Source organism: Uliginosibacterium silvisoli (assembly GCF_036017035.1).
In the GTDB taxonomy this organism is placed as follows: Bacteria; Pseudomonadota; Gammaproteobacteria; order Burkholderiales; family Rhodocyclaceae; genus Viridibacterium; species Viridibacterium silvisoli.
Genome location: NZ_JAYXHS010000002.1, coordinates 288,000 through 345,670, shown reverse-complemented (window position 1 = coordinate 345,670; position 57,671 = coordinate 288,000). Strand labels below are relative to the sequence as shown.

At 61.7% G+C, this 57,671-nt stretch carries 50 protein-coding genes, 1 tRNA gene and 1 other RNA gene (1 of these 52 only partly in view); 25 read left to right on the top strand and 27 right to left on the bottom strand.

Going from position 1 to position 57,671, the window contains the following annotated elements; translation table 11 throughout:
* Nucleotides 1–1,721, top strand: partial view of a pectate lyase family protein gene (locus VVD49_RS11175; protein ID WP_327599259.1) — the 3' portion only. It extends 1,150 nt beyond the left edge of the window; the window shows 1,721 of its 2,871 coding nt (coding positions 1,151–2,871); its start codon lies off the left edge, out of view; it ends in the stop codon at nt 1,719–1,721.
* 94 nt (nt 1,722–1,815) lie between these two features.
* On the opposite strand, the gene recR is transcribed toward VVD49_RS11175, so the two are convergent.
* From recR to dnaX, 3 genes are all read right to left on the bottom strand, one after another.
* A complete protein-coding gene (gene recR / locus VVD49_RS11170; protein ID WP_327599258.1) occupies nt 1,816–2,403 on the bottom strand; it encodes a recombination mediator RecR in 588 nt (195 codons plus the stop codon).
* 78 nt (nt 2,404–2,481) lie between these two features.
* Nucleotides 2,482–2,805: a YbaB/EbfC family nucleoid-associated protein gene (locus VVD49_RS11165; RefSeq protein WP_327599257.1), complete on the bottom strand. Its 324-nt coding sequence runs from the start codon at nt 2,803–2,805 to the stop codon at nt 2,482–2,484.
* A gap of 61 nt (nt 2,806–2,866) precedes the next feature.
* Nucleotides 2,867–4,612 carry a DNA polymerase III subunit gamma/tau gene (gene dnaX, locus VVD49_RS11160; RefSeq protein ID WP_327599256.1) on the bottom strand — a complete coding sequence of 582 codons (1,746 nt, stop codon included), beginning with the start codon at nt 4,610–4,612 and terminating at the stop codon, nt 2,867–2,869.
* A 363-nt stretch (nt 4,613–4,975) separates the two neighbouring features.
* On the opposite strand from dnaX, the gene katG reads away from it, so the two are divergent.
* The gene (gene katG, locus VVD49_RS11155) at nt 4,976–7,174 is read left to right on the top strand and encodes a catalase/peroxidase HPI (protein WP_327599255.1); all 2,199 of its coding nucleotides are present in this window, start codon (nt 4,976–4,978) and stop codon (nt 7,172–7,174) included.
* A gap of 58 nt (nt 7,175–7,232) precedes the next feature.
* On the opposite strand, the gene ffs is transcribed toward katG, so the two are convergent.
* From ffs to rnr, 4 genes are all read right to left on the bottom strand, one after another.
* Nucleotides 7,233–7,330: signal recognition particle sRNA small type (gene ffs, locus VVD49_RS11150), an RNA gene on the bottom strand.
* Between the two features lie 63 nt (nt 7,331–7,393).
* Nucleotides 7,394–7,807 (bottom strand): globin family protein, encoded by a 414-nt coding sequence (locus VVD49_RS11145; RefSeq protein ID WP_327599254.1) that lies wholly within the window; start codon nt 7,805–7,807, stop codon nt 7,394–7,396.
* A gap of 107 nt (nt 7,808–7,914) precedes the next feature.
* Entirely contained in the window at nt 7,915–8,667 is a 753-nt protein-coding gene (gene rlmB / locus VVD49_RS11140) for a 23S rRNA (guanosine(2251)-2'-O)-methyltransferase RlmB (protein ID WP_327599253.1), read from the bottom strand.
* Nucleotides 8,660–11,632 (bottom strand): ribonuclease R, encoded by a 2,973-nt coding sequence (gene rnr, locus VVD49_RS11135; protein WP_327599252.1) that lies wholly within the window; start codon nt 11,630–11,632, stop codon nt 8,660–8,662. Before rnr ends, rlmB begins: the two co-directional genes overlap by 8 nt.
* Before the next feature lie 30 nt (nt 11,633–11,662).
* Here rnr and VVD49_RS11130 point away from each other — a divergent pair.
* A tRNA-Leu gene (locus VVD49_RS11130) sits at nt 11,663–11,747 on the top strand.
* 175 nt (nt 11,748–11,922) lie between these two features.
* On the opposite strand, the gene VVD49_RS11125 is transcribed toward VVD49_RS11130, so the two are convergent.
* From VVD49_RS11125 to ndk, 16 genes are all read right to left on the bottom strand, one after another.
* Nucleotides 11,923–13,233 carry an adenylosuccinate synthase gene (locus VVD49_RS11125; RefSeq protein ID WP_327599251.1) on the bottom strand — a complete coding sequence of 437 codons (1,311 nt, stop codon included), beginning with the start codon at nt 13,231–13,233 and terminating at the stop codon, nt 11,923–11,925.
* A gap of 5 nt (nt 13,234–13,238) precedes the next feature.
* On the bottom strand, nt 13,239–14,402 hold the full coding sequence (locus VVD49_RS11120) for an ATP phosphoribosyltransferase regulatory subunit (RefSeq protein ID WP_327599250.1): 1,164 nt from the start codon (nt 14,400–14,402) through the stop codon (nt 13,239–13,241).
* 20 nt (nt 14,403–14,422) lie between these two features.
* Complete coding sequence (locus tag VVD49_RS11115; protein ID WP_327599249.1) at nt 14,423–14,608, bottom strand: DUF2065 domain-containing protein; 186 nt, start codon at nt 14,606–14,608, stop codon at nt 14,423–14,425.
* 130 nt (nt 14,609–14,738) lie between these two features.
* Complete coding sequence (hflC, locus tag VVD49_RS11110; RefSeq protein WP_327599248.1) at nt 14,739–15,617, bottom strand: protease modulator HflC; 879 nt, start codon at nt 15,615–15,617, stop codon at nt 14,739–14,741.
* Entirely contained in the window at nt 15,617–16,843 is a 1,227-nt protein-coding gene (hflK, locus tag VVD49_RS11105; RefSeq protein WP_327599247.1) for an FtsH protease activity modulator HflK, read from the bottom strand. Before hflK ends, hflC begins: the two co-directional genes overlap by 1 nt.
* A 14-nt stretch (nt 16,844–16,857) precedes the next feature.
* Nucleotides 16,858–18,069 carry a GTPase HflX gene (gene hflX, locus VVD49_RS11100; protein ID WP_327599246.1) on the bottom strand — a complete coding sequence of 404 codons (1,212 nt, stop codon included), beginning with the start codon at nt 18,067–18,069 and terminating at the stop codon, nt 16,858–16,860.
* Between the two features lie 154 nt (nt 18,070–18,223).
* Nucleotides 18,224–18,466: an RNA chaperone Hfq gene (gene hfq, locus VVD49_RS11095; RefSeq protein WP_327599245.1), complete on the bottom strand. Its 243-nt coding sequence runs from the start codon at nt 18,464–18,466 to the stop codon at nt 18,224–18,226.
* 189 nt (nt 18,467–18,655) lie between these two features.
* Nucleotides 18,656–19,981, bottom strand: a complete 1,326-nt coding sequence (der, locus tag VVD49_RS11090; RefSeq protein ID WP_327599244.1) for a ribosome biogenesis GTPase Der — start codon at nt 19,979–19,981, stop codon at nt 18,656–18,658.
* The gene (bamB, locus tag VVD49_RS11085; protein WP_327599243.1) at nt 19,978–21,153 is read right to left on the bottom strand and encodes an outer membrane protein assembly factor BamB; all 1,176 of its coding nucleotides are present in this window, start codon (nt 21,151–21,153) and stop codon (nt 19,978–19,980) included. The genes der and bamB overlap by 4 nt, the downstream gene beginning before the upstream one ends.
* A 1-nt stretch (nt 21,154) precedes the next feature.
* Nucleotides 21,155–21,799, bottom strand: coding sequence for a YfgM family protein (locus VVD49_RS11080; RefSeq protein ID WP_327599242.1), 645 nt, complete (start codon nt 21,797–21,799; stop codon nt 21,155–21,157).
* A 47-nt stretch (nt 21,800–21,846) separates the two neighbouring features.
* The gene (hisS, locus tag VVD49_RS11075) at nt 21,847–23,112 is read right to left on the bottom strand and encodes a histidine--tRNA ligase (RefSeq protein WP_327599241.1); all 1,266 of its coding nucleotides are present in this window, start codon (nt 23,110–23,112) and stop codon (nt 21,847–21,849) included.
* Nucleotides 23,113–23,168: 56 nt separating this feature from the next.
* Nucleotides 23,169–24,413, bottom strand: a complete 1,245-nt coding sequence (ispG, locus tag VVD49_RS11070) for a flavodoxin-dependent (E)-4-hydroxy-3-methylbut-2-enyl-diphosphate synthase (protein ID WP_327599240.1) — start codon at nt 24,411–24,413, stop codon at nt 23,169–23,171.
* Nucleotides 24,414–24,450: 37 nt separating this feature from the next.
* Nucleotides 24,451–25,509 (bottom strand): helix-turn-helix domain-containing protein, encoded by a 1,059-nt coding sequence (locus tag VVD49_RS11065; RefSeq protein WP_327599239.1) that lies wholly within the window; start codon nt 25,507–25,509, stop codon nt 24,451–24,453.
* Entirely contained in the window at nt 25,506–26,324 is an 819-nt protein-coding gene (pilW, locus tag VVD49_RS11060; RefSeq protein WP_327599238.1) for a type IV pilus biogenesis/stability protein PilW, read from the bottom strand. Before pilW ends, VVD49_RS11065 begins: the two co-directional genes overlap by 4 nt.
* The gene (gene rlmN, locus VVD49_RS11055; RefSeq protein ID WP_327599237.1) at nt 26,321–27,412 is read right to left on the bottom strand and encodes a dual-specificity RNA methyltransferase RlmN; all 1,092 of its coding nucleotides are present in this window, start codon (nt 27,410–27,412) and stop codon (nt 26,321–26,323) included. The genes pilW and rlmN overlap by 4 nt, the downstream gene beginning before the upstream one ends.
* Before the next feature lie 40 nt (nt 27,413–27,452).
* Nucleotides 27,453–27,878: a nucleoside-diphosphate kinase gene (gene ndk, locus VVD49_RS11050; RefSeq protein ID WP_327599236.1), complete on the bottom strand. Its 426-nt coding sequence runs from the start codon at nt 27,876–27,878 to the stop codon at nt 27,453–27,455.
* Between the two features lie 198 nt (nt 27,879–28,076).
* On the opposite strand from ndk, the gene VVD49_RS11045 reads away from it, so the two are divergent.
* The 3 genes from VVD49_RS11045 (at nt 28,077) to VVD49_RS11035 (ending at nt 30,676) form a co-directional block, all read left to right on the top strand.
* Nucleotides 28,077–28,451 carry a CidA/LrgA family protein gene (locus VVD49_RS11045; protein WP_327599235.1) on the top strand — a complete coding sequence of 125 codons (375 nt, stop codon included), beginning with the start codon at nt 28,077–28,079 and terminating at the stop codon, nt 28,449–28,451.
* The gene (locus VVD49_RS11040; RefSeq protein WP_327599234.1) at nt 28,448–29,146 is read left to right on the top strand and encodes an LrgB family protein; all 699 of its coding nucleotides are present in this window, start codon (nt 28,448–28,450) and stop codon (nt 29,144–29,146) included. Before VVD49_RS11045 ends, VVD49_RS11040 begins: the two co-directional genes overlap by 4 nt.
* Nucleotides 29,147–29,326: 180 nt before the next feature.
* On the top strand, nt 29,327–30,676 hold the full coding sequence (locus tag VVD49_RS11035) for a pectate lyase family protein (protein WP_327599233.1): 1,350 nt from the start codon (nt 29,327–29,329) through the stop codon (nt 30,674–30,676).
* Between the two features lie 69 nt (nt 30,677–30,745).
* Here the strand turns inward: VVD49_RS11035 and tilS are convergent, their stop codons facing one another.
* The 3 genes from tilS to VVD49_RS11020 all read right to left on the bottom strand — a co-directional run bounded on the left by tilS (nt 30,746) and on the right by VVD49_RS11020 (nt 34,800).
* Complete coding sequence (gene tilS / locus VVD49_RS11030; RefSeq protein ID WP_327599232.1) at nt 30,746–31,969, bottom strand: tRNA lysidine(34) synthetase TilS; 1,224 nt, start codon at nt 31,967–31,969, stop codon at nt 30,746–30,748.
* 242 nt (nt 31,970–32,211) lie between these two features.
* Nucleotides 32,212–33,177 (bottom strand): acetyl-CoA carboxylase carboxyltransferase subunit alpha, encoded by a 966-nt coding sequence (locus VVD49_RS11025; protein WP_327599231.1) that lies wholly within the window; start codon nt 33,175–33,177, stop codon nt 32,212–32,214.
* A gap of 132 nt (nt 33,178–33,309) precedes the next feature.
* The gene (locus tag VVD49_RS11020; protein WP_327599230.1) at nt 33,310–34,800 is read right to left on the bottom strand and encodes a hypothetical protein; all 1,491 of its coding nucleotides are present in this window, start codon (nt 34,798–34,800) and stop codon (nt 33,310–33,312) included.
* Nucleotides 34,801–34,984: 184 nt separating this feature from the next.
* Between VVD49_RS11020 and VVD49_RS11015 the strand changes: the two genes are divergently transcribed.
* From VVD49_RS11015 to VVD49_RS11000, 4 genes are all read left to right on the top strand, one after another.
* A complete protein-coding gene (locus tag VVD49_RS11015) occupies nt 34,985–35,779 on the top strand; it encodes a thymidylate synthase (protein ID WP_327599229.1) in 795 nt (264 codons plus the stop codon).
* Nucleotides 35,776–36,270 (top strand): dihydrofolate reductase, encoded by a 495-nt coding sequence (locus VVD49_RS11010; protein WP_327599228.1) that lies wholly within the window; start codon nt 35,776–35,778, stop codon nt 36,268–36,270. Before VVD49_RS11015 ends, VVD49_RS11010 begins: the two co-directional genes overlap by 4 nt.
* A 208-nt stretch (nt 36,271–36,478) precedes the next feature.
* On the top strand, nt 36,479–37,765 hold the full coding sequence (locus VVD49_RS11005; protein ID WP_327599227.1) for an alpha/beta hydrolase: 1,287 nt from the start codon (nt 36,479–36,481) through the stop codon (nt 37,763–37,765).
* 212 nt (nt 37,766–37,977) lie between these two features.
* Nucleotides 37,978–39,051 carry an NAD-dependent epimerase/dehydratase family protein gene (locus VVD49_RS11000; RefSeq protein WP_327599226.1) on the top strand — a complete coding sequence of 358 codons (1,074 nt, stop codon included), beginning with the start codon at nt 37,978–37,980 and terminating at the stop codon, nt 39,049–39,051.
* A gap of 76 nt (nt 39,052–39,127) precedes the next feature.
* On the opposite strand, the gene VVD49_RS10995 is transcribed toward VVD49_RS11000, so the two are convergent.
* Nucleotides 39,128–40,021 carry a DMT family transporter gene (locus VVD49_RS10995; RefSeq protein WP_327599225.1) on the bottom strand — a complete coding sequence of 298 codons (894 nt, stop codon included), beginning with the start codon at nt 40,019–40,021 and terminating at the stop codon, nt 39,128–39,130.
* Nucleotides 40,022–40,308: 287 nt separating this feature from the next.
* Between VVD49_RS10995 and VVD49_RS10990 the strand changes: the two genes are divergently transcribed.
* From VVD49_RS10990 to VVD49_RS10920, 15 genes are all read left to right on the top strand, one after another.
* Nucleotides 40,309–41,265 (top strand): Bug family tripartite tricarboxylate transporter substrate binding protein, encoded by a 957-nt coding sequence (locus VVD49_RS10990; protein WP_327599224.1) that lies wholly within the window; start codon nt 40,309–40,311, stop codon nt 41,263–41,265.
* Between the two features lie 109 nt (nt 41,266–41,374).
* Nucleotides 41,375–41,869 (top strand): tripartite tricarboxylate transporter TctB family protein, encoded by a 495-nt coding sequence (locus VVD49_RS10985; protein ID WP_327599223.1) that lies wholly within the window; start codon nt 41,375–41,377, stop codon nt 41,867–41,869.
* A 1-nt stretch (nt 41,870) separates the two neighbouring features.
* Complete coding sequence (locus VVD49_RS10980) at nt 41,871–43,370, top strand: tripartite tricarboxylate transporter permease (protein WP_327599222.1); 1,500 nt, start codon at nt 41,871–41,873, stop codon at nt 43,368–43,370.
* 179 nt (nt 43,371–43,549) lie between these two features.
* Complete coding sequence (locus VVD49_RS10975; RefSeq protein WP_327599221.1) at nt 43,550–46,282, top strand: S8 family serine peptidase; 2,733 nt, start codon at nt 43,550–43,552, stop codon at nt 46,280–46,282.
* Complete coding sequence (locus tag VVD49_RS10970; protein ID WP_327599220.1) at nt 46,279–46,815, top strand: protease complex subunit PrcB family protein; 537 nt, start codon at nt 46,279–46,281, stop codon at nt 46,813–46,815. The genes VVD49_RS10975 and VVD49_RS10970 overlap by 4 nt, the downstream gene beginning before the upstream one ends.
* A 49-nt stretch (nt 46,816–46,864) precedes the next feature.
* Entirely contained in the window at nt 46,865–50,413 is a 3,549-nt protein-coding gene (gene dnaE / locus VVD49_RS10965; RefSeq protein ID WP_327599219.1) for a DNA polymerase III subunit alpha, read from the top strand.
* A gap of 30 nt (nt 50,414–50,443) precedes the next feature.
* On the top strand, nt 50,444–51,040 hold the full coding sequence (locus VVD49_RS10960; RefSeq protein ID WP_327599218.1) for a hypothetical protein: 597 nt from the start codon (nt 50,444–50,446) through the stop codon (nt 51,038–51,040).
* A gap of 37 nt (nt 51,041–51,077) precedes the next feature.
* Complete coding sequence (locus VVD49_RS10955) at nt 51,078–51,617, top strand: hypothetical protein (protein WP_327599217.1); 540 nt, start codon at nt 51,078–51,080, stop codon at nt 51,615–51,617.
* Between the two features lie 141 nt (nt 51,618–51,758).
* Nucleotides 51,759–52,724 carry a dialkylrecorsinol condensing enzyme gene (locus tag VVD49_RS10950; RefSeq protein WP_327599216.1) on the top strand — a complete coding sequence of 322 codons (966 nt, stop codon included), beginning with the start codon at nt 51,759–51,761 and terminating at the stop codon, nt 52,722–52,724.
* On the top strand, nt 52,714–53,847 hold the full coding sequence (locus tag VVD49_RS10945; protein WP_327599215.1) for a beta-ketoacyl-ACP synthase III: 1,134 nt from the start codon (nt 52,714–52,716) through the stop codon (nt 53,845–53,847). Before VVD49_RS10950 ends, VVD49_RS10945 begins: the two co-directional genes overlap by 11 nt.
* An 11-nt stretch (nt 53,848–53,858) precedes the next feature.
* On the top strand, nt 53,859–54,254 hold the full coding sequence (locus VVD49_RS10940) for a DarG family dialkylresorcinol biosynthesis protein (RefSeq protein WP_327599214.1): 396 nt from the start codon (nt 53,859–53,861) through the stop codon (nt 54,252–54,254).
* Nucleotides 54,251–55,267 carry a BtrH-related acyltransferase DarH gene (darH, locus tag VVD49_RS10935; RefSeq protein WP_327599213.1) on the top strand — a complete coding sequence of 339 codons (1,017 nt, stop codon included), beginning with the start codon at nt 54,251–54,253 and terminating at the stop codon, nt 55,265–55,267. Before VVD49_RS10940 ends, darH begins: the two co-directional genes overlap by 4 nt.
* Nucleotides 55,267–56,190: an ABC transporter ATP-binding protein gene (locus VVD49_RS10930; RefSeq protein ID WP_327599212.1), complete on the top strand. Its 924-nt coding sequence runs from the start codon at nt 55,267–55,269 to the stop codon at nt 56,188–56,190. Before darH ends, VVD49_RS10930 begins: the two co-directional genes overlap by 1 nt.
* On the top strand, nt 56,190–57,371 hold the full coding sequence (locus tag VVD49_RS10925; protein ID WP_327599211.1) for an ABC transporter permease: 1,182 nt from the start codon (nt 56,190–56,192) through the stop codon (nt 57,369–57,371). The genes VVD49_RS10930 and VVD49_RS10925 overlap by 1 nt, the downstream gene beginning before the upstream one ends.
* A 6-nt stretch (nt 57,372–57,377) precedes the next feature.
* Nucleotides 57,378–57,665, top strand: coding sequence for an acyl carrier protein (locus VVD49_RS10920; RefSeq protein WP_327599210.1), 288 nt, complete (start codon nt 57,378–57,380; stop codon nt 57,663–57,665).
* Nucleotides 57,666–57,671 lie beyond the last annotated feature (6 nt).

The window sequence follows — 57,671 nt, the reverse complement described above, 5'->3', positions numbered from 1 at the left end:
CTGTTACGGGCACGGGCAATACATCCTCATCTTCTTCAAGCTCTTCATCGTCGAGCTCCTCGAGTGCCCCCGCGGGCTCCACCCCCATCACGATCCACATGATCGGCGACTCGACGATGACGACCTACACGGAAGATCGTCGTCCGCAATACGGCTGGGGTGAGAAGTTGCCCATGTTCGTGAATGCAAACGTCACGATAAAGAACTGGGCTGCAGGCGGGCGTAGCTCACGCAGCTTCTACTACGAAGCTGGCAAATGGAATGCAGCAAAGGCGGACATCAAGAACGGTGACTACGTCATCATCCAGTTCGGTCACAACGACGAGAAGGATGGCACCGACTACCCTGCTTACGGCACTTACGCGTATTGCAGCGATGGCACCACGAATGGCGAAGGCTGCTCGGGTGGCGCAGACTCGCTCGAGCCGGCGCTCGACAAGTCCGAGCACTCCTACTATCAATTCCTGAAGCGTTACGTCACCGAGATTCGTGCCAAGGGCGGCATCCCGATCCTGATGACACCGATCGTTCGCGCTTATTTCGCCAACGGCGTGATCACCGGCAACGGCGTGCACAACCTCACCAGCGTCATCGCCGGCGAGACGTATGCGCGTGGCAATTATCCGGAAGCGATGAAAGCGATCGCCACGCAATACAACGTGCCGCTCGTGGACGTCACCACGCTCACCAAGGCGCTGGTTGAAAGTTACGGACCTGCTGCATCGGCGTCGCCGAACCTTTACTACCCCGACAGCACCCACCTGAACGGCCTGTACGCCACCCTGGTTGCCAAGATGGCGGTTGACGGCATGAAGGGGCTGAACATCCTCAACGGCTACTTTGTAAGCGTCACATCCCTGCTGGCCAGCCCCGCTTCACTGGACTGGGGCGATGCTTACATTGGTGATGGTCCCGTAAAGTCGATTACCGTTTCCACGTTTGATCTTGCCCCAGCCAGTGGCACGGTGAATCTTGCTGCACCTCCGGGCTACCTGCTCTCGACGGATCAATCCACCTGGGGTCAGACGCTGGAGATCGGTTACAGCAATGGAGCGCTGACCAGCAAGGTGTATGTCAAGTTTGCGCCGACCGCAGTCCAGACCTACAACGGCACGATCAACTTCACCGTGGCGGGCGCGGCACTGGGCACCGTGGCGCTCTCCGGCAACGGCATTGCAGTTCCATCTGGCCTGGCAACTTATGCCTTGTGGAAGATGAATGGCAACGTGCTCAGCGGCACGAGTGGCGGCCTGGTCGGCACCACAGATGCTGGCGTAGTCGGGCTGCCAGTGGGCAGCACAGCCTCCCTGGCGGTGAATGGCGCGACGGTCCTCGTCAATCGCTACAATTCGACGACCAATCTGGCGCATGACGCAGGCAAGTATCTGCAGTTCGCAGTCAGTGCGCCTTCGACTGGCAGCTTCACCGTCAGCGCCATCTCGGCATGGATGGCCACCAGTGGCGGTTCGAATACGCGTGCAGACATCGAGTACTCCACGAACGCCGACTTCAGCAGCCCGGTTCGTCTCAATGGCGATACGCCGCTGAGCTTCGTCAACGGCACGATGGTACAGACGACCTACGGCTCGCTCGCCATTACCGTCCCGGCAGGTGCAACGCTGTATGTCCGCGTATTCCCTTGGTATACCTCGGTTGCAACGGGAAAATACCTCGCCATCAGCGACGTGAAGATCGAGGGCATTGCTTCAACGGGTCAGTAGACTCTTCAGCAAGTGCATCGCATCAAAGAAAAAGGCCGGGGTTCGTTCCCGGCCTTTTTTCCTTTGCTAGCACAACAACAAGAAGCGTCTGGCATTACATGGAGCGCCGCTCCACCATCGCTTGCGCAAGCGTGCCGATATCCGTGTGCTCCAGCTCCCCGCCGACCGGCACGCCGCGCGCGATGCGACTGACTTTCACACCGCGTGCACGCAGGACTTCGCCGACGTAGTGCGCAGTCGCCTCGCCTTCGTTGGTGAAATTGGTCGCAAGAATCACCTCGCGCACCACGCCGTCCGATGCGCGCGCCATGAGCTTCTCGAGATTGAGCTCGCGCGGCCCGACGCCATCGAGTGGCGAGATGCGCCCCATCAGCACGTAATACATGCCTTGGTAACTGTGCGTCTGTTCCATGATGGCCAGATCGGCCGGCATCTCGACGACGCAAAGCAGGCTCGCATCGCGCTGCGGACTACTGCAGCGCTCACATACCTCTACTTCGGTAAAGGTATTGCAGCGCGAGCAATGCTTCAGCCGCTCGAGTGCCTGGCTGACGGACTGCCCCAGACGCGCAGCCCCGACCCTGTCACGCTGCAACAGGTGGTAAGCCATACGCTGGGCTGACTTGGGGCCGACACCCGGCAGGGTGCGCAGCGCTTCGATGAGTTGGTCGAGGGGGTTCAATGCAGTGAGGCGGGAGGCGTGAAGAGCGGAGTACGTTCTGGACGTCTACACCTCACTCATGCCTCCTCACAGATCCAATCAGAAGGGCAGCTTCATGCCTGGCGGCAGGTTGAGACCAGCGGTAAAGCCGGACATCTTCTCGGCGGTCGTGGCTTCAACCTTGCGTGACGCATCGTTGAGCGCAGCGACGATCAGGTCCTCCAGCATCTCCTTGTCGTCCATCACGGACGGATCGATGGTCACGCGCTTGGCTTCGTACTTGCAGCTGATGACAACCTTGACGGCACCCGAACCCGCCTGACCTTCGACGTCTATCGTGGCCAGCGCGTCCTGCGCCTTCTTCATGTTTTCCTGCATCTGCTGGGCCTGCTTCATGAGGCCTCCCAGTCCACCTTTCATCATTTCAATGCTCCTTGGGCGAGTGGGTGAAAGTAAAAGAAATCAGAAAAGAATCAACAACGGTTTATAGCGGTCGTACCGAAGTCTCGATCAGCGTGGCATCGAAGCGCTCGATCACCTCCTGCACGAAGGGATCGGACTCCAGCGCCGCCACCGCATCGGAATGACGTTGTCTCTGCGTCTCGGCATTGCGCTGTGCGGGCGTCTGCGTCCCCGGCTCGCCGATCTCCACGTTCAGGCGCACGCCGCCACCAAAGTGCTTGGCAAGCGCTTCCTGCAATTTGGCTTGCGTACCTGGCATGGCCAACAAATGCTTGTGCGTAGGCGCCAGACGCAGCTTGATCGCCCCGCCGGCCACCTCGATCAGCGCGCAGTTCTGCGCCAGTTCGCGCACCAGGCCACCAAGCTGCATGGCGCCGATCAGCTCATGCCAGTCAGGTATCCCTTCAGGCAAGGCTGCCGGCATCGACACGGCTTCCGGCCGACTGTCGACATACGGTTTGGCAAGCGGAGGCTCGGCCGCAGACTGTGCGGGCATCGCCGGCGCGCTGACGGCGGGGCTCGGAGCACTCGCCTGCAGCTGTGGCTTGAGGCTGGGCATGGCGGGCTTCAGCGAGGGCATACCCTGCGCGCTTGCGCCCGGCGTTGCACCAGCTGGCATGGGCCGCGCATTTCCGCCCCCTGCTCCGCTGGATCCACTGGACATGGCCCCGCTGCCTGCTCCCGCCGCGTCGGGCCGGAAAGCATGCAGACGCAACAGCGTCATCGAGAAACCCGTGTGCTCGTCCGGCGCCAGCGGCAACTCGTCGCGGCCATGCACGACGATCTGGTAAGCCAATTGCAGGAATTCGGCTGAAAACTGTCTGGCATACCCACTCAGGCGCTCGCGCTCGATCACGTCGCCAAAAGCCTGTGGCGCGAACTGCAACAAGGCAATGCGATGCAGCAGGCTGGCGAAGGTCTGCAATGCGTCATCGAATGACAGGGCGCGCGCTTCCATCGTGTCGGCTGCAGCCAGCATGGCGTCGATGTCCTGCGCAGCCAGTGCATCGAGCAGGGCATAGAGATGGTCCTCACCCACGGTGCCAAGCATGTCGATGACCTGCTCTTCCTCGACCTTGCCTGCCCCGTGCGCAATGGCCTGATCGAGCAGCGACAGCGCATCGCGCATCGACCCGTTCGCCCCCTTGGCGATATGGCGCAGCGCGCCCGGCTCGAAGGGCACGCCTTCTTCGCCGAGCACGCGCGACAGGTGATCGACGATGTGCGTCACCGGCATCTGCTTGAGGTTGAACTGCAGGCAACGCGACAACACGGTGACCGGAATTTTCTGCGGATCGGTCGTCGCCAGGATGAATTTCATGTGCGCTGGCGGCTCTTCCAGCGTCTTGAGCATGGCGTTGAAGGCATGCCCGGTGAGCATGTGCACTTCGTCGATCATGTAGACCTTGTAGCGGCCACGCGCCGGTGCATAGGCGGCCTTCTCGAGCAGCGCCGCCATGTCGTCCACGCCGCGATTCGAGGCCGCATCCATCTCGATGTAATCGACAAAACGGCCGGCATCGATCTCGGTACAGGCCGTACAGACACCACACGGCGTCGCCGTCACCCCGGTTTCGCAGTTGAGGCTTTTGGCCAGGATGCGCGAGATGGTCGTCTTGCCAACACCCCGCGTGCCAGTAAACAGGTAGGCATGATGCAGACGGCCCGTCTGCAGCGCGTGCCCCAGGGCCCGTACCACATGTTCTTGACCAACCAGGGTTTCAAAGCTTTTGGGCCGCCACTTGCGGGCAAGGACTTGGTAACTCATGGCCGCGATTGTAGCCCGGATGGCGGTTCGCCACCTTGCCGGACTGCGACCTGAAGGACGCCGCAGGATGCATCGCATCCACAGTCATTCTCCTTTCTCGATTGCCACAGACTATCGGGCCAGTCGGATCATTCGATTGGCCAGATGCGGATGGGCCACCTAGAGTTGATCTGTCGCAAAGAATGGATGCGAGATCCAGACAGTGGCTCCAGAAACAAATCGAATAGTGCGTGACCTCCTCGCATCCAGAGAAACGCCAGGAATCAAATGATGGCGTCGCGCCTGTCATGTCGAACCACGTAACAAACACGCTCTGAAATTCAGCTTTTCCCCGTACTGACATCGAGAACCAAGGAGCAAATCATGTCCAGCGAAAGCAAGTGTCCTTTCCATGCCGGCAAGCCGGCCCCCAGTACCCGCGCGAACCGGGACTGGTGGCCCAACAAGCTAGACCTGAGCGTGCTGCACCAGCACGGCCCCGAAACCAGCCCTCTGCCCCAGAGCTTCAACTACGCGGAGGAGTTCAAGAAACTGGACCTTGCCGCAGTGAAGAAGGACCTCGCTGCGCTGATGACCAACTCGCAGGATTGGTGGCCGGCGGACTGGGGGCACTACGGCGGCCTGATGATCCGCATGGCCTGGCACAGCGCCGGTACGTACCGCACGGCAGACGGTCGCGGCGGCGCAGGCAAGGGCAACCAGCGCTTCGCCCCGCTCAATAGCTGGCCCGACAACGGCAACCTCGACAAAGCGCGTCGCCTGCTGTGGCCGATCAAGCAAAAATACGGCAACAAGCTTTCGTGGGCCGACCTCATGATCCTCGCCGGCAACGTCGCGCTGGAATCCATGGGCTTCAAGACCTTCGGCTTCGGCGGCGGCCGTGCGGACATTTGGGCGCCGGAAGAAGACGTCAATTGGGGCGCCGAAGCCGAATGGCTGGCAACCAGCGACAAGCCGAATAGCCGCTACTCCGGCGAGCGCGAACTCACCAACCCGCTGGCCGCCGTGCAGATGGGCCTGATCTACGTGAACCCGGAAGGCCCGGACGGCAATCCCGACCCGGTCGCCTCCGGCCGCGACGTGCGCGAAACCTTCGCACGCATGGCCATGAACGATGAAGAAACCGTGGCACTGGTCGCCGGTGGGCACACTTTCGGCAAGGCCCACGGCGCAGGCGATCCCAAGCACGTTGGTCGCGAACCGGAGGCTGCGGCGATCGAAGAGATGGGCCTCGGCTGGACCAACGCTTTCGAGACCGGCAAGGGCGTGCACACCACCACCAGTGGCATAGAAGGCGCCTGGAAGCCCAACCCCACCACGTGGGATAACGGCTACTTCGACACCCTGTTCGGCTACGAATGGGAACTCACGAAGAGCCCCGCTGGCGCACACCAGTGGGTCGCCAAGAACGTGAAGCCCGAACATATGATTCCCGACGCGCACGATCCGTCGAAGAAGCACGCGCCGATGATGACCACGGCCGACCTTTCGCTGCGCATGGACCCGGCCTACGAGAAAATCTCGCGCCGCTTCCACGAGAATCCGGCCGCCTTTGCCGACGCTTTCGCGCGCGCCTGGTTCAAGCTGACCCATCGCGACATGGGCCCCAAGGTACGCTACCTCGGCCCCGAAGTGCCGGCTGAAGACCTGATCTGGCAAGACCCCGTACCGGCGCTCAATCATCCGCTGGTAGACGCCCAGGACATCGCCGCGCTGAAAGCCAAGGTGCTGGCGGCTGGCGTACCGCTCGCCGACCTCGTATCGACGGCCTGGGCCTCTGCCTCGACCTTCCGTGGCTCGGACAAGCGCGGTGGCGCCAATGGCGCACGCATCCGTCTGGCGCCACAGAAGGAATGGGAAGGTAATCAGCCAGGCAAACTCGCGAAGGTGTTGCGTACGCTTGAAGGCATCCAGAGCGAATTCAACGGTGCGCAAGCCAGCGGCAAGAAGGTATCGCTTGCCGACCTCATCGTTCTCGCAGGCACGGCAGCCATCGAACAAGCCGCCAAGGCCGCTGGCTATGCCATCGACGTCGCATTCGCGCCCGGCCGCACGGACGCGTCACAGGAGCAAACCGACGTTGCTTCCTTCGACGTACTCGAGCCGCTCGCCGATGGCTTCCGCAACTACCTCAAAGCGGATTACGGTGTGCCGACCGAGAAACTGCTGCTCGACAAGGCCCAGCTGCTGACGCTGACGGCACCCGAGATGACCGTCCTCATCGGCGGCCTGCGGGCCCTTGGCGCAACGGTGGACGGCAAGCACGGCGTCTTCACCAGGAACCCGGGCACGCTGTCGACCGATTACTTCGTGAACCTGCTCGATATCGGCACGGTGTGGAAGCCGACATCGGACGCAGCACAGACTTTCGAAGGCCTGGATCGCAGCACCGGACAAGCGAAATGGACGGCAACGCGCGTCGACCTCGTGTTCGGCTCCAACTCGCAGCTGCGTGCATTGGCCGAGGTGTATGCGCAGGAAGACGCGAAAGAACGCTTCGTGAAGGACTTCGCTGCAGCCTGGGGCAAGGTCATGAACCTCGACCGCTTCGATCTGAAGTAAATCGCGCAGAGCCAAAGAAAAAGGCGCATCCAATGGATGCGCCTTTTCACTTGTTCGGGGTGGCGAGCCTGACCCCCGGCACTTGCAGGACGCGGTTATGGCTGCTTCCTTCCGGACCTGACCAGATTCCCACACTGCAATGCGGGGAGACCCGCCACGGCGAATTCTATCACGGCGAGCGCGCCTTCCGGCAGCGCAGCATGCTTGCGCATGGTTTTCTCAGATCGCTTCGGCCGCAGCTTCTTTCATGGCGCCCGCGAGCGTCGTGTAGGCAACGGTCCAGGCCTCCTTCACTTCCGGCGTGAAAGCATCGCCAAGGCCCTTCTCCAGCGTCCACAGCAAGGCCGCGCCCACCGTGTCGTAGTGCTGGGCTTCCACGCCGTAGGCAACGTGACGACGCCCCAAGTCCTGCACGGCCGGCACGATGTCACCGAGTGAATCAAGCTTGGCCACGACGGTGCTGATCATCGCCATGAGCTTGCGCCCCTGTTCGGAGATATCGCTCTTGAAGAGATGCTTCAGCTCGGGGTCGAGCTCGAACAGGCGACCGTAAAACAAACCGGCCGCCGTATCAGCGATGGGAACGACTTTTTGCCAGGACGCCTGGACGAGTGAAACCTGTTGCGGACTCATGTGAACCTCCCCTGTCATGCTCAAGTGATTGGCTGCAAAGCGCGCAAGGCTACGCGCCAATCACCACACCGACAGGAGGCCTGCCCCGAAGAACAGGCTCACATCGATCAGGCTCCGCTACGTTGTCGCCGCGCTTCGAACAGGCAGATGCCGGAGGCTACCGACACGTTGAGACTCTCCACCGAACCGAGCATCGGGATCTGCGCCAGCTCGTCGCAGGTCTCGCGCGTCAGGCGACGCAAACCGTCGCCCTCCGCGCCCAGCACCCAAGCCAAGGGTACTTTCTGATCGATCTGGTAGAGCGATTTCTCGGACTCACCGGCCGCCCCCACACACCACACACCAGCCTCCTGCATCTCACGCAAGCTCCGCGCCAGATTTGTGACGGAGACATAGGGCACGGTATCAGCCGCACCGCTGGCGACCTTGATGGCCGTGGCATTGAGGCCGACGGCACGATCCTTCGGGGCGATCACGGCATGCGCACCCGCTGCATCGGCAACGCGCAGGCAGGCGCCAAGATTGTGCGGATCCTGCACGCCATCGAGCACCAACAACAGGGCGTTTTCGGTCAGCGTATCGAGCACGTCGTCCAGGCGCACTTCCTTGCGCTGGGCACTGACACGCGCCACAACTCCCTGATGGCGATGCGTGCCGGCCATGCCGTCGAGGCGCTGCGCATCCGTCGGGATGATTCGCACATTGGCCGTCTCGGCACGTTCGACCAGATCGCGCGCGCGCGCATCGTGACGGCCTGCCGCGATGAAGATTTCCAGCACACTGTCTGCGTCATGGCGTAGCTTGGCCGCCACCGCGTGGAAGCCGTGCACGAAGCGTCCGCTCTTGATGTCATCAGCCACGGCGGCCTCCCTTCGAAGCAACGGGCTTGCGTGCGGTCGTTTTCACCGTCGAAGCCGTCCGTGGTGCCGCAGGCGTCACCTTGGGCTGCGCTGCAGTAGCCTTGGCGAGCACCTTGGCTGGAGCCTTGGGTTTTGCCTTTGGCTTGGCCTTGGGTTTCGGCGCGCTCTTGCTTGTCGGCGTCTTGCCGCTCGAACGCGAATCTGAGTGTGATTCGCTCCTGCCTGGCGGTGGCGCAGACCTGCTCTTTGCCCCCGCCGAGCTTCCGCGCGGCTCGCGTTTACCAACGACTTCCGCGGCAATTGCATGCGGGCCCTTGCGATCCGGCAGACCCGCCAGCTTGCGCCAGCTCACGACGCCATCATCATCGTCATCAAGAATGGCCGGGCGTGCTGGCAAAGTCGACGCACTACGGCTCGGGCGCACAAGCTCCGCCTCGGGCGGCGGAAGCAAGCGCTTCGGTTTGGCGTGCTCGCGCACCGGCTTCTGTTTCTGCTTGCCAGCTGGAGCGGGCTCAGCTGCCGGCACGGCCACCTCTGGCTTCGCCTTGGCGCGGTCACGCTCTGTCTTGCCGGTGCGTGTCGTTTCACGCTCAACACCTTCAAGCAACTTGAAATCGATCTTGCGCGTCTCAAGATCCACGCGCACGACTTGCACACGCACCCGGTCGGACAGCCGATAGCGCTCACCCGTGCGCTCGCCCAGCAGCTCATGACGTGCTTCGTCATGATGGAAGTAATCCTTGCCGAGTTCGGAGATGTGTACAAGACCTTCGACGAAGAGGTCATCCAGCGTCACGAAGATACCGAAGGACGTCACGGACGTAATGCTGCCTTCATACTCCTCGCCTATGCGATCCTGCATGTAGAAACACTTCAGCCAGGTTTCGACATCGCGGCTGGCCTCATCCGCGCGACGCTCGGTCTGCGAGCAATGCACGCCGATCTCTTCCCAGATGCCGGTCTTCTTCGCCTTCTCCGGCACCGGTGGCGTTTCCACGACCTCGCGCTGCTGCTTGTCGCGTGCATTACCACGCGCCGGCTTGCCATCGCGGCCCGGCTTGCCGCGCTTGCGGCGCGTATCCATCAGCAACTCGACAGGGCCCGCATTCGGCACATAGGGCTTCTTGCTCAGCACGGCCTTGATCGCGCGATGCACGAGCAGGTCGGGGTAGCGGCGAATCGGTGACGTGAAGTGCGTGTAGGCATCGTAGGCCAGGCCGAAGTGGCCAACGTTGTCCGGGCTATACACGGCCTGCTGCAACGAACGCAACATCACCGTCTGGATCAGCTGCGCATCAGGGCGCTCCTTGATCTGCGCCACGACCTTGGCGAAATCGCCAGCCTTTGGTTTCTCACCGCCCGCCAGCGTGATGCCGAATTCGCCGAGGAACTCGCGCAAGCGGCCAAGCTTTTCTTCGGTCGGGCCTTCGTGAATGCGGTACAGCGATGCCTGTCCGCTTTCCTGCAGGTAGTTTGACGCGCAGACGTTCGCGGCCAGCATGCACTCCTCGATGAGACGGTGTGCGTCGTTACGATGCTCGGGCACGATGCGTTCTATCTTGCCGTTGTCGTCGAAGACCATCTTCGTTTCGACCGTTTCGAAGTCTATCGCGCCGCGCTTGGCACGTGCCTTCAGCAGCACGCGGAACAACTCATCGAGATGGCCCAGATGTGGTAGCAGATCAACCAGCTCGTTGCGCAGCGCCGTGTCCTTCTCGTACAGCGCAGCAGCAACCTTGTTGTAGGTCAGGCGCGCATGCGAGTACATGACAGCAGGGTAGAAGCGATACTTCTTGATGACACCGAGCGGCCCGATGTCCATGTCGCAGACCATGCACAGGCGCTCTACCTGCGGGTTGAGCGAGCACAGACCGTTGGAGAGCTTCTCCGGCAGCATCGGGATCACGCGACGCGGGAAGTAGACCGAGGTGCCACGGCGCAAGGCATCTGCGTCCAGCGCAGAGCCCGGCGTCACGTAATGGCTCACGTCGGCAATCGCCACGATCAGGCGATAACCCTTGCCCTGCTTCTCGCAATACACGGCGTCGTCGAAGTCGCGCGCCGTTTCGCCGTCGATGGTCACCAGCGGCAGATGGCGGATGTCTTCGCGACCGGGCGTCCAGTCCTTCTTGCGCACCGCGTCCGGCAGCTTCTTTGCCTCGGCCTGACCTTCCGCCGAGAACTCGAAAGGTAGATCGTGCTTGCGCAATGCAATCTCGATTTCCATGCCGGGGTCGGCATAGTTGCCCAGCGTCTGCACGATGCGGCCGATGGCCTGCGAATGGGCAGACGGCTGCTGCGTGATCATCACGGTGACGATCTGGCCGGCAGCCGGCGGCGTGCGCGTCGTATCCGAGGCCAGCAGGATCTGATTGCTGATGCGGCGATTCTCGGGCTGGATGAAGACCACGCCCTGCTCCACCATCACGCGACCGATCACCTGCGTGTTGGCACGCTCGAGTACTTCGATGACTTTGGCTTCGCGACGACCGCGCTGATCGACGCCCATGGCGCGCACGAGGATCTTGTCGCCGTGCATGACCTCGCGCATCGCGCGCGGGCCAAGGAACATGTCGTCGGAGCCATCGTCCGGCACGAGGAAGCCGAAACCATCGGCGTGGCCCTCGACCCGGCCTTTAACGAGATCGGCCTTGTTGGGAATGATGTAGTCGCCAGCGCGGTTGCGCATCAGCTGACCTTCACGCTCCATGGCGAAGATGCGGCGCGCGAAGTGATCAATCTCTTCCGGCTTGATGTCGAGCTGCGCGATCAGCTCCTCACCAGTCATCGGGCGAGCCGTGTCGGCGAGTATCTGCAACACGTATTCACGTGAGGGCAAGGGATTTTCGTACTTTTCCTTCTCACGTTCGAAGAAGGGATCGGCTTGTCGCACACGCGAGACACGGGGTGCGCGAACTTTTTTACTGATTGTTTTGGGTTTAATGTTCTTTTTCTCTTGACTCATTTAATTCTTGCTTTAAAATGCACGCCTCTTGCCCAGGTGGCGAAATTGGTAGACGCGCTAGTTTCAGGTACTAGTGCCGCAAGGTGTGGAGGTTCGAGTCCTCTCCTGGGCACCAAATTCGGTAATCAAGCCGGTTCTTCGGAACCGGCTTTTTTATTGCCCGCTGCATTCATGCAGCCCGGCTTACCGATACATTTTCAATCCTTGTACTACACACTGCAGGCAAATGCGCCGCCTGCAGTTTGAAAACAAAAGGCCGACATGCTGCGTCGGCCCTTTGTCTCGACTACTTACACCGCGAAGGGGTGCCTTTTCAGGATCGTCTCGTCACGCTCCGGTCCGGTCGATACGATATCGATCGGCACTTCGCACAACACTTCCAGACGGTTCAGATAGGCCTGCGCTGCAGCGGGCAGATCTTCCCAGCGCTTCACGCCATAAGTCGTCTCCGACCAACCCGGCATGCTCTCGTAAATCGGCACGCAAGCGGCCACGTCATCCGCACCGACCGGCAAGAGATCGACGACCTTGTCGCCCAACTTGTAGCCCGTGCAGATCTTCAGCTCTTCCAGACCATCGAGCACGTCGAGCTTGGTGATGCACAAACCCGTCAAACCGTTGATGCGTGCCGAGCGACGCAGCGCTGCTGCGTCGAACCAGCCGCAACGACGCTTGCGCCCTGTCACCGTACCGAATTCGCGACCCACGGTCGACATCTGATAGCCAGGGCAGGCTGGCGTTTCGATATCCAGCTCGCTCGGGAATGGGCCTCCACCGACGCGCGTGCAATATGCCTTCGTAATGCCCAGCACGTAGTGCAGCATGCCCGGACCAACGCCCGAACCGGCTGCCGCCTGGCCCGACACGCAATTACTCGACGTCACGAATGGATAGGTACCGTGGTCTATATCCAGCAGCGTACCTTGCGCGCCTTCGAACAGCAGGTTCTGTCCAGCCTTGTGCGCATCGTAGATCTCGGCCGACACGTCCACCACCAGCGGACGGATCTGCTCGGCATCCTTCATGGCCTGATCATAAACAGGCTGAAACGCCACCGGCTCGGCTCCGAGGTACTGGGTCAGCACGAAGTTGTGGTAATCCAGCACTTCGCGCAGTTTCTCGGCGAAACGCTCCGGGTAGAACAAGTCATACACGCGCAGCGCACGACGTGCGACCTTGTCGGCATAGGCTGGGCCAATGCCCTTGCCTGTCGTGCCGATCTTGTCTTCCGCGCTCTTCTTCGCCTCGCGTGCCTTGTCCAGCGCCGAGTGGTACGGCAGGATCAGCGGACAGCCCGGGCTCACCTTCAGGCGCGAACGCACGTCGATGCCGTCTTTTTCCAGCACCGCGATTTCGGACAGCAGGTGATGGATATCCAGCACCACGCCATTGCCGATATAGCACTGCACGCCTTCGCGCACGATGCCGGATGGCACGAGGTTGAGCTTGTACTCCTTCTCGCCAATGACCAGCGTGTGGCCCGCATTGTGGCCGCCCTGAAAGCGCACCACACCCTGAGCGTGATTGGTCAGCCAATCGACGATCTTGCCTTTGCCTTCGTCACCCCATTGGGTGCCGACGACGACTACATTCTTGGCCATACCTTCTATTCCTCCAAAGGAACGACGCGCCATGCACCGTCCCGCAAAACCAGTTGCCGGTCGCAACCGGCCTCACGCCAGGCACCTTGGTGACCCGGCAATTCAAGCATTACGATTTCACCCGCTGCGCGCTGCACTTCGATCGCCGCAGCCAGCGACTCATCGCCTTCCGCAGGGGCGAGTACCGCACCACTGGACTGCTCGACTTCACCATCGAGGGCGACGAGATCACGCAGATCCATGCTGAACCCCGTGGCGGGCCGCGCGCGTCCGAAAGCCTTGCCCACTTCGTTATAGCGTCCGCCCAGCGCAACCGCTGCCGGAGAAGTACCGCTATACGCCGCGAACACGACACCCGTGTGATAGTGATAGCCGCGCAGATCTGCCAGATCAAATGACAAAGGCAAATTCCCGAGATGCTTGACCAGATGCAGCAACTCACTGATCGCTGAGCGCACACCCGGCACATCAGGCAACTCTGACATCGCCCGCACGAGCACGTCCGGCCCGCCGTACAAACCAGGCAAAGGCAGCAGCGAGTCGGCAACGATCTGCGGACGCCCGGCGACGAACTCGCGCAGCGCCGGCACATCCTTGTTCTGCAAAATGCCGTATAGAGCTTCCTCCGCCTCGGCATCCAGCCCTGCATGTGCCGTCAGCGCGCGGAACAGGCCCATATGGCCAAGATCAATCCGCAAAGTCTTCGCACCCGCCAGCGTCAGGCTGCGCGCCAGCAGGCGCACGATTTCGACATCCGCCTCGATCCCTTCATGACCATAGATTTCGGCGCCAATCTGGATCGGCTCACGACTCGATGTCGTCGTACGCGGCATGGTGCGCACCACAGCACCGCAATAGCTCAGACGTGTCACACCCTGACGATTCAGCAAGTGCGCATCGATACGCGTCACCTGGGGCGTCATGTCTGCGCGCAGCCCCAGCGTGCGACCCGAAATACGGTCGACCAGCTTGTAGGTGCTCTCATCCATGTCTTGCCCGGTGCCGGAGACCAGCGCATCCAGAAACTCGACGCTGGGCGGTATGACAAGCTGGTAACCATGCAGGCGGAAATCGTCGAGCAAGCGGCGACGCAGGCGCTCCATGCGCTGCGCCGCTACGGGCAGGACGTCTTCAAAGTATTCGGGCAGGGCCCAGCGTGGCAAAGCCATGATGTGAAATCGTTGGAAAATCAGTAAAACAGGACAAACAGCACAAGGCCGACGACGATGGAGGTCAACCCGATAAAGCGCACCTGCCCGTCAGCCAGACGCGTCAGGCGCTGGAATGTCTCGCGCCAGACTGCCGGCGCAATGAACGGAAAGAGGCCTTCAAGCACCAGCATCAGGGCCAGGGCGGAGAGGAAATACCGAAGCATGCCGATCCTGATTATAAATTGTCTGCGGTGCCAAGACGAGCCCAAATACGCCGCATCCGCATAAGACGAGCGCACAGGCAACAACCGGTGACGGCCATCCAGGCCCGATCACCGGTTGCGTTAGCTGGAATTACTTGCTGTCGCGCCCGCTGCCCTTCAGATATCTGAAGAAGTCGGAGCTCGGATCAACCACCAGCACATCGCTCTTGTTACGGAAGCTCTGGCGGTAAGCGTCGAGACTGCGATAGAAACGATAGAACTCAGGATTCTTGCCGAAAGCCTCAGCGTAGATCGCAGAAGCCTTGGCATCACCCTCGCCCTTGATGCGCTGTGCGTCGCGATACGCTTCGGCAACAATCACCTCACGTTGTCGCTCAGCATCAGCCTTGATCTTTTCGGCTTCAGCGCCACCGGTCGAACGCAATTCATTGGCCACGCGCTTGCGCTCGGCCTCCATGCGGCGATACACCGAGTCACTGACCTCAGCCGGCAGATCAACGCGCTTGACGCGCACGTCGATGATTTCCATGCCGTATTTCTTGGCATCATCCTCAGCCTTGCGACGCATGTCTTCCATGATCTGCGCGCGCTCTCCGGACACGACCTCGTGAACCGTACGTTTGCCAAACTCTTCACGCAGACCGGATGTGACCGTTTGCTCCAGACGATTGGCCGCCTTGGCCTCGTCAGCATTGAAGGACTTGTAGTAGAGCTCCGCATCGGCAATGCGCCATTTGACAAAGAGATCGACCAGCACATTCTTCTTTTCCGAAGTCTGAAAAAGCTCGGGCTCCGGCGTATCCAGGGTCAGCGTACGGCGATCGAAATAGCGCACGTTCTGGATCATCGGCCATTTCAGCTTGATACCAGGCTCGGTCACGACACGCTTGATTTCACCCAGCTGGAAGACCAGCGCAAACTGGCGTTGATCCACCGTAAAGAGCGACATCGAAGCGACGACCACGACAAAGAGCAGGAGACCTGCAATCAGGGGCAAACGCGTGTTCATTATCGATCTCCCCTGTCACGAGCACGCGGATCGCGCGCACGACTGTCGTTTGCATCTGAATGCGCCGGCGCATCCGGACTTGGGACATTCGTCTTTGGTGCAATCTGCGGAGCATCGGGCGCAGCTCCTGCCGCCTGCATCAGCTTGTCGAGTGGGAGATAGAGCAGATTACCGTTGCCCTTCGCGTCGACAAGCACCTTGGAAGTATTGCTGTAAATCTGCTGCATGGTGTCCAGATACATACGCGTACGGGTCACTTCAGGCGCCTTTGAATACTCCGCGTAAACCTGCTTGAAGCGGCTTGCATCGCCTTCTGCCTGGGCAGCAACACGGCCAGAATAACCTGTCGCCTCTTCCAGCAAGCGAGCGGCCGTACCACGTGCTTTCGGAATCACATCGTTGGCGTATGCCTGACCTTCATTCTTGAGCTGCTCGCGGTTCTGGCCAGCTTTGACTGCATCGTTAAACGCATCCTGCACCTGCTCAGGCGGCTGCGCATTCTGCAAGGTCACCTTGCTGATCTGGATGCCGGTGTCGTAACGATCCAGAATCTTCTGCATCAACAGCTGCGCTTTCTTGGCAACGTCTTCACGACCTTCATACAAGACGTAATCCATCTTGCTCTTGCCGACGATCTCGCGCATCGCGGTTTCCGCAGCCTGTTTGACTGAAGCCTCGGGATCACGATTATTGAAAAGATAAGCCCGCGCATCATTGAGCGTGTACTGCGCGGCAAACTGGATATTGATGATGTTTTCATCATCAGTGAGCATCAACGCCTCGCGCAGATCCTTGGCGCGCTCGTTGCCGCGATAACCCACTTCGACCGTACGCACTTGCGTGACATTCACGATCTCGTGCGACTCAAACGGATAAGGCAGACGCCACTGCAGACCTTCGCTCGTGATTTCCTTGAACTTGCCGAAGCGCAACACGACGCCCTTCTCGCTGGCATCGACTGTGTAAAAACCGGTGAGCATCCAGAGCACGAAGACAATGCCAACCAGCAGTGCAACGCCGCCACCAATAGCACCTGCGCTTGGCGCACCGCCACCGTCGGAGCCACCGCCATTGCCGCTGCCACCTGTCTTGCGACCAAACGCACCAGACAGTTTGCGATTGAGATCGCGCCAGATTTCTTCAAGATCGGGAGGGCCGGACTCGCCGCCGCCGCGCTTGTCATCGCCCTGCTTGTCACCGCCCCAACGGGGGTCGTTCAAAGACATGAAGATTGCTGTAATCACTTGGACTCGCTCAGGGTTTCACTGAAATGATCGGATGGTTCTTGCACATCGCCGTGGCTGGAATCCACGGCAGATTGAGCCACAGCCCCAGATTGGCTATCAGATACGAGTACCGGAACATGGAAAATCATTTCGGCCAAGGCCGCACGCAAGGCAAGCAGTCCATCACCCGTGCGGGCACTCAATAATACGCGTTGAATATTACCACACGCGTCCCGCTCGACTCCCGGCACACCAGCCGTTGCATCGATCTTGTTCCACACGAGGATTCGCGGCACCGCACCCGCGCCAATTTCTTCAAGCACGCGATCTACGACCTGAATTTGCGCTTCGCGTTCCGGAGAAGATGCGTCCACCACATGAAGTAACAAATCCGCGTTCGCGGTTTCTTCCAGCGTGGCGTGAAAAGCAGCGACAACGGAGTGCGGCAGATCTCGAATGAAGCCTACGGTGTCGGACACGATCAGGCTGCGTTCGGCATCCTTGAGATAGACGCGGCGCAGGGTGGTGTCGAGGGTCGCAAACAACTGATCGGCCGCATACGCGCCCGCCTTGGTGATGGCGTTGAACAGCGTTGATTTGCCCGCATTGGTGTAACCCACCAAGGCAACGACCGGCATTTCCTGACGCTCGCGCGCCCGGCCGCGCACACGCCGCTGCTTTTCGAGATCCCGGAGGCGTTGCTTGAGCAGGGCAACGCGATTGCCGAGCAAGCGCCGGTCGGTTTCCAACTGTGTTTCACCGGGACCACGCAGACCAATGCCGCCCTTCTGGCGCTCAAGGTGAGTCCAGCCGCGCACCAGGCGCGTAGCCAGGTGCTGCAACTGCGCCAACTCGACCTGCAACTTGCCCTCGTGACTTTTCGCGCGCAGCGCGAAAATATCGAGGATCAGGGAATTGCGATCAACCACGCGGCGCTGCAAAACGCGCTCGAGATTGCGTTGCTGGCCAGGGGCCAGTTCGTGATTGAAGATGACGACGTCGGCGCTTGATTCGCGCGCCGCCTCGGCAATCTCTTCCGCCTTACCTTTGCCGACGAACAAGGCTGCGTCAGGCGACTGTCGCTTGCACTGGATCAACGCAACCGTTTCCGCTCCAGCCGATCCTGCCAGCAGACTCAGCTCGGCAATGCGGTCCGCCATACTGGCCTTACCGAAATCGACCTGCACCAACACGGCACGATTCCCAGTCGCCGGGCGATCAAACATGGCGCCCGCCTTTCAGTTCAGACATGCTGCTCCAGTTCAACGCGGCAACGGGTGCTCGACTGGCAAGGTCAACACGCCGGCAAGTGCGCCACCCGACTTTCGTCCGTGCAACGCACCGGCGTGAAATGGCAACACCGCGCGACGCAACCGTCATTTACTCCTTGGCATCCGGCGCATCATGCGGAATGGATACCGGGCGGGCGGGCACGACGGTGGAGATCGCGTGCTTGTAAACCATCTGGGTAACGGTGTTCTTCAGCAGGACGACATACTGGTCAAAGGACTCGATGTGTCCCTGCAGCTTGATGCCGTTAACCAGGTAAATGGAAACCGGCACGTGTTCCTTGCGCAAAATATTAAGGAACGGATCTTGGAGCAATTGGCCTTTGTTACTCATATTGGCCCTCGTCTTTTTATTTGTGAAAGGAGATTGTGGCAACGCCACACTTTATGGTGCACCGCCAGCATAACGCACTTTGCATCGTGATGGAGTTCCTTGCAAATCCTTACAGGACTGTAAGCAAATCCATCACTCTTGCAGCGGAAAACTACCCCGAAGTGCCGACCTCACCCACGATCGGCCAGCTTATTCGCCTTTTGCGAATGGATTGTTCGTCGAGCGGAACTCGACGCGCATTGGCGTGCCCTGCAATTGGAACGCCTCCATGAAGGAATGTTCCAGGAAGCGCTTGTAAGAGTCCGGCACGTGCTCGAGGGCATTGCCGTGAACAATGACGATGGGCGGATTCTGACCGCCCTGGTGGGCGTAACGCATCTTCGGCCGGAACACACCATGGCGCGGCGGCTGTTGTTTGGCCAATGCCGCCAGCAGGACACGGGTAAGTTTCGGCGTCGGCAGCTTGGACATGGCGGCAGCATACGCACCATCAACCGACTTGAGCAGCCCGCCAATTCCCTGCACATGCAGCGCAGAGATGTAGTGGAAGCGCGCAAAGCTCAGGAATTGCAGCTTGCGCTGGATGTCCACCTTGACGCGCTCGCGACGGTACTCATCCACATCATCCCACTTGTTGATGGCCACCACGAGTGCGCGGCCCGTTTCCAGAGCGAAGCCGCCGATGTGCGCATCCTGATCGGAAATGTCCTGGCTTGCATCAAGCACGAGGACGACTACATTGGCCTGCTCCACGGCCTGCAAGGTCTTGATCACCGAGAACTTCTCGATGGCCTCGAAGACTTTGCCGCGACGGCGCAAACCCGCAGTATCAATCAGTGTGTATTCGCGGCCGTTCCGCTCGAAAGGCACGGCAATCGCGTCACGCGTAGTGCCCGGCATGTCGAACGCAATAACGCGATCTTCCCCCAACAAGGCATTTATCAGGGTGGACTTGCCGACATTGGGGCGCCCGACGATGGCGACCTTGGGGCCGCGCGTGTCGTCTTCGTCTTCCTTGGCGTCCGGGAAAGTATCGAGCACCAGGTTCAGGAGCGCGGTGACACCATCGCCGTGAGCCGAAGAGATCACGTAGGGCTCGCCACACGCCAACTCATGGAACTCAGCGGCAAGCATGGCGCGATTGGCACCCTCGCCCTTATTGACCGCCAGGAAGATCGGACGACCAGAACGACGCAACCGGTCAGCAATCTGTTTGTCGTGCGGCGTCAGGCCGACGCGGCCATCGACGATGAACAACAGCGCATCCGCCTCTGCAATCGCGGACTCCGCTTGACGCGCCATTTCGGCGACGATGCCTTCGCGAGCAGTCGGTTCGAAACCGCCGGTATCAACGACCAGATAAGGTTTGTTGCCCCCCCGACCGATGCCATAGTGGCGATCGCGTGTGAGGCCCGGCATGTCGGCAACCAGCGCATCACGCGTTCGCGTGAGGCGGTTGAAGAGAGTGGATTTGCCGACGTTGGGACGCCCAACAAGAACGAGGGTAGGTTTCACTTGCTTGCTTCGGTAATGCTTAACTGATGAACGGTGCCGTCACGCGCCTGCAGGACAATGCCTTTGCCGAGCAAGGACATCGGCGCCTCGATACCGGAACTATCGACGTCGAGACGACCCTTGAAGCCGCCTTCCTTGCGGTCAAGCAGATGCACCCAACCGAGGCTATCAGCCACGGCAAGGTAGTCACCCACCACCAGCGGACGACCAACACCTCGCCAGGCCAGCTTGTCCTGCTTCCAGACGGTAGCCCCGCTCTTGAGATCGAGCGCGTGGATTGCACCGGTCGTGTCGGTCACATAAAGATTGTTGGAGTCCGCATCGGCCCCCACGCCGGAAGCGATATCACGCGACCAGCGCACCGCGCCCCTGGCCGCATCGACGCATGCCACGCGCGCCTGATAGGCCGATACGCAGATTGCGTCGCTGCGCACGAGCGGCTCGCCAACCAGGTCGGTCATGCGCTCGAGCTCATTCGAACCGCGCGACACCGCCACGGTCGCTTCCCAGCGCGGGAAGCCCCCGCCTTGCGATAGCAAGACCAGCTTGCCACCGGAAAAGCCGGCCAGCACGGAATCCCCGATGCGACCGAAGCCAGCATGCGCGCGCAAGGTCAGCGCAGATTGCGTACGTTGGTAAATCCAGCGCTGCGTGCCATCCGCCGCATTGAAGGCCAACACCTGGTTGTCGCCTACGCGGGCCACAACGATGTCGTCGGCGATCAAAGGCAGCCCTGCGACTTCGCCATTCAACTGAACACGCCACAACTGCTTGCCCTGCTCCGGATCGAAGGCCAGCAACTCACCCGCTGCACTCGACACAACGACCAGCTTGCCATTTGCCGCTACGCCACCCGACAAGGCTTTCGCTGCACGTACGCTCCACAACTCACGACCAGCTTCGTAACGCGCCAGCTCGCCATTGGCGGAAGCAGCGAAAACAGAAATGCCGACAACGGCCGGACGCAACACGGCAGGCGAAAGCTTACCGGTCCGCTTGTGCCAGTCCGAATGCAGCTTCGCCGTACCCGACAAAGGCGGCAGAGGCGATGGCTTGGGGCCGGGCGAGTCGGACCACAGGAAGCAGCCACTGAGCGACACACTCAGCGCCGTCATCAGCGCAATGGATCGCAAGCGACGCACGCTGGCCAAACTTACGGAAATGCGGGGCATATCAATTGGCTCCCAGCGCATCCAGCTTGGTCTGCACGATAGTCTTCAAGGTGTTGTTGTCCGCAGCGCCGGAGAATTTTTCCAGAGCCTGTTTGTAAGCCTGCTTTGCAGCATCAAGCTTGTTCTGCTCGACCAGCACGTCGCCGCGCATCTCGGCGAAGCGCGCGGCCAGCTCTTGCGTCACGCCGCTCTCCAGTTGCTTGAGGGCTTCGTCGTAAGCCTTTTCATCGAGCAACAATGTCGCCAGACGCAAGCGCGCCAGATCTTTCACGGTAGCTTCCTTGGTGTGTTCAATCACCCAGGTGAGCTTGACGCGCGCGCTCTTTTCGTCCTTCTTGTCTATGTCTGCCTTGGCCGCCAACAGCGCTCCCAGCGAGGCCTGAAGATGGCTCGGGTATTCCGTCGTGAGCTGGTTCGCCGTCTGCTGCAGCTTGGCGGTATCGCCCGCCTGTGCGGCCAGGAAGACCTCCGAATACAGGGCGGTAGCCTTGTCATTCTGCGAGCGCTGATAGCCGGACCAGGCGACCCAGGCCAACAGTGCGCCAGCCGCCACAATGGCAACCCAAGTGATGGCATTGCCGTACTTGTCCCACCACGCCTTCATTGCGGAGAGTTGTTCTTGTTCTTCGAGGTCGTAAACGGCCATGTCTTTTCTTTCCAAATGGTTGTCAGTGCGCCTGTCAGGCAGGCTTGTTAGTTGTCTTCGATACCGTAAAGCTGATTCGCCAGGGTCGGCGCCAGATCAGCCAGGGGCACCTTGCGCTGCTCCACGCGCTGCCCGTCCTGCTCGCGCAACGGCTTGAGCATCACGGCCTCGGCGGCCACCTCGTCATCGCCGATAACGATCGCGAAAGCCGCACCGCTCGCATCGGCTTTCTTCATCTGCGATTTGAAATTGCCGCCGCCGCAGTGGTAGATCGCCGCAACACCTGCAGAGCGAACCTCCTCCGCTACGCGGAAAGCCAGGCGGCTGGCAGCTTCGCCCTGATGCACGATGTACACGTCCGGCCGCGACAGCGGCCCCTCTTCCATACCTTCGGCCCACAGCAGCATGACGCGTTCGATACCCATGCCGAAGCCACAGGCCGGCGCAGGTTTGCCGCCCAGGCTTTCGATCAGGGTGTCGTAACGGCCGCCCGCACAGATAGTGGCCTGGGAGCCGAGTCGCGTGGTCGTCCATTCGAACACGGTACGGTTGTAATAGTCCAGCCCTCGCACCAGGCGTGTGTTGAGCTTGTGCGGCACGCAAGCTTCACGCAGCAACGCAGTCACGCCCTCGTAGTGCTTGAGCGATTCCTCGCCGAGGAAATCCATCAGTTTCGGCGCGCCATCGACCATGCCTTGCAGCGCCGGATTCTTGGTATCAAGCACACGTAGCGGATTAGTCAGCAAACGGCGCTTGCCATCTTCGTCGAGCGAAGCCTCGTGCTTCTGCAAATAGGCAATCAACTCGGCCCGATGTGTCGCACGCTCGGCAGCATCGCCCAGCGAGTTGATTTCCAGCGACACGTCCTCGAGACCGAGGTCGTCCCACAGCCGCGCACACATGACAATGTGCTCCGCATCTACATCCGGCCCGGCAAAACCCAGCGCCTCGACACCGAATTGATGGAACTGACGGTAACGGCCTTTCTGCGGGCGCTCATGACGGAACATCGGTCCGCTGTAGTACAGGCGCTGCGCCTGACCGAACAACATATTGTGTTCAGTCACCGCGCGCACGCATGGCGCGGTCCCCTCGGGACGCAAAGTCAGTTGCTCGCCGTTGAGGCGATCCTCGAAGGAGTACATCTCCTTCTCGACGATATCCGTGTGCTCACCGACACCACGCACGAACAAAGCCGTCGGCTCGACAATGGGGGTGCGGATCGGACGATAGCCATAGCTCTTCAGCCAGTCACGCACGATCTCTTCGAATGCTTCCCAACGCTCCGCTTCATCCGGGAGCAGGTCGTTCATGCCACGAACGCCTTGAATCTTCTGTGTTGCCATTTTCTTCTTGTAATGCCCGCGCCTTAAGCCGCGAGACCTTTCTTCGGATATTTTGTAGCGACGTAGTTGTCGAGAATGTCGCGGAATTCTGCAGCGATATTGTCGCCACGCAGGGTCATGGCTTTCTGACCATCGATGAACACTGGTGCCGCTGGCGTCTCGCCGGTTCCCGGCAAGGAAATGCCGATATTGGCGTGCTTGCTTTCCCCCGGCCCGTTGACGATGCAGCCCATGACGGCAAGCGTGAGATTCTCGACGCCGTCGTACTGGTCACGCCACACCGGCATCTGGTCGCGCACGTATTCCTGCACGGATTGCGCGAGCTCCTGGAAGAACACGCTGGTGGTGCGACCACAACCCGGGCAAGCCGTCACCATCGGCGTGAAGGCGCGCAGACCCATGGTCTGCAGGATTTCCTGCGCCACAATCACTTCGTCGGTGCGCTTGCCGTTTGGTTCCGGCGTCAGCGAAATACGGATCGTGTCACCAATACCTTCCTGCAACAGGACGGACAGTGCAGCCGTCGAAGCTACGATGCCCTTGCTGCCCATGCCGGCCTCGGTGAGTCCAAGATGCAGGGGATACTCGCATCGGCGTGCCAGTTCGCGATACGTCGCAATCAGGTCCTGTACGCTCGACACCTTGCACGACAGGATGATGCGGTCACCTGCAAGGCCGACGTCTTCTGCAGCTTTCGCCGACTCCAGCGCCGACACAACCAGCGCTTCGCGCATGACGGCACCCGCGTCCCAAGGCTCGGCGCGCCCGGCGTTCTCATCCATCATGCGCGCCAGAACAGCCTGATCAAGGCTGCCCCAATTCACACCAATGCGAACCGGTTTGTCATAGCGGCAGGCCATCTCGACGATCGCAGCAAATTGCGTATCGCGCTTGGCTCCTTTGCCGACATTGCCAGGATTGATGCGGTACTTCGCGAGCACTTCTGCGCAGGCCGGGTTGTCCTGCAGCAAGGTATGGCCGTTGTAATGAAAGTCACCAATCAGAGGTACGTCGACGTTCATCTTGAGCAACTGCTCATGAATCTTCGGCACGGCCTTGGCAGATTCGTCGTTATTGACGGTGATACGCACCAGCTCCGAACCCGCCCGCGCGAGCTGGGCAATCTGGATGGCCGTCGCGATGTGGTCAGCCGTATCGGTATTGGTCATGGACTGCACCACGATGGGCGCTGCCGAGCCAACTGCTACCTTGCCAATACGCACCAGACGCGTCGCGTGACGTGACTGGGCGGAAGCACTAGTACTCATCACTTGCTACTCACAATCCACATTCGGGGCTCATCGATCAAGGCAGGCTCAGGCGTGCCACATTGGAGCTGGTGCGCGAGCCCAGATCCAGCGCCTTGCCATCGACACTCAGGCGCACTTGCGGCGCATTGCCGATCACGACCTGCAGCGGCGCTTCGCCTTGCACGTCCTGCTCCGAACCTGCCGGATTAAGACGCGAAAAAATCACTTTGCCGTTGGCGTCGCGCACTTCAACCCAGGCGTCTGCGGCAAAAGCAAAATGCAGACGGTGTGATCCCTTGGGCACTGCACCAGACAGTGCAGCTGATTGCGCCAATGGCGCAGACGCAGCCTTGGGCACAACGGGCACGGCGGGGATGGCAACCACCGATGCTGCCGCCGCGCTACTTGCTGCGCTTGCCGCCGAACTGGATGCAACGGCACGCGGGGCCGAAGCAGCCGCAGGCGGCAGAGCCGGCGATGCCACCGGCGCCGAAGCGGGCACAACAGCTACTGGCACCGACGCCGCGACGGGCGCGCTCGGTGCAGCCACGGCGGCGGAAGCCTCCACCGCCGGTGCGCTGGGCTCGGACTGGGCAGGTGCGGCAACCGGTGCCGACGCCAGTGGTACCGACTGTTCAGCCAAAGCACCTGACTGGCTCATGATGTCGGCCAGATATTGCTCGTCGCGCGGCTCGAACCAACGGTAATACCAGCCGGCCACGGCAAGCATCAACAAAGCCGCCGCAATACCCAGTGCGGGTAAAGCGGAAAAACGCCAGCGCACAGGCCCGGGCATTTGACCCAGCGGCAAGGTATTGATCGGCGGAGGCACTTCCCTGACAACATCGAGAACCTGACTGAAATGCGCTGGATCAAGATGCAGGAAACGCGCGTAATTACGCACGAATCCCCGCGCAAACGCGGGGCCGGGCAGATGCGCGAGATCACCCGCTTCCATCGCTTCAACCTGACGCGGCGTCAGCTTCAAGTGCTGCGCCACTTCGGCAACCGTCAAACCACGCGCTTCGCGCGTCTCGCGCAGCAGTTGCCACGCATTCACATGCGCGGAAGGAGTCTCTTCAATCGGGGGTTCAAATTGCTGACCGTCGCTCACTCGAACTTTCCTTGCTGATAGGCCTGATTTTCATTGGAAGCTGGGTAGTTCCGCGCCAGCTGATTGCCGTAACGCTGCACCGCATCCCTGTTGCCGAGCTTGTTTTCAATACGCAGCGCAAGCCAGATGGTTTCAGCCGTCTGTGTCCCCGGCTGGCGATTCAGGACATTGATGTACTCGCGCGCCCGATAGAAATTGCCATTACGGTATGAGATGGCAGCGATGTGATACTTGGCTTGAAGGTTGTCCGGGTCAGCCTGATCAGCGCGCAGGAAGGCCACCTCGGCCGCAACATCATCCCTGAGCTGCAAATTGCACAGTCCGAGGTTGGTCCATGCTCTCCCGGGCGTGCGATAGTACGGATTGCGCGCAGCCTGCTCCAGACGCGCCGCGCCCTCTTTCTGACGGCCCCGATTGCACAGGAACCAGCCATAGGCGGTGTTCACTTCGGGATCGCCGGGCGCCAGGCGCAGCGACTCTTCAAACGCGTCCTGGGCCTGTGCGTATTGCTCGAGCAAGGCATACACCTGCCCCATCAGCAAATAGCCCGGCGCATAGGTCTTGTCATAGGCCACGGCCACACGCGCCTCATCGAGCGCAGCGCCCAGATTGCCTTCCATGTAGGCCGCGCCCAATTCGATATGCACACGGGCCTTGTTGCGCGCCTCTGTCGTCGCCGGCATGTCGGACGACGAGCGATCGGTCGCGCCAGACCCGGAATAGCCTGGCGTCGGGCTGGGCAGCGAGGCGCATCCGGCCAGCAAACACGTCACAACAATTGCTGCATGCACACACAGGGGTTGCATGAAATTCATCGACTCACCTCGTTGATGGGCACAACGCGTCGTTGCGTCCGTTTGGTCTTGTCCTTCACCTGCCCGGCCAGTTGACCACAAGCAGCATCCACGTCATCACCGCGCGTCTTGCGCGTTGTGGTGACAATGCCTGCGTCCTGGAGAATCTGGCTGAAGCGCTTGATCCGGGCAGCCGATGAACGTCCGAAGCCCGAATTCGGGAAAGGATTGAACGGAATGAGGTTGTACTTGCAGGACACCTGACGTGCGATGTCGATAAGCTGCCGGGCGTGCTCATCGTGATCGTTCACACCATCAAGCATCACGTATTCGAAGGTGATGAAATCGCGCGGTGCCTTGACGAGATAACGCTCGCAAGCGGCCAGCAGCTCTTTCAAGGGGTACTTCTTGTTGATCGGCACCAGCTCATCGCGCAGCGCATCGTTGGGCGCATGCAGCGACACGGCCAGCGCCACCGGACACGCATCGCGCAAGCGATCCATGGCGGGCACGATGCCCGAGGTGGATACCGTCACCCGGCGACGCGACAAGCCGTAAGCGTTGTCGTCGAGCATCAGGTTGAGGGCGGACACAACATTGTCGAAATTGGCGAGCGGCTCGCCCATGCCCATCATCACGACGTTGCTGATGATGCGATCGCCATTCGGCTCTGCGCCGAGCAGACGATTTGCCAACCACAACTGGCCGATGATTTCGGCCGCACTCAGGTTGCGGTTGAAGCCCTGCTTGCCGGTCGAACAAAAAGCGCAATCCAGTGCGCAGCCGGCCTGCGAAGAAACGCAGAGCGTGCCGCGCGTGGTTTCGGGGATGAACACCGTCTCCACAGCGTTGGCGTTGCCTACATCCAGCAGCCACTTGCGCGTGCCATCGGTCGACAGCGTGTCGCGCGCGACCGTGGGAGGGACTACACATGCCGACGCCTGGAGCTTGGTACGCAAGCTCTTCGCTACGTCGGTCATGGCATCGAAATCTGACTCCCCGAAACGATGCATCCAGCGCAGCACCTGGCGGGCGCGAAAAGGCTTCTCGCCTCGTTCAGCGAACCATTCAGTCAGTGCAGCAGCGTCAAAATCGAGGAGGTTTTGCATGATTCGCAGTGCGGCCATGGAGGCCGCACAGATGACTCTATTAACGCGAGTAAACGTTCATACCGGGGAAGAAGAACGCGATTTCCACAGCAGCGGCTTCAACAGCGTCAGAACCGTGGACAGCGTTTGCGTCGATGGATTCAGCGAAGTCAGCGCGGATCGTGCCTGGCGCAGCCTTCTTCGGGTCGGTCGCGCCCATCAGGTCGCGGTTCTTGAGCACGGCGCCTTCGCCTTCCAGAGCCTGGACCATCACCGGACCGGAAGTCATGAATGCCACCAGATCCTTGAAGAAGCCGCGTTCCTTGTGAGCCGAGTAGAACTCGCCGGCTTCGGTTGCGGACAGGTGCACCATCTTGGCGGCGACAACCTTCAGGCCTGCCTCTTCGAAGCGCTGGTAGATCTTGCCGATTACGTTCTTGGCAACAGCGTCCGGCTTGATGATGGACAGGGTGCGTTCAATAGCCATGAAAAACTCCAGTTTAAGGATGGGGGTCGAAGATAACTTTTAATTTTATCAGGACTTTGCTGCATTCCACAGCCCTTACGCGTGCGGCGAGGCTTTTGATGTCGCAGCGCACCAGCCAGCGACCAGCCGGGGTAAGCTTCGAAATCACGCAAACACCCGCCAGAGCACCCGCTCGGTCACGCCAATCTTCGCCCCATCGTGAAAACAAGCCCCCAGACAGACTTCCTGACCGGCTTCGTCGGCCTCATGGCCTATTGGCTCGCCGGTGAGCTCATCGTCAGCCTTTTGCACGTCAGCCTGCCCGGTGCAGTCGCTGGCATGCTCCTGTTACTGGTCGTCAGCATCATCCAGAAGCGCGTCGCCCCCGCCGTCGCGCAAGCCAGTCAGGGACTGCTCTCCAACCTGGCCTTGCTGTACGTCCCCGCTGGCGTTGGCATCATGACCCACGCGCATGTGCTGACCGAACACGGTCTGGGCATGCTCGCTACCGTTGTGCTGTCGACTGCCGTGACACTAGGCGTAACGGCACTGACGCTCAAATATCTGCTGTCGCGTCAGAAGGGCGAAGCATGAACGCGCTACTAGGCAATCCTGCCCTCTGGCTCACGCTCACGATCGCCACTTACCTCTTTGCGGCCTGGATTCACCAGCGCAGCGGCCACAACACGCTGACCAATCCGCTCCTGCTATCGGTGGCGATCATCGTGCCGCTGCTGCTGCTCACCGACACCAGTTACGACAGGTATATGGAGAGTGCGCGCTTCATCCACCTGCTGCTCGCCCCTGCAACCATTGCACTGGCCGTACCGCTGTTCGCCAATATTTCCCATATGCGGGCCATGCTCAAACCCTTGCTGATCGCCTTGCTGGTTGGCGGCACGGCCGGAATCGTCTCGGTGTTGTTGTTCGGCAAGCTGTTCGGCCTGCCGCACGATGTACTGGTGAGCTTTTCGCCCAAATCCGTCACGACGCCAATCGCCATGGCCCTTGCCGAAAAGCTGGGCGGCAACGCCTCGCTCGCCGCCGCAGCCGTACTGGCCACCGGAATCCTTGGGGCAGTAGGCGCGGAACACCTGTTCCGCTGGCTGAACGTACGCGACGATGCCGTCCAGGGCTTTGCAATGGGAATCGCCAGTCACGGCATCGGCACCACGCGCGCGCTCCACATTTCGCACAAGGCAGGCGCCTTTTCGGGACTCGGTATGAGTCTGAATGGCATTTTCACCTCCCTCTGTCTGCCAGCCCTGCTCGCGGCCTGGCCACTGTGATGTCGATTTTGGCAAATATGGAGATGTGACCGGAAACCATTGTGTTTTCGTATTTATTCAATACAAAACAGTCACTTGGATGGTGCCCCGCAGCTTGACATGTGGTCGCCCGGAGGCCACTTTGCGGACGGGCTTTCCGCTCGACCGGGAGGCTCCTACACCAAAACCAAGGAGACACACATGATGCACAAGCTCACGGCGGGCCTTATCGCCTGCATGCTGATGGGCGGCGCTTACGCCGCAACGGACTATCCCTCCGGTTATACGAAGTGCGCGCAGAACACCGGCGCCACCTGCAGCATGACCGGCACCCGGAACGTTGCACTCGGCAAGTCCGGCTCTTTCGTCTACGCGGTCAAGACGGGTAGCTTCGCATGCACGAGCTCAGCCTTCCCGAGCAACAGCTTCACGACATCGGCCTGGTGCTCGTACGGCACGACGACCACAGCCAGCTCCTCGTCATCCAGCACGGCAGCGAGCTCCGTCTCATCGTCGAAGTCTTCGTCCAGCTCCTCCAAGGCGTCTTCTTCCGTCGCTTCCTCCGTCGCCTCGTCGGTCAGCTCCTCCGTCTCGAGCACCACGCAAGGCAATGCAGCAGGTGTCATTGGTTTTGCCAGCCTGAACAAGGCCGGCCGTAACGGCACCAACGGGGGCGCAGGCGGCTCGACGGTTACCGTCACGACCTTTGCGCAACTTGTCGCTGCCGTGGGCGATAACACGCCGCGCATCGTGCTCGTATCCGGCACGATTTCCGGCTCCAGCCCGAAAATGGTCCGCGTGGGTTCCAACAAGACCATCCAGGGCGTCGGCTCGACCGCCACCATCAGTGGCTTCGGTCTGAACGTCAGCAACTTCCTGCCGCCGAATGAAGGCGACTCCTGCGATCTGGCCGACAAGGGCACCTTCACGCCCGCCGAGAACGTCATCATCCGCAACCTGAGCTTCAAGAACTCGTCGGACGACAGCATCAACGTCCAGTGCTACTCGCACCACGTGTGGGTCGACCACAACACGTTCTACACGTCGTATGACGGTTCGGTCGACGTCAAGCGCGGCGCCGACTGGGTAACGGTTTCCTGGAATCGCTACATCGGCACCGACAAGAGCATGCTGCTGGGTCACAGCGATGACAATGGCGCGCAAGATCGTGGTTATCTGCACGCCACTTACCATCACAACTGGTTCGACCACAGCAACACGCGTCACCCACGCGTGCGCTTCGGTCAGGCTCACGTGTTCAACAACTACGGCAATGGCATCACCGACTACTTCGTCGGTGCTGGCGTCGAGTGCGACATCACAGCCGAAGGCAACTACACGGACGCCATCAAGCGCCTGATCACCTACTGGGACGGTGTGAAGGTCACCTGGAACAGCACCAACGTCCAGGAAACGCCTCCGCATGCAGACGACGGCCTGGTGCAGAATGGTCAGGGCTTCAACCCGAAGAGCTACTACAGCTACACGCTGGATCCTGCAGCCAGCATCCCCACCATCGTCAAGAACGGTGCGGGCGTAGGCAAGATCTGAGTTTCATCGCATCAAGGAAAAGCCCGGCATTTGCCGGGCTTTTTTACTTAGGGGCGCAAGATCTTTTCGTCACGCGCTGACCCGCCACTCGATGCGCCAACCCTCTTCATCGGGCCGACAGCGCGCGCTCGTGTCAGCCCCCAAACCCCCAATCCATATCAATCTGTCATCGCACCACAGACACGGGAGCACATCGCGCTGCCAGGGCGGCACGTCTGCCTCTTGCGCCAGTTGCTTGATGCTGCGCGAGGGCCGCGAGGCATCGGGCCGGATCTGCTCGCCACCAACGCGCGGTTTGATCCACACCAGAGCATTTGCACTGATGCGCAGCGCGCCCTCCCCTACGCCGGGCGTAAAGCACAGCTCACCGCCCGCCCACGGCAAGTGCAGCTCGCCGCGCCACGCAATGGCCTGCGGAAGCGCCACCTCATGCTCCAGCCAGAAGCCCTCGCGCCAGGCACACAGGGCAGTTGAGCCCAGGACCGGCCGCGCACCGTCCTTCGCCGTCAGCAGTTGACGCAAGGCCTCCTGTAACCAGCTCGCATCCGGCGCACGCTCGCCCGCAAGCGCAAGCAGATGACGCAGGAGATTGCGCGCACGCGCCTCATCGAGATCGGCCAGGCGTTGGCGAGCGCCTGCCGTCCCCGGCGCAATGCGTAAAGCATCCTCATGTGCCAATGCCTCCAGCAAATCAGCCGCCTCGGCAAACAGCACTGCCGCGCGCGCCAGATTTGCCTCCAGCCCCTGCTGCTTCTCCGACCACAACGGCAACACTTCGCGGCGCAGGAAATTGCGCGTGAAGTGCGTGTCGCGATTGCTCTCGTCCTCGATCCACTCGAGTCGATGCGCGCTTGCATGGGTTTCCAGCCCGCTACGCGGCACATCCAGCAATGGGCGTACGATCCGGCGCGCCGGATCGCATTCACGCATTCCCGCCATGCCTTGCACGCCCGTGCCACGCATCAGGCGATGCAACAAGGTCTCAGCCTGATCGCCACGATGATGAGCCAGCACGATCCAGTCGCAATCCGTCGCCGCGAACACGGCATGCCGCGCCCGCCGCGCAGCCGCTTCCAAGCCGTCCGCACTTTGGCGCTCGACGCTGACACGGTGAATGCTGATCGGGATATTCAGTGATTGCGCAAAGCGCTCGCAATGCATCGCCCAGGCATCCGCGTTCGGACTGAGGCCGTGGTGCACATGTACCGCTGAGAGTTGAAAACGGAGACTTGGCGCGAGCTGCGCCAGCAGGTGAAGCAGGACAGAGGAATCCAGCCCACCACTCAGCGCCACGCATAGGCGCAGGCCGGACAGATCAGGGCCTAAAACTGACTCAAGACGTTTCGAGAGAGCGACATCCAACGACACAAAACCCTTTCGCCAGCGCTTTTCTGCCCTGCCCTTCACCCATGTGAATGAAGGCGTCAGCAAGCGTAGCGAGCGGGATCGAGGTTGAGACGAGGAGCGGAGCTGTACTGGAGTACAGCAAGCACCGGAATCTCACGATCGACCCGCGCAGTAGCTTGATGCCGCCTTCAGGTGGTGAGTTCTTTGAACTTGCCGTAACTCATCATGCGCTCGAAGCGCTTTTCCAGCAGCACGTCCGTGGAATGTTCGGTCAGCTGCTTGAGCGTTTCCTGCAATGCACGCTTGAGGGACTGCGCCGTTGCACGTGGATCGCGATGTGCTCCGCCAATCGGCTCGTTGATGATCTTGTCGATCAAGCCCTGAGCCTTCAGACGCGCTGCGGTGATACCCATGGTCTCGGCGGCTTCAGAGGCCTTGTCGGCGCTCTTCCACAGGATCGAAGCACAACCTTCCGGCGAGATCACCGAATAGGTCGAGAACTGCATCATCAATTGTTGATCAGCCACGGCAATAGCCAATGCACCGCCCGAACCGCCCTCGCCGATGATGGTGGAGATGATGGGCACGCGCAGCTCGGCCATGACATACAGATTGTGGCCGATGGCTTCGGACTGGCCACGCTCTTCCGCGTCAATGCCGGGATAAGCACCTGGCGTATCGACGAAGGTGAAGATCGGCATGTTGAATTTTTCGGCCAGCTTCATCATGCGCAGAGCCTTGCGGTAGCCCTCGGGGCGCGGCATGCCGAAATTGCGCAGGATCTTTTCCTTGGTGTCACGGCCCTTCTGGTGGCCGATGACCATGCAGCTCTGGCCGTTGAAGCGCGCAATGCCGCCCACGATGGCCTTGTCGTCTGCAAACGAGCGATCGCCGTGCAGCTCCTGGAAATCGGTAAACATGTGTTCGACGTAATCGAACGTGTAGGGGCGCTGCGGATGGCGCGCCACCTGGGCGATCTGCCAGGGCGTCAGCTTGGTGTAGATATCCTTGGTCAGCGCCTGACGCTTGACCTCGAGACGCGAGATTTCTTCGGAGATATCAACCGCAGACTCGTCCTGGACAAAGCGCAGCTCTTCGATCTTGGTTTCCAGATCGGCAATCGGTTGTTCGAAATCGAGGAAGGTTGTTTTCACTGGCCTGATGGGCCCCAAGTACCCGGGGCTTCGCAACAAAACGCGGATTGTAACCGATTGACCTTGCAGGCCAAAACCGGCGTCTTGTGGCAGCACGCCGGCTTCAGCCAGCGCTTGGGCCAGTGCAGGCTGTCAGCCCGCGTAGAGATACATGCGGATTTCGTGATCCGCGCCGTACTCCAGTGTAGTCAGGGGACTGAGTTTGACTGGCACAGTGCCGCACAACAGGTAGATTGCCTGGCCGGCGCGCGGCCCCGGTACGGGGACCAGAATGCGTACGGGTTGGCCGCGCTTGAGCGTATCGAGCACGATGACATCCACCTTGGCCGAACCGTCATCGACAGAAGCCGCCGCCGGCGTACCGCCCAACAGTTCGACACCGATACGACCGATCGGGCCGATGGCGCTCGAACTGCGCCACAGACGCCGCACGGCACCGACGCGCCAGCCGGAGCCTTCCGGCAAATGCATGCCCACCAGCGTGCCGACCGCCAACTCATTGCCTTCATCCAGCATCGTTTCCGCGCCAACGCCATGCAGGCTGGCGTCCTGCATCTGCCAAGTACGCGGCTCGGCGGCGTTCGGATCACCGGCCAGGCGACGCGCGAACTGCAGCAGGCCTTCAACCACCAGCATGCGGCCCGGCAAGGCGTGGCGACGATGGCGACGGACCGGAGGCTCGTTGGACCAACTGCGGATCATGTGCGACAACACACTGGCTACCTTGCCATGCGTATCGCTGGCCACCGATTCTCCGGCCGCCACCAGCGGTGCCGGCACCTCGCCGGCAACAACCAGCTCAAGCATGTCCTGCAAGGGCTGCGCGGCTACAACGCCACTGAAAAAACGCAAGGCGCCTGAATTGCCGGGCGTGCGCACCAAGCGTGCGGGCGGCTGCGCGCCGCTGACGTCGATCCAGTGCAGGCTGGCGGCATCGGGCGCTTCGGTCAGCTCCAGATAGGGCAGTACATATTGAATAAGGCGTGAAGCCAGTTCCAACCGATAGGCATCGAGCTGATCGACACCCAGGCTATGCAGCGCAAAAGCGCGCAGATACTCACGTTCGACGTTGGTCTCGGTCGCCCGGTCGGCCCGCAGGCGCATGTTGCGACGTGTAACGCCCTGCCCGGCGGCAAGCCGGTAGGCCAGATTAAGGCGCGCCCATACGGCCTCGGTGATCGGCCCATGACGGAAGGCATCCCATTTGGCGCACTGTGATCCGGCGCGGATGGCGCGCGTGCTCAACTCCGCCAGCATGGCGGCGTCCTTGTCGCCCTTGCCCGCGGCGGCCATGGTCACGAGACTCTCGCCATAGGCATCGAACACCAGCGACCAGTGCCCATGTGCGCACTTCCACAGGCTGTTGCGCGCGGGGGATCCAACGGCCACAGCCGACAGGTACAGCTCGATGCAGGCACGCGCCTGGCGATGCACGGCCTGGTCCAGCGCGAACAAGGCGCGCAGGCGCACGGTATCAGCAAGATCGGTATTGCCGAGCAGGGACTCTATCCACTGCGCAGCTTCGGACAGCGCTTGTGCCGGCTCGAGGCGGCCGAGTTCGTCAATGGCCCGCTTGAGCGCGCGCTCGTCGGGCAGCGTGTAGGGCCGGGTCATCGACAGCAAGCTAATCCCCTGAATTCTTTGAATTCGACAGAAAACATTCTAACCGGCGGCCCCGCCTTGCGAAGCACGGACTAAAGTCCGACCGAGACAAAGTGCCGTTTGGTGATCCGCGATAGAATTGCGCCTGGCTGCGCCAACCCGCGGCAAACTCCTACCCATCTTCGACGCTTCGCAACGATTCCCCATGCGCCAGTATCACGACCTCATGCGCCACGTGCTTGAACACGGGCATCGCAAGACCGACCGCACCGGCACCGGCACCCTGTCGGTCTTCGGCTGGCAAATGCGCTTCAACCTGTCGGACGGCTTCCCCGCCCTGACGACCAAGAAGCTGCATCTGCGCTCCATCATCCATGAGCTGCTGTGGTTTCTGCAAGGCGATACGAATATCCGTTACCTGAAGGAAAACGGCGTTTCCATCTGGGATGAGTGGGCAGACGAGAACGGCGACCTCGGCCCGGTATACGGCAAGCAATGGCGTCGCTGGGAAACGCCCGATGGCACAGTCATCGACCAGATTACCCAGCTTGTCGAGGGTCTGAAGAAGAACCCGGACTCGCGCCGTCACCTCGTGTCAGCCTGGAATCCGTCCGAAGTCAGCCAGATGGCCCTGCCACCCTGCCACGCCCTGTTCCAGTTCTACGTGGCCGACGGCAAGCTGTCATGCCAGCTGTACCAGCGCAGCGCGGACATCTTCCTCGGCGTGCCTTTCAATATCGCCAGCTATGCCTTGCTGACGCTGATGATCGCGCAGGTCTGCGACCTGCAGCCGGGCGACTTCGTGCATACCCTCGGCGACGCCCACCTGTACCTCAACCATCTCGATCAGGCGCGCCTGCAGCTGAGCCGAGAAGAACGTGCCCTACCCACGATGAAACTCAACCCCGCGGTGCGTGACATTTTCGCTTTCCGCTTCGAAGACTTCACGCTGGAAGGGTACGACCCGCATCCAGCCATTTCCGCACCGATCGCCGTATGAGCCGCCCGAAGATAGCCCTCGTGGCTGCCGTTGCCGAGAACGGCGTCATCGGCCGCAACAACGCCCTGCTGTGGCGCCTGCGCGACGACATGCGTCACTTCAAGTCGCTGACGCTCGACCACGCCGTGATCATGGGTCGCAAGACCTGGGAGTCATTGGGTCGCCCGCTGCCGCAGCGACGCAATATCGTCATCACGCGCAACAGCAATTACGGTGCGCCCGGCGCCGAAGTCGTGCACTCGCTGGAAGAGGCGCTGGCGCGCTGTGCGGGCGACAGCACTGCGTTCATCATTGGCGGCGCGCAGATCTATGCCGAAGCACTGCCGATTGCCGATGTGTTGTACATCACCGACGTGCGCTGTGCGCCGGAAGGCGACGCATCCTTCCCGCCGATTGACCATGGCGTGTGGCAGCAAGCGCAGCGAAAAGCACACAAGGCCAACGAGTTCAACGAACACGATTTCGACTTCGTCACGCTGACGCGCCGCTAGGCCTGTCACGCATCTCCAGCATCGTCATCAAGCATCTCCTCGCGAGCGGCCGGGCAAAACGACCGGCCGTCGCGGGATGTCCTGTCTCCACGCCGACCAATGGGTACTCCTCGCGCAAGTTGTAGCAGCGCGTCATAAGCTTTCCGCAGCTCGCCGCAGGCCGATCAACTGCCGCAGCCCATCCGGAAAACAACAACAGGAGCATCACATGAAGAGTCGAATGCGTGGAAAGCTGCGGGCGCTCAGCCTGCTCACAACCTGCCTCGTTACCAGCCTTGTCGCCAGCCAGGCGGCGCACGCAGAGCTGTGGGAGCGCGGGCGCCTGATCCTCAGCAAGACCATCACCGTCGTACCCAAGGCTGCCATCAATGCCGCACTTGCCGCGCAGGGTCCGCAAATGGCTGCGCTGGTCGGCCCGGCACAATGCGATGTGCGCATCGACGCAATCGTGTTCCAGGCCCGTGGCCCACGCAACGAACCCATCACCTCTTCAGGCGCCGTGCTCACACCGGTGGGTGACGCAAGCTGCACCGTGAATACCAGTGCGCCTGTCATCGCTTTCGATCACGGCACCGAGTTCCGCCGCAGCTTCTCGATGGCCAACCCCACAGGGGATCAGACCTCCGCCATCATCGGCTGGTATGCCGCCAAGGGGTATGTCGTCGTCGCGCCGGACTACCACGGCTATGGCGGCTCGACCCTGCCCTATCACGCCTACCTGCATGCTGCCTCCGAGGCTGACGCCACCGTCGACGCCTTGCGCGCCTCGCGCAAGGTACTGGGTAGATACGGCCTGAAGATCGGCAAGCTCTTCGTGACCGGCTATTCGCACGGCGGCCATGCATCGATGGCGACCACGCGAGCGCTCGAGACCCGCTACCGTGGCGAGTTTCCGCTCGTGGCGGCAGCTCCGATGTCCGGCCCTTACGCACTGGAAGAGACTTTCGTTTTCGGCGCCAGCAATGCCACCCTGGCCGGCACGGCAGTGGGCGCATTCGCGATGATCGGGCTCAACCGCGCCACTCACGCGATCTACGGCAGAGCGGCGGACATCTTCCAACCCGCCTATGCGCCGACCATCGAGTCGTATTTCCCCGGTCCGCTCGAAGCCTCGGAGCTGTATGCGAAGGGCGTTCTGCCTCTGGCATTGAGCGATCTGTTCAAGGCCCCCTTCCTCGAGACAGTCCGCTCGAATCCGGATAGCGCAGTCCGGCGCGTGTTGCGTGAAAACTCGTTGATCGACGGCTGGACGCCACAGGTGCCGATGGCCTTATGCGGCGGCGCGCGCGATCCACTGGTGCCGTTCTTCAACACGCTCCGCGCCCAGCAAGCCTTCAATGCTCGCGGTGCTCGCGTTGCAGTCATCGAAGCCGACCAGGCTTTCGGCTTGCCGCCGTTTGCCAGCGAAGACGACTACAAGAACTACCACGCGAGAACCATCTTCCCGCTGTGCGCCATCGCCACACGCAAGCAGTTGTTCGACGTCCTCAAGTAAGCGTTACGGGAGCCCGGCACCTGCCGGGCTCTTTCCAGGAAGCAGCCCGACTTCGCTCCGCAGCCTTGCGGGTTGATGGCTCCAGACGGCAACGGGCAATCCGTGAAGCCTCTCGTCATGGATAGGCGGCTTTTTCCGTCTCTTATCCACGGGAACCTTTCGACGCTCCCGTCATTAAATATCCCTGTCACCTGCTCTGCGCACTATTGCGCATGCGGCGGGGAAAACAGCTTGCATGCAGGGAGAAAATGATGGGCGCGGCACGGGATTCTCTGGTCAATTCGGAAGTGGGAGCACGAACCAGCTCCCGGCAACGTGTCCTGGTAACGGGATGCAACGGACAGATAGGCCAGGTGCTGGTCCCCGCACTGCGGGCGCGCTATGGCGCAGACAATGTCCTCGACAGCGATTTGCGCGGCAACGTAAGCGCCACGCTCGACGTCACTGACGTTGCAGCGCTCATGGCAATGATCCAGAAGTTCCAGCCAACGCAGATCTATCACCTCGCGGCCGTACTGTCGGCCACCGGCGAGAAAGATCCAGTTCGCGCCTGGCAGGTCAACCTGAACGGCTACTTCAACATCCTCGAAGCGGCCGTCGCCTGCGGCGTGAAGCAGGTGTTCTTCCCCAGCACCATCGCCGTGTATGGCCCTGACGCACCGCGCGAAGCCACGCCCGACAGCGCACCGACGCGGCCAACGACCATCTACGGCATCGCCAAGGCCGCCGGCGAGAACCTCGCAGCCTGGTATCGCAAGAAACATGATCTGGATGTGCGCGTGCTGCGCTACCCGGGCATCATCGGTTGGGAAAGTGCCCCAGGCGGAGGCACCACTGACTATGCCGTCGAGATATTCCATGCTGCCGTGCGTGGCGAAGCATTCAAGTGCCCGCTGGGCCCTGATCGTGCATTGCCAATGTTGGCCATGCAGGACGCCATTCGCGGCACGATCGAATTCATGGAGGCGGCGCCGGAAACCATCCTGCAAGCCAGCGGCTACAACCTTGGCGGCTTTTCCGCTGCGCCAGCAGACTTCGCGGGTGAGATCCTGCGCGCCAATCCTGACTTCAGGATCGAATACGCGCCGGATCATCGCGACGCCATTGCAGCCTCCTGGCCAGAGGGCCTGGATGACACGAGCGCGCGTCGCGACTGGGGCTGGCAGCCACAGTACGATCTCGCCACATTGTCGGCCGCCATGCTGGGGCACATCTCCGCCTCAGTGGCTGCCTCTGCTGCGGATGCCGCCTTCCCGGGTCTGAGCAAGGCAGCCAACGCCGCCTGAGCTCATCCGCTACAAACCAGAAGGGCCGCATTCCTGCGGCCCTTTTTTGTTTGTATGTACTGCGCCGATCCGGCAGCTACTTGCTGGCCCGACGTGCCAACACGATGCCTGCCAGCACCAGCCCGCAACCCAGCAAGCGGATCGGCGTAAGGGTTTCGTTGAAAATGATCACAGCGAGGCCCGCTGCGGTCACGGGCTGCACCAGGAGCACAACCGAAGCCAGATTGGCACGTACGTGCCCGACCGCCCAGGTAATGAGCCCCTGCCCGAGCACCTGGCACACCAGCGCAATGCCGATGACGGCACCCCAACCTTGCCATGACTGCGGAATGACCTTCTCGCCCATCAGCCAGATGACGGGCGCCAGCACCAGTGGCGTGACAATGGCAGTGCCGGCCAGGATATGCGCCGTGTGATAGAACTTTCGGCAGTGCTTTACCGCCAGCTGGTAGCCCGCATAGAACACTGCCGCCGCCAGCGCGATCATGTCGCCCAGCAAGTCGCGATGGGATACGTCGAAACTGGCGCGCACGAGTAAGGCGGCGCCCACGATGGCGGCGATGAGCGCCATCACGAAGCCTCCACCGAATGCCTCCGCCAACAATAGCCATGCACCGATAGTGACGAAGATCGGCGCGAGATTGAGGATGAAGGTGGAATTGGCCACCGAGGTGTACTGGATGGCGATGTGCCACAGCGCCAGATCAATCGCCAGCAGCACGCCTGAGAGGATCAACCAGCGCAGCCCATTGGCGTTGCGCTTTTCGCGCGGCGGATTGCCGACCCGCGACCACCACACCAGCGCAAAAGGAATCGACAAGCCCAGGCGCCAGGCGACGACGGACACCGGGCCGACGTCGGCCAGGCGTACGAAAATCGGCGCGAAAGCGATGCTCATGGCCCCGGCAATCAAGAGGATCAACGCGAGTGCGAGCTGGCGGGGCGTGGACTGACTGGAAGACGGAGGCATGATGCCGGCATTGTAACAGTGCCGGCAGGCGCAATAAGGCTTGCAGGCAAAAGAGACGGTCGCCGAACAAATACGATCGAACCGACACTGCCGGAGAGCTTGAAGCCGGCGGAAATGCCACTACGCTGAAAGCATCCGTACCACAAAGCCCCTGGCGACGGAAGAGTGAACCCCCGTATTCCCATGCCGGATGTTTGGCGCTCGAATAGGGGCCGTTTGCCGTCATGGGCCGACACCTCGCCCACACGCGAGGCTTACAAAGGGACGTCCCTCCAAAGGAGCAAGAAATGCCAATCACCTCACTATCGCGTGGCCTCATGGCTGCCCTGACGTGCGTTGCACTGAGCGCGCAGGCGCAGGTAGACAGCGTCAAGATCATGGCGCCAGCCAATCCGGGGGGCGGCTTCGACACGGTGGCTCGTGTGCTCGCCGACGCGCTACGCGCCTCGGGCCAGGCCAAGTCAGTCTCGGTCGAGAACAAGGCCGGCGCAGGTGGCGCCATCGGCCTGGCGCAGTTCATCAACACGGAAAAGGGCAATCCGACCTCGCTGATCGTAGCGGGTGCGGTCACCGCGGCCTCGATCGAAGCCAACAAGTCGCCCGTCAATCTGTCGATGGTCACGCCGATCGCGCGCCTCATGGGTGAGTACAACGTGCTCGTTGTTCCCCCCTCCTCGCCCATCAAGAACATGAAGGACCTGGCCGCTGCGCTCAAGGCCAACCCCGGTGCCGTGGCCATCGGTGGCGGTTCAGCCGGCAGCGTTGACCACGTGATGGTGGCGCTGATCGGCGAGACCGTCGGCGTGCATTCGGACAAGGTCAACTACGTGGCATTCGCCGGTGGCGGTGAAGGCAAGGCAGCCATTCTTGGCGGGCAACTCGCAGCCTATGTCAGCGGCTACGGCGAGCTGGTCGACCTGATCAAGGCAGGCAAACTGCGCGCGATCGGCCTGTCGGCAGACACGCGCCAGAAGGACATCGACGTGCCCACCATGAAGGAACAGGGCGTCGATGTGGTGATGTACAACTGGCGTGGCGTGTTCGCACCGGCAGGCATCACCGAGCCACAGAAAAAGCAGTTGGTCGGCATGGTCGAGGCAGCCATGAAGGATGCGTCCTGGAAGTCCAAGTCGGAAAAGCTGGAATGGCTGGAGTTGTATCAGCCAGCCGACGCCTTCAAGGCCTTCGTGGACAGCGAATCCAAACGCCTCAAGGACGTGATCGGCAAGCTCAAGCTGAATTGAGCCTGCCGGGGCCATGCCCCGGCAGAAATGCGATCCGGATGACCTCTCACGCTCGTCGGCATGAGAGGTCATCACCCAGCTTGGAACAATATTTCGGGGAGACATTGCCATGACCCATTGGCCAGGCCGACATCAGGCCTACCTCGCCATAGGCGTGATCATTCTCGGCCTCATCATGGCCTTCCAGATCACCAATATGTCGGCTGGTGCGGGCTATGCCCGCGTCGGTCCGCAATTCTTCCCGTCGCTGATCGCGGCGGGCCTGATCATTTCCGGCGGCGCCTTGCTGCTCAAATCGACACGCTCGCTCGGCCACGCCGACCCCGCCGACAAGCAGGGGGATGAAGATGTACCAGCCGTGCCCGAAGCGGAGTGGCGCGGCTTCGTACTCGTCTCAGGCACCTTGATCGCGCACATGGCGCTGATCGGACTGATCGGTTTCACCCTTGCGGCGTGGTTGCTGTGCTACGGCGTATGTCGCGCGCTCGACACCCCGCATCGCGTACGCGACCTGTTCCTGTCGCTGGGTCTGGCACTCGCGCTTTTCCACTTGTTCCGTCTTCTGGGTGTTGCCCTGCCCGCCATGATTCCGGGAGTGTTCTGAGATGGAAGCCTTGAACTCCCTTTTCAGCGTCGGCTTCGCAACCGCCCTCACCATGAGCAATCTACTATGGGCATTGATAGGCTGCACGCTCGGTACGGCTATCGGTGTCTTGCCAGGCATCGGCCCGGCAGCCACAGTGGCGCTGCTTTTGCCCATCACCTCGCGCATCGACCCGACCGGTGCCCTGATCATGCTGGCCGGCGTCTACTACGGTGCCATGTTCGGCGGCTCGACGACCTCCATCCTGCTCAACACGCCAGGCGAAGCTGGCAGCATCGTCAGCGCGCTCGAGGGTAACAAGATGGCACGCGCTGGTCGCGGCGGCCCGGCCCTGTCGACGGCGGCCATCGGCTCCTTCCTCGCGGGCACTATTGCCACTGTATTGCTCACCCTGCTGGCCCCCATCGTGGCCGATCTGGCACTCAAGCTCGGCCCTGCCGAGAACTTCGCCATCATGGTGTTGGCCTTCGTGGCCGTGTCTGCCGTGGTGGGCGATATTCCACAGAAGGGATTCGTCAGCCTCTTCGTCGGCCTTGCCATTGGCATGATCGGCATCGAAGAGCAGTCCGGCCAGGCGCGCTTTACGCTGGGCGTGCTCGAACTCACCGACGGCATCGACATCGTGGTGATCGCGATGGGCCTGTTCGCCGTCGGCGAAACGCTCTACACCGCGACCTACGAGAACAGGCTGCAGGCCCGTGTGGAAGGGATAGGAAAATCCATCTGGATGACGAAGAGCGACTGGCGGCGCTCATGGAAGCCCTGGCTGCGTGGCACGCTGATCGGCTTCCCCTTCGGCACGATCCCGGCCGGCGGCACCGAGATGCCCACCTTCCTCTCCTACTCCGCCGAGAAGAAACTCGCCGAGCATCCGGAAGAGTTCGGCAAGGGCGCCATCGAAGGCGTCGCCGGGCCGGAAGCTGCCAATAACGCGGCCGTCACCGGCACGCTGGTGCCGCTGCTGACGCTGGGCATCCCGACTTCTGCCACCGCGGCGATCATGCTGTCGGCATTCCAGCAATACAACATCACGCCAGGCCCCTTGCTGTTCGACACCAATCCTGACCTGGTGTGGGGCCTGATTGCCAGCTTGTACATCGGCAATGTCATGCTGCTGATCCTCAACCTGCCGCTGGTAGGTATCTGGATCCAGTTGCTGCGCATTCCGCGGCCGCTTCTGTATGGCGGTATCGTCGTGCTCGCCACCATGGGCGCGTATGCGCTGCGCCAGTCCTGGTTCGACCTGATGCTGCTCTACATCGTCGGCCTGATGGGCTTTGCGATGAAGCGCTTCGACATTCCCATCGTGCCGCTAATCGTCGGGCTGATCCTCGGGCCGATGGCCGAGAAGCACTTCCGCCGCGCCATGACCATCAGCCAGGGCGACGCCACCGTCTTCCTGACACGGCCGGTTTCCCTCGCCATCCTGTCTTTGGCTGTCCTTTTGCTGGTCGGCCCGCCGCTGCTGCGCAGTTGGCGCAAGATGCGGCGACCGGCTTAGAGGCGGAAAGAGAACGGGGCAGCGCTCCGCACAACAGCCCGGGCACTATTCGGCATATCCGGGAAGGCCGCGGTTGCCGCCGCCCGGGCAGCCTGTCAGCATACGTCGCTCATCAAAGCGACAGGCTGCGGTGCAACACGCACCGCAGCCTTTCCAGAATCGCTGCAGGAAGCCCACACGTGTCATACATCGCTACGTCAATCCGCTCGCTGCGCCGGCACGCCAGACTCGCCTGCCTTCTCACTGGCCTTGTTTTCCTGCTCAGCGCGTGTGGCGGTGGGGGTGGTGGCGGTAGCAATACGCCTTCAAGTCCAGCCGCAACGCCCGCGCCGGCCACGGCGACTTACACACTCAGCGGCACGATCACCCTGCCCGACACAGCCGCCGTCGACGGCGACACGAATGACGAGGGCCAGAACGGCCGTAGCAGCAACAACAGTCTGGGTACCTCCCAGAGCATTTCCACGCCGGTGCAACTGGTCGGCACGGTGAATGTCGCCAATTCCGGCCCGGTCGGCGCCACCTATGCCGCGGGCGATGTGAATGACTATTTCAAGACGCCGCTGACGCAGGGCCAGGTCATCGAGATGTCGTTTGTCGGCGGCAGCGCCACGAACGATGTCGACCTTTACCTCATCGACGACGGTAGTGGCTCTCTGGTCGGCAGCTCGACTTCATCGGCAACATCGAAGTGCATCCAGGTCGGCCGCACCGGCACGTACTACATCCGCGTGCAGGCCTCTGCCGGCTCCGCGCTGTACACACTGCGCATCGGCGCCCCCGGCGAAGCAACCTGCGCAATCACGTCGACCAGCACCGAAGCGATCATTGCGGACGAGCTCGTGGCCAAGCTGTCCGCGCGGGGTTCGGTTGCCGCACAAACCGAGGTCATGCAGACGACGGGCTTGCAAACGATCGAAGGCGGCGGCCGCGAGCGCGCCCATCTGCTGCGCCTGTCATCGGACGACAGCCAGCGCGCCAAAGGTCTCGCCCGTCTCGAGCGCTGGGGCAAACCCGGCGCAAAAGCTCGCGACACATCGCAGAGTGCAACGCAGGCGTTCCCCGGCCGCTTCCGCCGCGCCCAACGCGCGATGGAAACGCTCGAATATGCCAAACGCCTGATGGCGACCGGCCTCTACGATTATGTCGAGCCCAATTTCCAGGTGCAGTTGCTATCGACGACCTCAGCGCCCTACACACCGACAGAGCCGCTGTACATCGCACAGCGCTGGAGCTACCAGCAGATCAACCAGCCTTCGGCCATGGACCGCATCCTGAGCCTGTCGCTACCGGGATCGACGCAACGCCCCATCGTTGCCGTGATCGACTCCGGCATCATCGACGACCACCCCGACCTGCAGACGCAGATCTATAACGGCCGCAGCCTCGTCAGCGTCAACATGACGGGCGACGGCGACAGTTCCAGCCCGAACGATCCGAGCACCAGCTCCGACACGCCCGACTGGCACGGCACCCACGTCGCCGGCACGATTGCAGCGCTCGACAATAACGGCAAGTTCGGCGCGGGCGTTGCACCGCAGGCGCTGCTGATGCCCTTGCGTGTCTTCGCGCCCGGCAGGAACGCCTCCTCCTTCGACATCGTGCAGGCCATCCGCTATGCAGCAGGACTGTCGAATCGTTCGGGCACCGTGCCGCCGCGCAAGGCGGATGTCATCAACATGAGCATCGGTGCGGCAGGCGCTTGCGCGGCACAGTTCTCCACGGAGATCGCCAACGCCCGCGCGCAGAACGTCGTCATCGTTGCCGCAGCAGGCAATCATGAACGCGGCAGCGCGGCCGACGTCAGCAGCCCGGCCAATTGCGCGGGGGTGATCGCCGTCGGCGCACTCGACGCGCGTCAGCAACAGACCTACTACTCGAACAGCGGTGTCACGCTGCGCGTGATGGCACCCGGTGGCGACGCATACCAGTCGACCACCGGCACTGGCTACGTCGATGCGATCTACAGCACCATCGGCAGCTTCAACGCCTCCATCACGCGGGTTCCAAGCTTCGGCCCCTTGAGTGGCACCTCTATGGCGTCACCACATGTGGCGGGCGTCATCGCACTGATGCGCTACGTCGACGCCAACCTCACCCCAGCTGACATCGACACGCTGATCGCCAACGGGCAGATCACGGACGATCTCGGCGCAACCGGCCGTGATGACGCAACCGGCTACGGCCTCATCAACGCACGCAAGGCGGTGGACCAGGCCGCCGCCCTCGTCAGTGGTGGCGGCTCGCCATCGGGCATCGTGGTGGCTTCGCCCGCCTCGATCAGCTTCGGCAGTCTTGCCAGCAGCGCCACGCTGGAGCTGAAACTCACCGCGGCCAGCAGCGAAGTCGTCACCAGCATCACCAGCAGTTCGCCCGCGGTCAGCGTTGCGGCCAGCAGCGTCAATGCCACGACCAAGCTGGGCACCTATACGGTCACCGCCGACCGCACCACCTTGCCGCTCGGCAGCAGCTATCCGTACCTGACGGTGACGACCAACCAGCGCAGCTTCAAGGTGCAGCTGACCATCATCAAGGTCGCACCGGGCACCAGCCCGACCACCAACTACGGGCGCATGATCGTGGCCATTTCCAACGCCAACACCGGCGTGCGTCTGGGCATCACAAACGTCTATGCGGCGAACGGGAAGTATGCATGGAGCATCAGCGGCATCCCGGCCAGCGACATCCGCGTCATCGCCGGCACGAACCTCAACTACAACGGCTACTTCTGCGACCTCGGCGAAGTCTGCGCGATCTACCCCGACGCGGCCTTCAGCATCAAGGTAAATGCCGACACCAGCGGGCTGGATTTTGCGGTGGCGCCGACCGGCATCACCGCCTCCTTCTCGCTCCCCGACCCGGATGCCGTCGCCACGGCGCCGAAAACGGGCGGGCTGCCTGATACACCATGATGCGCAACGCTGGCCGCCTAGCAGTTGTACTCGGACTGGCGTTGCTGGCGACCGTCGCCAACGCCAATGCCTTTGCGCCTGCGCCGACCTGGCCGATCCTGAAGACAGTCAGTCAGGTGCGCTGCTCCTGGCTGACGCGAGAACCGGCTGCGCGGATCTTCGCCAACGAAAGTGAATGGCAAGGCGCACTCGCCGGGCAGTCGAACCCGTTTGCGGCCCCGCCAGACTGGAAGCGCCAGCGCGTGATCGCCCTGACGCTGGGTGCCCGCCCGACGCCCGGCTACAGCATCGAGCTGGACAGCGACGCGTTCGCACTTAAGAAGGACACCCTTTCGCTGGACTTCCACGAGCGCGTCCCTGCACCCGGCGAGATGCTGCAGCAAGTGATGACCCAGCCCTGCGTTTTCATCCTCGTCGAGCAGGGCAACTGGCGCGAGGTCGTCTTGCGAAACACGCAGAGCGGCGCCGAGCTTCGCGCGACGCCGGCAACGCCGTTTGTCAAGACAAATCACCGCACCAGCCGCAGATTTTGACCACGCCGATCAGCCCTTTCAGGGCGTAGAGGGCAGGTAGAATGGCGGGATGGATTCCGCCGCACCCAAGCCCTCCCTGCCCGACCCCGCAACACCCTCGCAGCCCGCGTTCGTACACCTTCGCCTGCACACCGAATTCTCGATTGAAGACGGTATTACGCGCGTCGACGACGCTATCGCCGCGGCGGCAAAGGACGGCATGCCGGCCCTCGGCATTTCCGACCTCGCCAACCTTTTCGGCATGGTCAAGCACTACAAGGGCTGCCGTAGCGCGGGCATCAAACCGGTCATCGGCGTCGATATCTGGCTCACCAACGAGGCCGAGCGCGACAAGCCCTATCGCGCCCTGTTGCTGGTCCAGCATCGTGAAGGCTATCGCCAGCTGTGCGAGCTGCTGACGCGCGGTTTTCTGGAGAACAAGCATCGTGGCCGCGCCGAGTTGCGCAAGGAGTGGCTCACGCCCGAATCCGCCGCGGGCCTGATCTGTCTGTCGGGCGCCATGCAGGGCGATATCGCCGCAGCGTTTGCATCCGGCAATCTCAAGGCTGCCGAAGCACTGGCACACGACTGGGCCGAGCGCTTCCCCGATCGCTTCTACATCGAGCTGCAACGCGCCGGCCACAACGGCAACGAGCGCTACATCAACGATGCGATCCAGCTCGCCGGTCAGCTCGGTTTGCCAGTGGTGGCCACGCACCCGATCCAGTTCATCAATCGCGAAGACTTCAAGGCGCACGAAGCCCGCGTGTGCATCGCGCAAGGTCACGTGCTGGCCGATACGCGCCGTCCGAAGAATTTCACTGAAGAGCAGTATTTCAAGACGCAGGCGGAGATGGTCGAGCTGTTTGCCGATATTCCCGAAGCACTCGAGAACGCAGTCGAGATCGCCAGACGTTGTTCGCTGACGGTCGTGCTGGGCAAGAACTACCTGCCGCAATTCCCGACGCCGGAAGGCATGACGCTGGACGACTTCCTCGTCTTCGAAGCGAAGCGTGGCCTGGAAGATCGCCTCGTCGAACTCTACGCGACACCGGAAGAGCGCGACCGCGAACGACCGCGTTACGAGGAACGCCTGAAGTTCGAGACGGACACCATTATCCAGATGGGATTTCCGGGCTACTTCCTCATCGTTGCGGACTTCATACAGTGGGGCAAGAACAATGGCGTGCCGATCGGTCCGGGTCGTGGCTCGGGAGCCGGTTCGCTGGTCGCCTATTCGCTGAAGATCACCGACCTCGACCCGACCGCATACGCCCTGCTCTTCGAGCGTTTCCTGAATCCCGAACGCGTCTCGATGCCCGACTTCGACATCGACTTCTGCCAAGAAAAGCGCTACATGGTCATCGACTACGTGCGCAACCGTTACGGCCACGACGCTGTGTCGCAGATCGCCACCTTCGGCACGATGGCGTCGAAGGCCGTGGTGCGCGACGTCGGCCGCGTGCTCGACTTGCCTTACGGCATGTGCGATCGCCTGTCGAAACTGATCCCGGTCGTGCAGAACAAGCCGCTCGGTCTCGAAGATGCACGCGGACAGGAACCGGGCATCAACGAGATGATGAACGACGAGGGCGACGGCGAATCCGTCACCGAGTTGTGGGAGCTGGCGCTGCCGCTCGAAGGCATGACGCGCGGCGTCGGCATGCACGCCGGGGGAGTGTTGATCGCGCCGGGCAAGATCACCGACTTCTGCCCGCTGTACCTCGCCGACGGCTCCGAAGCTTCGACCGTTTCGCAGTTCGACAAGGACGACGTCGAGGCCATCGGCTTGGTGAAGTTCGACTTTCTGGGCCTGCGGAATCTGACGATTATCGAGCTGGCCCTCGAGTACGTGAAACGCCTCACCGGCAAGCGCCCCGACCTGATGTCGCTGGGCTTCGGCGACCCGGCCGCGTACCAGATCCTGAAAGACGCCAACACCACCGCGATCTTCCAGGTTGAATCGGACGGCATGAAAAAGCTTCTCAAGAAGCTCGGTCCCGACCGTTTCGAAGACATCATCGCTGTGCTGGCACTCTACCGGCCGGGCCCACTGGGTTCCGGGATGGTGGACGACTTCATCCTGCGCAAGCAGGGCAAGCAGGCCATCGACTATTTCCACCCCGACCTGACCGCATGTCTCGAGCCAACCTATGGCGTGATCGTGTATCAGGAACAGGTGATGCAGATCTCGCAGATCATCGGCGGCTACACGCTCGGTGGCGCAGACATGCTGCGCCGGGCGATGGGCAAGAAGAAGGCCGACGAAATGGCCAAGCACCGCGCGACCATCGCCGAAGGTGCGGCCAAGCAGGGTTACGACCCTGCACTCGCCGAGCAACTATTCGATCTCATGACCAAATTTGCGGAGTACGGCTTCAACAAGTCGCACACCGCCGCGTATGCCGTTGTCACGTATCACACCGCCTGGCTGAAGGCGCATCACTGCTCGGCCTTCATGGCTGCAACCCTGTCGTCCGATATGGACAACACGGACACGGTGAAGATCTTCTTCGAGGACACGATCGCCAACAAGATCGTGGTCCTGCCGCCGGACGTGAATCACTCCAACTACCGCTTCGAGCCGACCGACCCGAAAACCATCCGTTACGGTCTGGGTGGCGTGAAGGGCGTGGGCGAGCCGGCCGTGAAATCCATCGTCGCAGCGCGCGAGGCCGGCGGGCCGTTCAAGGACATCTTCGATTTCTGCCTGCGTGTCGACCGCCGCGCAGTGAATCGCCGTGCAGTGGAAGCCTTGATCCGCTCCGGCGGCATGGACAGCATTGCGCCGCTCACGCCGGACAAGAAACCGCATCGCGCCAAGCTGCTCGCTACGGTTCCAGTCGCCATGGAAGCCGCCGACCAGGCTGCCGCCAGCGCCGGTCAGGGTGGCTTGTTCGATGCGCCCGGCGAAGTCAGCGCCATCGCACCGGAATACATCGAGGCGCGCCCCTGGGCCGAACGCCAGCAACTGACGGAAGAAAAGACCGCCATCGGCTTCTTCCTCTCCGGCCATCCTTTCAACACCTTTCGCGACGAAGTGCGCCGTTTCGTGCGCACGCCGCTGGCGCGCGTCGAAGCCAAGCGCGAGCCGCAGATGCTGGTCGGCGTCGTCTCCGGCATGCGTATCAAGATCGGTAATCGCGGCAAGATGTGCTTTGTCACGCTGGACGATGGCAGCGCACAGATCGACGTGACGGTCTATTCCGAAACGCTGGAGGCCAACAAGGGCAAGATCCAGCCGGACGAAATCCTCATCGTCGAGGCCAAGGTCAGCAATGATGATTTCAGTGGCGGTTTCCGCGTCATCGGCGACAAGCTCATGACCCTGTCCGAGGCGCGCGGCCGGTATGCGCGCGGACTGGCGGTCCGGATCAACGGAGAAGTGGCAGCCAGCGGCGGCCCGCGCGCAGCGGCCGACCGCCTGCAGAACCTTTTATCAGCTTATAGGGTAGGTCCCAGCGACGGCGCCTCGCCAGTTCGACTAAAATACCGGAACGGGCAGGCGGAAGCGGAATTACCGTTCGGTGATGGCTGGTGTGTGCGGATCGATGACAAGCTCATCGAATCGTTGCGCGACTGGTTGTCTCCGGAGAGTGTCGAAGTCATATACAGCTAGCCGGACTCTCAGAAACCGGGGTGCGAGACAATGTTGAACTCATCGCATGCGTTCAGTTTGATTGCCGTGGGGCTTCTGCTCACGAGTCTGGCCGTCCCCGCCGCGGCCGAAACAGCGGGTCTGCGCCTGTCACCGCGTAGCAGCGTAGACGGCCTTGATGGCCCCCCCCCCGCCAGCCTGCGTTTCAACGCCTCCACGTACGACAACAATTTTCTGGACAGCACGGCGCCTGCCGCACCACTGCTGCTGAGCCTGCCGCAGAGCACGTCCAATGTCCGCAGCAACGCCTTGTGGGCCGATTGGTTTCCATTCAGCAGTGGCCTGCGCACCTCGGCCGGCCTGCTCTGGGGTGACAACCACCGCAGCGGCAATGTCTTCGACACCGACAGCTCCACGCGCTCTCAAGCATTCCTCGGCTTTGGCTGGACCAGCACGGCCAGCAGCTCCAGCCGAGGCAGCAGCTGGCGTCTCGATGCCGATGTCGGCCTGTCACTTGCCTCTCCACGTGACTGCCTCACACCGGGCGGTCAGTGCACCACCTCCGGCCTGGGTCTGAAGCCGAGCTCCGGCAGCGACGGTATGCGCTGGAATCCTTACATCAGCATCGGTGCGAGCTTCCAGTACTGAGGCCGATCAGGCCAGCCAGGCAATGAGGCGGTTACGCTTGATTCTGGTCGCGCTCTTCGCAGGGGTAGCGCTTTCCGGGCCGGCGCTTGCAGATCCCGGCCCCAAGAGCCAGACGAAGCAGGCCCGTGCGGCCAAGCCCTCAAGCACAGCGGCCAAGAAACGCCCGGTACCCGCGCGCATCCAGCCCAGCATACTTCGCTACACCGATCTGGCCAGCCTGCCGCGCCAAGCGCGCCGCGAATTCCATGGAGCGCCAGATCCGACGCCCGACAACGCTGACGAGCCGGAAGTGCGTTGCGCCAATCCGGACGTCGGCGGCAGCGGCGTGCCACCTTGCCTTGGGCTGTTCCGCAACTCAGAACCCCGCAAGCCCGTTTCCTTCAGTTTCGAGCTGGCGCTAAAGAGCCTTGCCGCACCGAAGGACATCTTCGTCGGTCAATGCCCGATGGGCAGCAATAGTCTCAGCTGCAATAACGCTGTCGCCGAAGCCAGAGCCGAGCAGGAGCGTCTGGCCAACACGCTCGACAGACAAAGGCGCTCGCCCGTTGGCACATTCGGTATTGCTGTGGACTTCTGAGGCCCTCCCTGCGGGGCTGTCCTGCCTGCAATGCTAGAATCGGCGCCAAAATCAATGAAATCCCGGCCAATCACTGGCCCTGAAACCGCCTCCCACTGCTGATAGCAGCGCTGATACGGCGGTCGAAACAGGTCGAACCGAATGTCATCTCCAAACGCTGCCAAACGCGTGCTGGTCATCAACTACTCGCAGAGCGGGCAACTGTCACGCATCGTCGAGCGCATCATCGCTCCGTTGAAAGACGCGCCCGGCATCAGCGTGCACGTGGAAACCCTGCACCCCAGCAAGCCATTTGCCTTTCCCTGGTCCATGCGCGGCTTTCTGGATGCATTTCCCGAATCGGCCCTGCAACTACCGGGCACACTCAAGCCGCTGAGCCTGAGCGGTGAAGAGGATTTCGACCTGGTGATCCTGCCCTACCAGGTGTGGTTTCTCGCGCCCAGCCAGCCTGTCGTGGCGTTCATGCGCCACCCGGTCGCTCACAAGCTGTTGCGCGGCAAGCCGGTCGTCACCGTGATCGCCTGCCGCAACATGTGGATGCTGGCGCAGGAAAAGATGAAATTGCTGATCGCCACGGCCGGCGGGCGCCTGATTGACAATGTCGCGTTGACTGACAACGCCTCGACGCTGGCCACACTAGTGACCACCCCTCTGTGGGTGCTGACTGGCAATCGGCAGGTTCTCAAGTCACTGCCGCCAGCCGGCGTCAGCGAACACGACATCCTGCACACAACGCGTTTTGGCAAAGCCTTGCGCGACGCCCTGCATGAAGGCAGCGAGAAACAGAGTGCGCCTCTGCTGAGCGGCCTGTGCGCGGCGAAAGTGAACCCCAACCTGTTCGTCAGCGAAAAGGCCGCGACACGCAGCTTCTTCATCTGGGGCCACATCCTGCATGCGGCTGGCCCGGCCGGCTCGGCCAGACGTGTGCCGCTGTTGGCAATCTACTCGCTTTTTCTCGTGGCCATGGTGTTCACAGTTGTACCATTGAGCCTTGTGCTTCAAGCCATTCTGCGCCCCCTACTGGCGTCGCGCCTGGCGCGTATGAAGCAGTCGTTCGAACAGCCTTCGGGCTCTGATTCAACCCGCATGTCCCGCTATGACCTCTGACGTTTTCATTACCCGTACCGCTTCTTTCCTGCCTCACGAACCCGTTTCGAACGACGAAATCGAGAATGTGCTCGGCATGATCGACGGCAAGCCCTCGCGGGCGCGCCGTCTGATCCTGCGCAGCAATGGCATCCAGAGCCGCCACTACGCACTGGACCGCACGACGCGCGCGCCATCGATGAGCAATGCGCAGATGACGGCCAATGCCATTCGTGGCCTGGGCGATGTCCGCCAGATCGACTGCCTGGCGACAGGCACCTCCATGCCGGATCAGTTCATGCCCAACCATGCAGTGATGGTGCATGGCGAACTCGGCTGGCCACAACTGGAAGCGGTGGCGTTCTCCGGCATCTGCGTGTCCGGTGCCGCAGCACTGAAATATGCCTGGCTGAGCGTCAAGGCCGGCAACGCACGCCGCGCCATTGCCACGGGCTCGGAGCTTTGCTCGCCAGCCTTGCGCGGCGAGTTCTTCCAGGCCGAGAACGACTACCAGATCCGCGCACTGGAAACCGCGCCACAGATCGCCTTCGAAAAGGACTTCCTGCGCTGGATGCTTTCCGATGGCGCGGGCACCGCCCTGCTCGAGTCGCAGCCCAGTGGCCCGCTGTCACTACGCGTCGAATGGATCGACCTGTCTTCGGCAGCCAACCAGCACCCCGCCTGCATGTACCTCGGTGCCGAGAAGAATGACGATGGCAGTCTGCGCGGCTGGTTCAACTACTCATCAACCGAATGGGCCGAGAAATCCATTTTCGCCGTCAAGCAGGACGTGAAGCTGCTCAATGAGAACGTCATTCGCGCCACGCTCAAGGACCCGCTTGCCGCCATCAAGGCCAAACGTGGCTTGCGTGCTGACGACATCGACTGGTTCCTCCCGCATATCTCCTCGATGTACTTCGCGGAACCCGTTGCCGACGGGCTCAAGGCCATCGGCCTGCCCATCCCGCGCGAACGCTGGTTCTCCAATCTGACGAGCTGCGGCAATACCGGCTCGGCCTCGCCCTACATCATGCTGGATGAGCTGTTCCGCTCCGGCCGCATCGAGCGCGGGCAGAGAATCCTGATGTACATCCCCGAAAGCGGACGCTTCTCGAGCGCCTTCGTCATGCTCCAGGCCGTCTGAGCCACGCGCCGATGGAGACCAAGGACGTCCCGCAGGACAACAACCCGATACTTGGCGGCTACCGCAAGGGCATGTACGCGCGCGATGCCTCCGGCCGTATGGTGCTGGTGCCGTCCAACGGCTGGGAAGTCGAGGAGATCGTCACCTCCGACGCGGTCGAGCAACTGAACGAACAGGCTGCCGCAGCGCGTGTGCGTGTCGAGGCCGGCCTCGCGGCGCCACTGGAATACTGGATGTATGCGCGACGCATGGACCTGACCTTGCTCGCGCAAAGCACCGGCCTGTGGCGCTGGCGGGTGAGCCGGCACCTGCAGCCCGCGCACTTTGCGAAACTCTCGGCCGCCTTGCTGCAGCGCTATGCCGATGCGCTCGGCATCAGCCGCGATGCGCTTACGAAATTGCCATGAACGCCCCCGCCCCACTCATTGCCCAGACCGCCGCGCAATTCGAACACCAGCACGCCGCACATTGCGAAAGCGGTGTCATGGCCAACCTGCTGCGCCACCACGGCGTGCATGTATCCGAACCGCTGGTGTTCGGCCTGTCGTCCGCACTGTCATTCGCCTATCTGCCCTTCATCAAACTTGGTGGATTGCCGCTGGTGGCCTATCGCATGCCACCGAAGGCCATCATCAAGGGCTTGCAGAAGCCTTTCGGTATCAGCTTCCGCTTCGAGACTTTCCGCTCGCCCGAAGCGGGCCAGCAACGACTCGATGCGCTGCTGCGGGAACAACGCGTGGTCGGCTTGCAAACATCCGTGTACTGGCTGCCATACTTTCCCGAGGACATGCGTTTCCACTTCAACGCACATAACCTGCTGGTGTATGGCAAGGATGGCGACGAGTACCTGATCAGCGATCCGGTCGGTGAAGATCCAGTGCGCTGCGCGACGGCTGACATGAATCGCGCACGCTTCGCCAAGGGCGTACTCGCCCCCAAGGGGCTGCTCTACTACCCGCAAAGCATCGCACGCACCGACGTAGCCTCGGAGGATGTGCTCAAAGCCATCCGCAAGACAGCCAGGATCATGCGGGCGCCGATCCCCTTGTTCGGGGCGCCGGGCATGCGTACGCTGGCGCGCGCCATCGAACGCCTCAAGCCGGAAGGCAAAGACACGGGACACTTCATCGGCCATGTCGTCCGCATGCAGGAAGAAATCGGCACCGGCGGTGGCGGCTTTCGTTTTCTCTACTCGGCTTTCCTGCAAGAAGCTGCCGAGATTACCCAGCGTCCGGCGCTGGCAGGCTTCGCCGAACAGATGCTGGCGATTGGTGACGACTGGCGCGCCTTCGCACTGGCATCGGCCCGCATGCTGCGAGGTCGCGACCCGATGCAGCCACGTGCCATCGGAGCCCTGTTACGCAAGCAGGCGGACGCCGAATCACTGTTCTTCCGCGACTTGAGCAAGGCTGCGAGCTGATGCTGCAGATCACCGATCTGGGCTATCAGTATCCACACAGCAACAAGCCCGCCCTGGATGGCATCTCGCTCAGCGCCCGCCGCGGCGAAGTGCTCGGCCTGCTCGGCCCCAACGGCGCGGGCAAGACGACGCTGATTTCCCACCTGGCCGGGCTACGGGCCATCCAGCGCGGCAGTATCCTCGTCGATGGCGTACCGCTTGCCGAGATGCGCGCTGAGGCGCCGACGCGCATCGCCGTCGCGCCCCAGGAATATGCCTTCTACCCGACGCTCAGCGTGCGCGAGAACCTGCAGTGTTTCGGTGCCGCCTCGCGCCTCGGTAGCAAATTGCGCGACGAGCGCATCGCGCAGAGCCTTGCTTTCGCGCAACTCGAACGCTTCGCCGACACGCGCGCCGAGCGTCTGTCGGGCGGACTCAAGCGTCGCCTCAATCTCGCCATCGCCCTGCTGCCCTCGCCAGCGCTGGTGCTTTTCGACGAGCCCACCGTGGGCGTTGACCCGCAATCGCGCGCCTTCATCCTCGAGGCTGTGAAAACACTGGCCCGCGAAGGCACGGCCGTCATCTACACGACGCACTACATGGAAGAGATCGAGGCCATCGCCGACCATGCCTTGATCATGGATCACGGCAAGGTCTTGCGCGACGGCACGCTGACCGAGCTGCTGGCGGAAGGCGCTACACGCTTGCGCCTGATCGTCGGCAACATGGAGGCGACCGCGGCTTGCTCGCTGCTGGCCAGCCTCGGCACGCCGCGCATGGAGGGCGAGTACATCGTCGTGGCGCTGAACCCCGGCGTGTCTCCTGCTGCAGCCATCAGTGCAGTCGAAAATGCAGGCGCATGCATCGAGCAGCTCGACTACGGCCACTACAACCTCGAACATCTGTTCATGGCGCTGACCCAGCGCTCGCTGCGAGACGACTGATGCCGACGCGCGTACAACTGCTCCTGCTCGGCGCCCTCATCCGCAAGGAACTGACGATCCTCGTGCGCGATGCGCATGCGCTTGCCTCGCTGTTCCTGATGCCTATCATTTTCATCGTCATCATGTCGCTGGCGTTGAAGGACATCTACAACCCGCCCCTGTTCGGCCGCGCTTATGCGGTGGACGTACAGGACAAGGGACCACTGGCAGCCGAGCTGATGAAACGCTGGGTCGAGATGCATGGCGAGCCGCGAGCGCTCCCCGCCGATCCGACCGAGGCCTTGCGGCATGGCGACCTGCGCTATGTCATACGCATCGAAGAAGGCTTCTCACAAGTTGTCTCGGCGCCGGGCACACCTTCCGGCGTACAGGTCCACCTGATCGCAGATCCGGCGTTGGAGATCAGCCTGTTCCGCGCCACTGAAGCCGAGCTGTCCGCACTGGTCGGCGAGATTCGCGCGGAAGCGCTGCAGGATCGCTTTACCGGCATGTCCACCAAGGGCGGCCAGGCGATCCGGCTGCTCGTGAAAACGGAGCGCCTGACACTGAGCCTGCACCCCACGGCGGTACAACAGAACGTACCCGCCTGGCTGATCTTCGGCATGTTCTTCATTGTCAACGCCATTGCCAATCTGCTCGTACAGGAGAATGACAACGGCACGCTCTCGCGCTTGCTGACGCTAGGCGTATCGCCAGGCATCCAGCTCTTGTCCAAGGGCCTGCCGTATCTGCTGGTGAACGGTCTGCAGGCGGCGCTGATGCTGGCCGTGGGCGTGTGGTTGATGCCCTTGCTGGGCGGCGATGGCCTGTCTCTCTCGCATATCCACTGGGGCTCGCTGCTATTGCTGCTCGGCTCGCTGAGCATTGCCGCCGTCGGCATGGCACTGGCTCTCGCCAGCCTGATCCGCACGCATGCTCAGGCCAGCACGCTCGGCCCCATCATCAATGTGTTGATGGCCGCGCTTGGCGGTGTCATGGTGCCACGCTCCATCATGCCTTCGGCCATGCAGACCCTGGCCGGGTACTCGCCGATGAACTGGGGGCTGGAAGGCCTCATGGCGGTATTGCTGCGTCACTCGAGCCCGAGCGAGATCATGCAGCCGGTGCTGAGCCTCGCCGGCTTCGGCGCTGTCATGCTGGTCGCCGCCGTCATCCTTTTCAAACGCCGCACCCGCCAGTAAAGCCCCATGCAAACCAACCTCTCCGTTTTTGTCGCTGAACTGCTCGCCCTGGTTCTCGACGCCAGCGAGAAGCCCGTGCCCAACGGCGGCATCACGGCAACCGAAGTACTCTTCGGTAATGCCTCGCGCCTGCAACTCGACTCGCTCGATGCGCTGCAGATTTCAATGGCCATCCAGAAGGCCTACGGCATCCGCCTCGCCGACAGCAAGGACACGCGGCGCGCCATGATGTCACTGGAGTCTCTGGCCAAATACCTGCTTGAGCGCGGCGCGACCCCCAAGACTGCAAGCTGACACGCA

What these genes read in the sequence shown, in the direction of transcription:
- VVD49_RS11165 (WP_327599257.1), bottom strand. Translation starts at nt 2,805, where the DNA reads ATGATGAAAGGTGGACTGGGAGGCCTCATGAAGCAGGCCCAGCAGATG.
- dnaX (WP_327599256.1), bottom strand. Translation starts at nt 4,612, where the DNA reads ATGAGTTACCAAGTCCTTGCCCGCAAGTGGCGGCCCAAAAGCTTTGAA.
- katG (WP_327599255.1), top strand. Translation starts at nt 4,976, where the DNA reads ATGTCCAGCGAAAGCAAGTGTCCTTTCCATGCCGGCAAGCCGGCCCCC.
- VVD49_RS11145 (WP_327599254.1), bottom strand. Translation starts at nt 7,807, where the DNA reads ATGAGTCCGCAACAGGTTTCACTCGTCCAGGCGTCCTGGCAAAAAGTC.
- rnr (WP_327599252.1), bottom strand. Translation starts at nt 11,632, where the DNA reads ATGAGTCAAGAGAAAAAGAACATTAAACCCAAAACAATCAGTAAAAAA.
- VVD49_RS11125 (WP_327599251.1), bottom strand. Translation starts at nt 13,233, where the DNA reads ATGGCCAAGAATGTAGTCGTCGTCGGCACCCAATGGGGTGACGAAGGC.
- VVD49_RS11120 (WP_327599250.1), bottom strand. Translation starts at nt 14,402, where the DNA reads ATGGCTTTGCCACGCTGGGCCCTGCCCGAATACTTTGAAGACGTCCTG.
- VVD49_RS11115 (WP_327599249.1), bottom strand. Translation starts at nt 14,608, where the DNA reads ATGCTTCGGTATTTCCTCTCCGCCCTGGCCCTGATGCTGGTGCTTGAA.
- hflC (WP_327599248.1), bottom strand. Translation starts at nt 15,617, where the DNA reads ATGAACACGCGTTTGCCCCTGATTGCAGGTCTCCTGCTCTTTGTCGTG.
- hflK (WP_327599247.1), bottom strand. Translation starts at nt 16,843, where the DNA reads ATGTCTTTGAACGACCCCCGTTGGGGCGGTGACAAGCAGGGCGATGAC.
- hflX (WP_327599246.1), bottom strand. Translation starts at nt 18,069, where the DNA reads ATGTTTGATCGCCCGGCGACTGGGAATCGTGCCGTGTTGGTGCAGGTC.
- hfq (WP_327599245.1), bottom strand. Translation starts at nt 18,466, where the DNA reads ATGAGTAACAAAGGCCAATTGCTCCAAGATCCGTTCCTTAATATTTTG.
- bamB (WP_327599243.1), bottom strand. Translation starts at nt 21,153, where the DNA reads ATGCCCCGCATTTCCGTAAGTTTGGCCAGCGTGCGTCGCTTGCGATCC.
- VVD49_RS11080 (WP_327599242.1), bottom strand. Translation starts at nt 21,799, where the DNA reads ATGGCCGTTTACGACCTCGAAGAACAAGAACAACTCTCCGCAATGAAG.
- hisS (WP_327599241.1), bottom strand. Translation starts at nt 23,112, where the DNA reads ATGAACGACCTGCTCCCGGATGAAGCGGAGCGTTGGGAAGCATTCGAA.
- ispG (WP_327599240.1), bottom strand. Translation starts at nt 24,413, where the DNA reads ATGAGTACTAGTGCTTCCGCCCAGTCACGTCACGCGACGCGTCTGGTG.
- pilW (WP_327599238.1), bottom strand. Translation starts at nt 26,324, where the DNA reads ATGAATTTCATGCAACCCCTGTGTGTGCATGCAGCAATTGTTGTGACG.
- rlmN (WP_327599237.1), bottom strand. Translation starts at nt 27,412, where the DNA reads ATGCAAAACCTCCTCGATTTTGACGCTGCTGCACTGACTGAATGGTTC.
- ndk (WP_327599236.1), bottom strand. Translation starts at nt 27,878, where the DNA reads ATGGCTATTGAACGCACCCTGTCCATCATCAAGCCGGACGCTGTTGCC.
- VVD49_RS11040 (WP_327599234.1), top strand. Translation starts at nt 28,448, where the DNA reads ATGAACGCGCTACTAGGCAATCCTGCCCTCTGGCTCACGCTCACGATC.
- VVD49_RS11035 (WP_327599233.1), top strand. Translation starts at nt 29,327, where the DNA reads ATGATGCACAAGCTCACGGCGGGCCTTATCGCCTGCATGCTGATGGGC.
- VVD49_RS11015 (WP_327599229.1), top strand. Translation starts at nt 34,985, where the DNA reads ATGCGCCAGTATCACGACCTCATGCGCCACGTGCTTGAACACGGGCAT.
- VVD49_RS11010 (WP_327599228.1), top strand. Translation starts at nt 35,776, where the DNA reads ATGAGCCGCCCGAAGATAGCCCTCGTGGCTGCCGTTGCCGAGAACGGC.
- VVD49_RS11005 (WP_327599227.1), top strand. Translation starts at nt 36,479, where the DNA reads ATGAAGAGTCGAATGCGTGGAAAGCTGCGGGCGCTCAGCCTGCTCACA.
- VVD49_RS11000 (WP_327599226.1), top strand. Translation starts at nt 37,978, where the DNA reads ATGCGGCGGGGAAAACAGCTTGCATGCAGGGAGAAAATGATGGGCGCG.
- VVD49_RS10995 (WP_327599225.1), bottom strand. Translation starts at nt 40,021, where the DNA reads ATGCCTCCGTCTTCCAGTCAGTCCACGCCCCGCCAGCTCGCACTCGCG.
- VVD49_RS10990 (WP_327599224.1), top strand. Translation starts at nt 40,309, where the DNA reads ATGCCAATCACCTCACTATCGCGTGGCCTCATGGCTGCCCTGACGTGC.
- VVD49_RS10985 (WP_327599223.1), top strand. Translation starts at nt 41,375, where the DNA reads ATGACCCATTGGCCAGGCCGACATCAGGCCTACCTCGCCATAGGCGTG.
- VVD49_RS10980 (WP_327599222.1), top strand. Translation starts at nt 41,871, where the DNA reads ATGGAAGCCTTGAACTCCCTTTTCAGCGTCGGCTTCGCAACCGCCCTC.
- VVD49_RS10970 (WP_327599220.1), top strand. Translation starts at nt 46,279, where the DNA reads ATGATGCGCAACGCTGGCCGCCTAGCAGTTGTACTCGGACTGGCGTTG.
- dnaE (WP_327599219.1), top strand. Translation starts at nt 46,865, where the DNA reads ATGGATTCCGCCGCACCCAAGCCCTCCCTGCCCGACCCCGCAACACCC.
- VVD49_RS10960 (WP_327599218.1), top strand. Translation starts at nt 50,444, where the DNA reads ATGTTGAACTCATCGCATGCGTTCAGTTTGATTGCCGTGGGGCTTCTG.
- VVD49_RS10950 (WP_327599216.1), top strand. Translation starts at nt 51,759, where the DNA reads ATGTCATCTCCAAACGCTGCCAAACGCGTGCTGGTCATCAACTACTCG.
- VVD49_RS10945 (WP_327599215.1), top strand. Translation starts at nt 52,714, where the DNA reads ATGACCTCTGACGTTTTCATTACCCGTACCGCTTCTTTCCTGCCTCAC.
- VVD49_RS10940 (WP_327599214.1), top strand. Translation starts at nt 53,859, where the DNA reads ATGGAGACCAAGGACGTCCCGCAGGACAACAACCCGATACTTGGCGGC.
- darH (WP_327599213.1), top strand. Translation starts at nt 54,251, where the DNA reads ATGAACGCCCCCGCCCCACTCATTGCCCAGACCGCCGCGCAATTCGAA.
- VVD49_RS10930 (WP_327599212.1), top strand. Translation starts at nt 55,267, where the DNA reads ATGCTGCAGATCACCGATCTGGGCTATCAGTATCCACACAGCAACAAG.
- VVD49_RS10925 (WP_327599211.1), top strand. Translation starts at nt 56,190, where the DNA reads ATGCCGACGCGCGTACAACTGCTCCTGCTCGGCGCCCTCATCCGCAAG.
- VVD49_RS10920 (WP_327599210.1), top strand. Translation starts at nt 57,378, where the DNA reads ATGCAAACCAACCTCTCCGTTTTTGTCGCTGAACTGCTCGCCCTGGTT.